A 56,244-nucleotide genomic window follows, 5' to 3' on the forward strand; every position below is an offset into this window, starting at 1 on the left:
TTGGTGACTAACTTTTTATCAGTTACACCGCGAGAGTAAATCGCTTGAATAATAACAATACCAAATACCAAGGCACCTAAGGTATCCATGGTGAGATAGCCATTTACGAAACCTTCGGAAACAGGAGACGCAACGTAATGATTAATTGGTGCAGGAACGTAACCCGCAGGAATCATGACCGCTGCAATGCCTAAAATTGCTAAAGCGATAATTTTTAGCGGGGCAAGTACATGTCCTACTGTATCCAAAAGCTTGTTTGGATAGAGTGAAACTACAGTTACAAATGAAAAATAGATTGCACTATAGATTAAAAGACTGCTACTTGAGGTTCCAAAATAAGAGGAAAACCCAATTTCATAAGAAACAGTAGCTGTACGTGGGGTAGCAAATAGAGGTCCAACTGATAAATAACAAACAACAGTTAAAATCAGGCTTGCTACTCGACCTAAGGGAGAACTAATAATTTCAATGGATCCCTGCATGCGAGAGAGTGCCATAATGGTAATTACAGGTAAGCCGACAGCCGTAATCAAAAAGCCTAGAGCAGCTAACCAGACATGTTCACCAGCTTGTTGAGCGACGATGGGAGGAAAGATAATATTGCCAGCACCAATAAAAAGGGCAAAGGTCATAAAACCTAAGGCAATAATATCTCCAGTGCGAAGATGTTGCATAAATTAAAAGTGAATAAAAAAGAAGGAATTTTAGAGCAAAAGCAATCATGTTCAAGCGCTAATTTATGTGAAAAAGCTTTTTTTCGGGTGGTTAAAACGATATATGGTGTTATACGCGATTGTTTGGTTAAAGTATGTGCTTGAAAAGGCATTAAAAGGGCAAAAGAACTTCTTTTTAAGTTCTGACTTTTTATAAAAAATATGTAAGAATAAAAAGATAATTTTTTACTGTGAATGCTGGATATTTGAGCATTTTAGGCTTTTGGTCTGACTTATATTCATCCTAAAATATTTTGAATTACCTTAGGTTTTGTAGGGACGGGCATGTTTCTTGTCTGCGAGGATAGAATTGAATGAGAGCTTCTACTGTTACCATTAAAACTGAACAAGATCTGGAAAAATTAAGAATTTCTGGACGCTTGGCTGCGCAAGTTTTAGAAATGATAGAGGCCTATATTAAACCAGGCGTATCTACTGAATATTTAGATAACCTCTGTAATGATTATATTGTAAATAATTTAAAAGTTATCCCTGCTAATGTGGGATATCACGGTTTTACAAAAACGATATGCACTTCAGTCAATGAAGTTGTTTGCCATGGAATACCATCGCCGAATAAAATTTTAAAAGATGGCGATATTATTAATATTGATGTCGCAATTATTAAAGATGGTTATTTTGGTGATACGAGCCGCATGTATTTTGTGGGTAATGTAAACCCACAAGCAAAAAAACTTGTTGATACAACTTATGAAGCGATGGTTGCTGGTATTCATACAGTTAAGCCAGGAGCTACATTAGGTGATATTGGTTATGCTATTCAATCGGTTGCTCACCGAGAAGGCTATAGTATTGTTCGAGAATATTGTGGGCATGGGATTGGTAAGGTCTATCATGAACAACCCAATGTTTTGCACTATGGGCAGCGTGGGCAAGGTTTGGTCTTAAAGAAAGGGATGGTTTTTACCATTGAGCCTATGGTGAATGCAGGTAGGCCGCAAGTGAAAGAGTTAAATGATGGGTGGACAGTCATTACTCAAGATCTTTCGTTATCTGCTCAATGGGAACATATGGTTGCAGTAACAGATACTGGCTTTGAACTATTAACACCATGGCCCGAAGGTGTGGGAAATTATCCTGCAATTTAAAAAATATAAAAAAAGTTCGATAATTTATCGAACTTTTTTATTTTAAGTAATTTTAACGTTCAGAAAGATGTTCTACTAAATAATCAATAAACACTCTGACAGCAGGCAGCAACCCTCGGCGTGATGGATAAACTGCATGAAATATGCCATGTGGTGCTTTCCATTCTGGTAAGATTGGTAGGAGTTGTCCAGACTTTACGAAATCTTCTGCTGCGCTCTCTGGTAATAAAGCGATGCCACAGTTTTGACTAGCCAATTGCGCTAACATGTGAATATTTGTACCCATTACAGTAGGACTGACTTTGACTTTCTTTTGCTGATTGTCAGGGCCATGCAAAATGAATTGTTGATCAAGATGCTCTTCAGATAAACTTAAAATGCGATGTTCACTAAGTTGTTCTGGATTTTTTATATCTCCAAACTCATTTAGATATGCCTGACTTGCGAATAGGCTTTGTTGTATAAGGGCAAACTGTCTAAGAACTAAACTTGGATCGTCATCCAGTTTTGAGCGAATACGTAAAGCAATATCTATCCCTTCATTAATGACATCTACTCGACGGTTACTGACCATAAGTTGCAAACGAATTTCTGGATATTTTTTTAAGAAAGCAGGCAGGATTTTAGGAAGTTGATTTTGAGCAATATCAACAGGAACGCTAACCTTCACTACACCTCTAGGTTGAATACTTAAGTGATCAACCAAATCATGGGCAGCTTGCGCCGCATTCATCATGACTTGAGCATGTCTATAAATATCCATTCCAATATCTGTAACGGCAAAATGTCGAGAGCTACGTTGGATTAAGCGAACACCTAAGTTTTCTTCTAAGCTGTACACACGACGACTTAATTTTGATTTTGGTATATCCGTTACACGCTCAGCAGCACTAAAGCCACCATGCTCAACAACGAGAGCAAAACAATAAAAATCATCAAGATCAGTGAGCATTAAAATATCCTATTTCTGCAACAACCATGATTTTACATCATTATTTTTGCAACGATAATTCTTATACTAAATTTTTTGTAAGCAGGAGATAAATTCATTATCTAATTGCTGGAGATAGATTTGAAATTATATTGTAATTACGTTGTAATTCTTGTGTGTGTGTTTTAATTGCGTTTATAGGTTGTCTATAGAACTATTAATCAATTTCTTCTACACTATAATTTTTCTCTACTTTTCAAATCTAATGCCTTATCAATTGTTAGAACTTAACGATGCCTCTACGAATATTGAGTGTCCATTTTGCAACCAAGCGATAATTGACTGGGCACAAGAACAATACGTTCAGCCATGTGAACATACTTTATTTATTGCTATGGATTTGGGATTCGAATTTGTTGCAGATCGATTTGAAGAGTGCATGAATCAGAGTGTGGATGAGTTACACGAAGATCCAAATATGAATATTTTTGAAGCTCTAACTACGACACCTTATGAGAATCTGATTGTTTTAAAATCTGATTTAGGTGTGGAGGGTTTATTTCGCTATGTTGGAGTGAGCGATTTTTAAAGTTGAGAGCATAAAAAAGCCAATCTATTGATTGGCTTTTTTATTATTTACGCTTCTGGCGCTGCGCTATATTGTTCAACTAATGGTTTTAATTCACCATTTTGGAACATTTCAAGCATGATATCGCTACCGCCAATAAGTTCGCCATTTACCCAAAGTTGCGGGAATGTAGGCCAATTCGCAATTGCTGGTAAGATTGCACGAATATCAGGATTTTCCAAAATATTTACATATGCAAATGGACGACCAATTTGACTGAGCGCCTCTACAGCACGTGCAGAGAAACCACATTGTGGAAACTGTGGAGTGCCTTTCATGTAAAGTAAAACGGGATGCTTCGCAATTTGATCGCGGATTAACGCTTCAGTATCACGTGCTTGTTCAGTCATAAATAGATCCTCAACTAATCTAGCAGCATTATAGGGGGTGTTTACATCGCTTTGCAAACCACCTGATTACTTAAAGTTGCATTGAATCTTCAATATTTTATTGTATAAACCGAAGTGATAGCGAAAAGCGGACGAAATTTTAGATAAATGATTGATGAGACTTTTCATCAGAGCCAGTTTTTGCTTATATAAACCCTTCTTAAAACCTCATACAGACAGAGTTCGTTATGACTGATATTACCCTAGCTCCAATACAACCTGATCAACCATCACACTTAATGGCTACTTATGGTCGCCAAGCGATCAGTTTTGTACGAGGCCGAGGGGCATATCTATATACTGAAGATGGTACAGAATATCTAGATGCCTTAACTGGTATTGCTGTATGTGGTTTAGGTCATGCACATCCAGTCATTGCAGAAGCAATTGCTGAACAAGCTGCAACACTTGTGCACACAAGTAATTTATTTGAAATCCCTTGGCAAACTGCCGCTGCTCAGAAGCTTGCTGAGGTTTCTGGCATGGAAGAGATCTTCTTTTCAAACAGTGGTGCTGAGTCTAATGAAGGTGCGATTAAGATTGCTCGTAAATTTGGTACTCAACAAGGCGTACGTTTGCCAAAGATTATTGTGGCAGAACAATCATTTCATGGTCGTACTTTGGCAACACTTTCAGCAACTGGTAATAAAAAAGTACAAGATGGATTTGCTCCCTTGGTGAATGATTTTATTCGTGTGCCATTTGGTGATGTGGAAGCAATTCAGGAAGCCGCTTTGCAGCATCCAGATATTGTTGCAATTTTGATTGAGCCAATTCAAGGTGAGGGTGGTATTAATACTGCTCCTCAAGGCTTTAGCTATCTTGAGGAAGTCCGCAATATTTGTAATCAGCATAACTGGCTTATGATGCTAGATGAAATTCAAACAGGTAATGGGCGTACTGGTAAATATTTTGCATATCAGCACACCAACATTGTGCCTGATGTCCTAACGACTGCGAAAGGACTCGGAAATGGCTTCCCAGTGGGTGCTGTAATGACACAAGGTAAAGCTGTTGGTTTATTGGGACCTGGTAGTCATGGTTCCACCTATGGCGGTACTGTACTAGGTTCTCGTGTGGTTTATACAGTCATTGATACAATTCAAAAAGAGAATGCTGTAGAAAATGCGGCGGTAGTAGGACGCTATATCGTTGATCAACTTCGTTCAAAGTTAGCTGACAAGAATGTTCAAGTGCGTGGTTTTGGTATGATGATTGGTATTCAATTGCCTAAAGACTGTGCTGAACTCGTTGCTATTGCTCGTGATCAACATAAGCTTATTATCAACGTTACAGCAGGTTCGGTAGTTCGTCTATTACCGCCTATTAATATGACTCAAGCGCAGGCCGATGACTTGTTAGAGCGTTTAGTTACTTTGATTAATAGCTATCTTTAAGTTTTAGTATAAAAAATGGGCACTTAATGTGCCCATTTTTTATTTCAAAGCATTACCCAGAGATATACTGCTTTAACTGTTCAATTAAGTTTTTCTGATCTTCCATTGCTGCTTTTACCAAGTCACCAATAGAGATAAAACCAACTAATTTTTCATTGTCCAATACTGGTAAATGACGTAAGTGACGATCTGTCATTAACTGTAAACACTCTTCAACTGTGTTGTTTAAACTTACAGTAAGTACTTTAGATGTCATAATTTCAGCGACTGTAGTGCTATATGAAGAACGTTCCATAAGCGTCACTTTGCGCGTGTAGTCACGTTCAGATAAAATTCCGACAACTTTTTCACCATCGGCTACGACTAACGCACCAATTCCTTTGTCAGCCATGATTTTAATAGCTTCAAGGACAGTGGCTTCTGAAGAAATTGTAAAAATATCTTGCTCTGATTTGTTTTTGATTACTTGTGCAACGATTGTCATTTCTTCTATCCCATGTTTTATCATTTTGTTTTAAATTAGCTTGATTTTATAAAAATGCAAAGACTTGATAGTCATTCAAATACAAGTTTTACACTCAAGCGTTCAAAAAGCATTCTATATAGTGGTTAAGAACCTAAAGAAAACTTTAGGCTTCTTGCCAGTGCGGATGTTTAAAAAAGAAATGATGCATTTGCTGAGTAGATAATTTCAACTTCCTGTGAGAAGAATTAAACAAAGCTGGTGTAACGTTGAGTCGGGTTAATGTTGGCAATAAAGATTCATGAAAATCTTTGGGGGTAATTCTTCTTGGTTTGTAATGTGGCCAATGTTCTTTGGCGTAGCGGTGAGCTTGCAATCCATTGAGCCAGAATGGAAAAATAAAATCTTCCTGATCCGATTTTATTGCCCAACCTTGATGAAATAATCCCCAAAGAACTCCGCAGTACATCATGGTTCTTAAAATATAAATTTTAATCATCAAGTCTTTTGAAACCGGTTGTAGATTGCTTAAACTATTCATTGTCAATTTAATGGTTCTTAACTTGTCTTGCTTATTATAGAAAAAATAGATGACATTTCAGTTTAAACAGGTATCAAATCGTAAACAAATATTCACAGCTAAAGAAAAGGCCACCTGAGCCATGACTAAAGTGGCGAAGTAAGGCTTTAGATAAATTGACAATTTTAGGTTCTTATAGATATAAAAAAACGCCACCTGAGCAAAACAAAGCGATTAAGCTTTGGTGAAGCGCAAGAAGAGATAAGGGATGAATTGGTTTATATCGAATTTTTACAGACATAAAAAAACGCCACCTAAGTGACGTTTCTTTATGCTTGCATTGTGGCTAACTTTTGCCAATATTGTGCTTTAAGTGAGTCACGTTCAACACGGAAACCTTGATAATACAATTCTGCTAAGAATAGAGCAGCTTTACCGTGCCCAGCGCGAGCAACTTCTTCTAACTGTGTAACTGCATCTTGAAAGTTCATTTGAGAATGAATTGTGTTTACTGCAGTTGCATATACATGTTCTAAATCATGATGAGAGATACGTTGAATCATAGAAAACTCCTTATTGTAATTATGATTACTTTTTTCTAAAGGCCACTGCCTTTAAATTAATTTAACTTAGAATTATTAAACTAATATTACAAATTGATGGATTTGTCAACTATTAGTGCATATCGCTTAGTTCACTATTAGGATACATGATTAAACATTATTCACAAATAATTTTGATTAAAATCAATATGAGAATAAAAGACAAGGAGAATAAAATATGACAAATACAATCGATGGCTTTGTTTTTGATACTCCGCCTAAAGAGGAACAAATCATAGAACTGGCCCATTATCACCGTAAATTATTAGATGAAGCTATTTTCCATGAGGAAATCCATTTAGGGGATTATTGTCTTGCACAGCGCAAAAGGGTATTTGATTTTGCAGGACATTTAGAACCCACCCAAAAAAACTGGTTTTATCAAGTCTATGATGGGGAGCTTCGAAAAATTGCCGATGAAGATGAGTTGCATCCAGCAGATGCAGAAGAAGGGTTAAGTATTTTTGCCATGTTTTTAGTCTTGGTTATTATTGCGGCAATTTTATACTTTTCTGTCATTCGTTCACTAATAAGTTAAGCATACTATCCAGTAAGGTACGATTATTAACCTTACTGGATGTTTGATCTTGTGCTTATGTGCATTGAACCCTACACTACACTAATTCGAGGTAGGTCATGCTCATATTCAAACAAAATTTTCTTAAATTAAAGTCTGAGTTAAAAGTTGATCAATGTTTTAACCTATTTGTGGTTATTGTCATTGGCTGTATTTTTGTGCTGTCATATTTAGCATTACTTCGGCCTATTAGTCCGGATCAATATCAACGAATTATCCAACTGTCTCATCAGGCGACTTATCCAAGAACACAAGACATGGCTGAGTTGCTTATAGCTCAGTCGGAAATTCATCGGGCAGAGTATTTAAAGTTAATGCATGCTTACCAATTTGAAGGTGCTCATGTTAAGCAATATCCAGCTCTCGCTCAGGAAGATACTCAGTAAATGAGTGAATAAAAGCAAATCTTGTTTTTTCAAAGGTTTTTGAGTGCTATTGCGACAGGCAAAATTTTGAATTTATGCTAAACTTTCTCTTTTTAAACGCGCTGCTTTTCAAGGAATCCGCATGGAGCAACAATCGAATATGCAAAATAAATTCTTGATAGATGCTGAGATCGGTGATGACGATGTCACATTACCTAATTTACCTGCTATCGATGTTCCCATCGTTGAATCTCCTGTTAAATCACAAGAAAACATTGAAGTAGCCAAAGTTGAATCGGCTTCAACAGAAACAGCGGTTGAACAACCAAAATCTGGTTTTTTTGGCCGGATGAAAGAAGGTTTAACCAAAACTCGTCGTAATTTCGCTGATGGAATGGTTAATATCCTGATTGGTGGAAAGGAAATTGACGATGAATTACTCGAAGAAGTCGAAGAGCAATTATTGGTTGCAGACATTGGTGTTGAGGCAACTAAAACGATCATTACCAATTTAACAGAGCGTACTGCTCGTGGTGATTTGATCTATTCCCACTCTCTTTATAAAGCTTTACAAGAAGAGTTGGTTGCTTTGTTGGCTCCACGTGTTAAGCCTTTGCATATTGATCCGAACAAATCACCCTATGTGATTTTAATGGTTGGGGTAAATGGTGTTGGTAAAACCACAACTATTGGTAAATTAGCGAAACGTTTGCAAGGTGAAGGTAAAAAAGTGATGTTGGCTGCTGGTGATACATTCCGTGCTGCAGCGACAGAGCAATTACAAATCTGGGGTGAACGTAACGATATCGCAGTTGTAGCCCAAGGTCATGGAGCTGATAGTGCCTCTGTTATTTTTGATGCCTTTGAGAGTGCTCGTGCTAAGGGAATTGATGTATTAATCGCAGATACAGCAGGTCGTTTACATAATAAAAGCAACCTGATGGAAGAACTTAAAAAAGTTAAGCGCGTTATGCAAAAAATTGATGCTACTGCACCTCATGAAATTATGTTGGTCGTAGATGCGGGTACAGGGCAAAACGCGATTAACCAGGTGCAAGAGTTTGACCAGACTGTGGGTTTAACTGGTATTACAATTACCAAGTTAGATGGAACCGCGAAAGGGGGCGTGCTCTTTAATATTGCAAGCCGTACCCATGTGCCAATTCGTTTCATTGGCGTCGGTGAAAAAATTGATGATTTAAGACCATTCTCGGCTAAATCATTTGTCGCTGCGCTGTTTGAAACTGATAAATAATTAGTTGTCAGCAATAAAAAGCTTCACTAAATGGTGAAGCTTTTTTATATGTATATCTTTTTTTTATTGTTGCGAAAATAAAACGAACTGTCATATTTTTAATGCTGATTATAAAAAATGGGTTCAATACACTGTATTCATTCCCAAACAACGGCCCATGGTCAATCAAATAGGTAGGAAATAACAAAATGTCTACTTTCTTAGATAAAATTAAAAACCGTCGTACTATTTATGCAATCGGTAAAAATGTTGCATTAGATCGCACTAAAATTGAAGAGACAATCCGTGAAGCGGTTAAACATAGCCCTTCAGCGTTTAACTCGCAATCTTCACGTGTAGTGACACTATATGGTGAATCTCATGCTAAATTTTGGAATTTAGTTCGTGAAGCATTACGTAAAATTGTTCCTGCAGAAGCTTTTGCTGGTACAAACACAAAAATTGATAGCTTTGTAGCGGGTGCTGGTACGGTTTTATTTTATGAAGACCAAGCTGTTGTTAAAAGCTTACAAGAGCAATTCGAATTATATGCAGATAACTTCCCTGTATGGTCTGAACATTCAAGCGCGATTGCTCAATTTGCAACTTGGACTGCGCTTTCAGAGCTTGGTTTAGGAGCATCTTTGCAGCACTATAACCCGATTGTTGATGCTGAAGCAGCTGAAGCATTTGATGTGCCTACAACTTGGAAATTACGTGCTCAATTAGTATTTGGTTCAGTTGAAGCACCAGCAGGCGAAAAAGCATTTATTAATGATGCTGATCGTTTCAAAACTTTCAACTAATTGAAAGTTAAAAAGAGCACCTAAGATAGGTGCTCTTTTTTATGTCTTTAGAATTAATAAAAGGACTAAATAAAACGGAAACTGATGAAATTCAAATATATATTTTAAAAATAATAAATCTGAAAATTAGCCAATAACTGCACTGTCATAAAATAGTCACAATCATATTGCATATTGCTCATGATTTAATAGCTTATCAAATACAGAGAAAGAAACAGATGACTTTAAGATTAGGTGTTGCTGCAATTGGTTTATTACTCAGTGGTTCAGTATTTTCAGCAGTTACAATTACAGCGCCAGAGGAAATTGTAATCCTTGCGGTAAATGGTCAAGAAGTCAATTCTGGGTTATTTCGTTCATCTAAAAATAACTATAAAGTCGATGCGGGTGAGACTAGCTTAAGCGTGCGTTACCAAGAATATTTTGAACATTTAAATGGCGAGCATGACATTGTTAAATCTGGTGTAGTTACAATCCAAACACCTGCATTGCAAGATGGGAAAACTTACAAGCTTTCAATGGTAGATGTGCCTAAAGATTATGAAAATGCGAAGAAATATGCAGAGCAGCCAACGGTTGCTTTGTATAGTGCAAATAATGAATTAATTGTGAAACAAACGGGTGCAAACAATGAAGCAAAACCATGGTTTGCAACTGGCTTACTGGGTAAAGTAAGTGACTTTACGACTAAATCATCTAAACCACAGCCTGAAGCAGTGTATGCATCGGCTAAACCTACTTCCGCTCAAGTTGTTGTGCCAACTCCAACGTCTATGCCAGTAACAGGGGTAGCACAAACGAATGATCAACGGTTAGTTGAAACTTGGCAGAAAGCCTCAAAAACTGAGCGTCAAAAATTTATGGCTTGGCTAGCTGAACAATCAAATTAATTTACTATTAATATCTATTAAATTGATTGAAATGAAAAAAGACCTCACATGAGGTCTTTTTTGTTTAGGTTAGAAACCAGATGTAATAGCCTAAAAGCATGAGAGGCCATGCTATCCATGGACTAAATAACCATTTCCATAACCAGAAGTTTGGTACAAAACCCACTCCATAAATGAAACCACCAGAAATACCGATCATCACCAGCATAAGCTGGCTATGATTGTAGTGTCCGTTTGCATCTAACATGAGTGAAGGGTAAACCAGCAAAATTGCAGCAAGAGGCAATGCCAACAGAAATGAAAGGGCCATTGCGAATGCTTGAACTTTTCGATGATTTGATGCTGTCATTGCTTTTGCCATGATTTATTCCTCATCAAGATTTTGATGGTGCTCGATATAAAGTGCACTGAGTACACCTGCAAAACATGCCATCAAAATGCCAAGGATCCATGCGAAATACCACATTTGCTTCTCCTTAATACAAGCTATGCGAGTTTGACTCGATGTGTTTGTTGGTAATGACTCCCCACATTTTGTAATAAGACCAACTGGTATAGATCAAAATGAGTGGTACAAAAATGCCGGCAGCTACAGTCATAACGCCTAAAGTAAGGTGGCTTGAGACAGCATCCCACATCGTCAAGCTAGAATTAGGATTAATGCTAGATGGCAGTAAGAACGGAAATAGTGCAAAACCCGCGGTTAAAATTGCTCCTACAATCATTAAACTTGTACCAGTGAAACTTAAGCCTGCTTTTGCTTTTGAAGCTGCAATAATTGCAATGATTGCGCCTAAGATTGCAAGAACTGGAGCAACTTTAGTAATTGGATAGGTACTGTAGTTGTTCATCCAACCAGGGTTGCTATTGGTAACTACCTCTTTTGCTAAAGGGTTGAGTGCAGCATTTGGATCAATTGCTACTGCATAGCTATAACCGGGTATTTGACCAAAATACAACCAAGCTCCGATAACAAGAAAGCAAGCTAAAAATAGCATTGCCATAATCTGGGTTGCTTTTGCAGAGCGTTGCTTTAAAGCATCGTCTGTACGCAACATGAGCCATGCACCGCCATGGGCACAGAGCATTGAAAGACTGACAATACCGCAAACTAATGCAAACGGATTTAAAAGAGCAAAAAAGCTGCCAGTATATTCAGAGCGTAAAGTGTCATCTAAACCAAAAGGTAAGCCTAGAAACAAATTACCAAAGGCTACACCGAACACAAGTGCTGGAACAGCGCCTCCAATGCATAGGCCCCAGTCCCAAGAATTACGCCATTTGGTGTTTTCAAGTTTGGAACGATAATCAAAGCCGACTGGTCGCAAGAAAAGGGCGAATAAAACCAGTAGTAATGCCCAATACATACCAGAGAAAGCTACAGCATATACCATTGGCCATGCAGCAAATAATGCACCACCTGCTGTAATAAACCAAACCTGATTGCCATCCCAGTGAGGCGCGATCGTATTAATGGCCGCACGTCGTTCGTTATCGGTTTTCCCAACGAAAGGCATGAGAGCCATGGAACCCATATCGAAACCGTCAGTGAGAGCAAAGCCGATCAGAAGTACACCAACTAACACCCACCAAATGATTTTTAATAGTTCATATTCAATCATGATAAGGCCTCCCCATTAACAGCTGCTTTTGGTTCTTGCTTTTCAAAATGATATTTACCAGTGTGCAGAGAGCTTGGCCCTAGACGAGCAAACTTGATCATTAAGTACATTTCTATAATTAAAAGTGCGGTATAGAACGCTGCTAGTGCAAGAATCGAACCCCATACATCCCCACTACTTAAACTAGACGTAGATAGATGTGTTGGTAAAATTTCACCAATAGACCAAGGTTGACGGCCACCCTCAGCTACATACCAACCAGTTTGTGCAGCGATCCAAGGAAGTGGCAGAGCAAACAATGCATATTTAAGTAGCCAAGGTTTATTTTCAGCATTTCTTTTTGCTACAGCCCAAGTTGCTAAAATGAAAAGTAATAGCATCAAGAAACCAGACGCAACCATTGCTCGGAAAGAGAAAAATAGTGCTGTAACATTTGGAACAGTATCTTTTACAGCAGCTTTAATATTTTGCTCATTTGCATCAACTACATTTGGTGCATATTTCTTAAGAAGTAGGCCATAACCTAAATCTTTTTGATTTTTTTCAAACGAAGCTAATAACTCTGGTGAGCGATCGCCTGCACGTAATTTTTCAAGTTCAGCATAGGCAAGCATACCGTTGCGAATACGAACTTCGTGCTGCTGCATGAGATCTTTAAGCCCAGTAACTTCTTTGGTTGTTGAACGGGTTGCAATTAAACCTAATGCATATGGAATTTTAACTGCATAATCTGTCCGCATTTCTTCATGGTTCGGTATACCAAATAAAGTAAATGGAGCTGGAGCAGGGTGAGTATCCCATTCAGCTTCAATTGCAGCCAGTTTAGTTTTTTGAACATCCCCTAATTCATAGCCAGATTCATCACCGAGTAAAATCACTGAAAGTGTAGATGCAAGACCGAAAATCGCAGCAATTGCAAATGAACGACGAGCAAAAGGAAGATCACGTTTTTTAAGCAAGTAGTAGCTTGAGATAGCTAGTACGAAAATCGCACCAGTTACATAGCCTGCTGATACAGTGTGTACAAATTTAACTTGAGCTACGGGGTTAAAGATAAGTGCGCCGAAATCGACTAGTTCCATACGCATCGTTTCAAAGTTGAATGCAGCACCTACAGGGTTTTGCATCCAGCCATTCGCCACTAAAATCCATAGCGCTGACATATTAGAACCTAGCGCAACTAACCAAGTTACACCTAGATGCTGGACCTTACTTAAACGGTCCCATCCAAAGAAGAACAAACCAATAAATGTCGACTCAAGGAAGAATGCCATCAGGCCTTCAATTGCTAATGGCGCACCAAAAATATCACCTACATAATGTGAGTAATAAGCCCAGTTTGTTCCAAACTGGAATTCCATGGTTAAGCCAGTCGTTACCCCTAACGCAAAGTTAATACCAAATAATTTTCCCCAAAATTTAGTCATATCTTTGTAAATTTCTTTACCGGAAATGACATAGGTGGTTTCCATGATGGCAAGGATAAATGCCAAACCTAAAGTTAAAGGGACGAAAAGAAAGTGATACATTGCGGTCATTGCAAATTGAAACCGCGAAAGATCAACCACGCTTTCAGAAATCATCAACGTGTCTCCTTAATGTTGGAAATATTATCGCCAGCAATATGCTCGGCGACCTGATTGTCAAAATTTTTGGGGATGGTGGGAGCATCAAACCAAATATGTTTAATCGTTAAAAGAAGCACTATTTTTATTATTAGAATAATAGTGATTTCTTTAATTAAACGACTATTAAGATTTTGAAAATTAAGGCTCATAAATTAAACCTCATTTGATAATAATTTTATTATTAATCAAAATATAATAAAAATAAACATTAAATATATTTAAAATAAATATTTAAATAATTAACTAATATAAAACAAATACTTATTATTTAAAAATAAATACCATACTAAAATAGTTTGAATTGATTATTAATTCATACTAAAACACTTGTAAATAAAAATATAAAGTTTATTAAAATGGTTTGTTTTAATTTAATACCAACTAAAAAGGTTGGTATATAATATTTATTAACTTTATTTTCAACTAAAGTTCCCGGAATAATAAATAATTAATTAAGACGGAAAATAATAAAATGCAGGCGTAATGAAGCCTGCAAAAAGCAATAATGGATGAGAAGAATTATTAAGAATTAATCAGGTGCGAAAAGATCGTTTGAGATAGAGATTTTTTTGGCAACATAATGGCTTTTATGCACTCTGACAAGAATGACTTGGGAATATAATTCGAGTTCACCATATTCTGGTTCTACTTGAACATAGTGAAGTTGACCAAATTCATCACGTACGCGTGCTTGAGCAGAAAAACCTGGTCTGGCATTACCACTGGAAATAGTCGCTAATCGCCCTAAAAGGTTATAGTTGGTATGTGTAAGCTTCGGCTTAATCACTTGGTCAAGGCAGTGAATCATGAACACAGTAAAAAAGATTGCGATCACAAGTGCGGGGACGATTAAATAAAATGGTGAAATAAAATAATGCTGTATTGCAAAGAAAGAGAGTTGTAAAAAGTAACCTGCATAACTGAAGTTGATGAGTAAAAAAACGAAAATTAGAGCTTTAGAAAATTTAACATTAAGTAGTGGTGAGTTAGAAAGCCAATCCGGTGCAATTTTTTTAAGTAACTGACTTGGACGGAGTCCAATATACATACCAATGGTTTCTACCACGCTGAGCAATATCAAAGCCACTACACTTAAGTGAAATGGCATAAGATAATAATTGAAAAAGAAATCAGCCATGGCAGAAACTCTAATGTTAATAGTCTCAGTCTACGATATAGATACCGCCATCTGAATGTACTTTAAGCTCAACTTTATTTAAAAAATCACCTAAACATGGTCCTGAAATACATTCGCCTGTTTCCACAGTAAATAAAGCACCATGAGTAGAGCACTGGATGTATTCTTGGTCTTGATCGAGAAATTGATTTTCTAAATATTCAAGCTCAGTTTGTAGGTGAGGGCATAAATTCTGATAAGCATAGAATGCGCCGTCACGTTGCGTAACGAAAATAGTAGTTCCTTGTAAAGTGTCAAAAGCTCTAGCTTCACGCTCAGGAACTTCTTCCGTCATACAGATCCTTTCCATTTCAAGCACATTCCTTCTGAAAATTTTCAAGAAGTTTAGCATAATCATTTACAGCTAAACGTGGTCCGAATTGAGAGACTACTTCACTCGAAATTAAGATGGCTAACTGAGCCGCTGTATTCAAATCTTGGTGATGGTTTAGGGCATAAAGGAACGCGCCTGCAAATGCATCGCCTGCACCATTTGTATCCACTGCTTCTACGTGGCGTCCCGCAACATGGAAATGTTGAGTTGGGTTAGAAACTAAAGCACCTTTGGCACTTTGTGTAATGACTACGGTATGATTTTTAAAACGTAATTGAGCAAGAGCATCTTCTACAGACGTTGTATTGGTATACATTAAGGCTTCTTGCTCATTACAAAATAGTAAGTCTACGCCATCATCCATAAGTTCTTCCAAGCCTTCACGAGCGTATTGCACCATGGCAGGATCTGAAAGAGAGAGGGCAATTTTTACGCCATTTGCTTTTGCAATTTCTCTTGCTTGTTTTACAGCTTTACGAGCCGTTTCACTTGTAGAAAGATAACCTTCAATATAAAGCCACTTTGCTGTTTTTAATGGTTCAAAGTCGATTTGATCTTGAGAAAGTTCAGCAGTAATACCTAAATAGGTGTGCATAGTGCGTTCAGAGTCAGGGCTAATTAACACCATACATGTGCCAGTTACGCCTTCACTGATCGATTTTGGTGTGGTCTGGATGCCAGCTTCATTTAGACCTTGTAGGTAGATCGCACCTAAATCGTCATGACCAACACGGCAACCATAAAAAGCGCTTCCACCTAATGCACTAAAAGCTACAGTCGTATTTGCTGCAGAACCGCCACTTGCTTGACCTTTGTAGTCTTGATGCTGTTTTAACTCTGCATATAGAGCAGACTGAGTGTCACCATCGGACAACTGCATTGTGCCTTTTTGCAGGCCTTGTTGATTAAGAAAATCATCAGACACTTTAAATTCTTGGTCGATTAATGCATTACCAATTGCAAAAAGATCTACAGTTGCCATATGTGTTGTCACAAATAAAAAAATCAGGTAGCTAAGTTTACACCATTGCTTGGATTTGCTGTAGTTTGTTGAATAAAATTCAGTTAATTCAAATATAAGTGGAGAAATATTGTTGTTTGAATATTCTTTAGATCAATTCTTGATACAAAAACTTGATAGATTGCCTACGCAAATTGTTGAATTAAGCTTAATTTCTCAAAGTGAGGGTTTTAAATTTATCAATAGATTGGTAAGTGAATATCAATCTGGCCAGAACTGTTTTGACGAGGTGGGAGAGGCTTTGTATGGTATGCAATATGCTAATCAGTTAATTGCCATTGGTGGAATTAATACTACTTTAAATAAAGACGTGGGTAGGTTGAGACGATTTTATGTACATCCTGAATATAGACGGCAGGGTGTAGGTGAATTATTACTTAGATCTGTAGAAGAGCACGCTAAACAATATTTTAATCAAATAGTTTTATATACAGACACTCATAGAGCAGCTGTTTTTTATAAGAAAATGGGGTATTCCGAGACAAATATGCCGAATAGTAATTTTTCTAAAAGAATAAGATGATTTTTTAACTCAGGTCTGATTTAACAAGGCCATTGAATTCATATTTTTAATAAATATTATCAATTAATAATGATTCTTGCTAATATTTACAAATACAGTGTATTTCATTGAAACTTCGCATGAAATTTTTCTTAGCGAACTTACATGAAGCGTTCTATTTTATTTATTTCATCAGTTGGGGTGATGACAAGCCATGTATATGCCGTAGAGGCAGAGCAACAGGCTGTAACCAACCTTCCAACAATTTCAGTAAAAGCTGAAAAGGAACAAAGCTTAAAACAAGAAGTGGGACAAGCATCGAGCGCAACTAAAGGACTTATGCAATTAAAAGATGTTCCTCAAATCGTAAATGTGGTGCCTAAACAAGTTTTAAGAGAGCAAACTGTCACCTCAATGCAAGGTGCCTTGCAAAACGTTGCTGGTTTGAGCTTTAGTGTGGGTGATGGGCAGCGTGATCAGGTCATGATTCGTGGTTTTTCTGCAATTACAGATAACTATGTAGATGGTATTCGTGATGATGCCTTGTATTTTCGAGATATGTCGAATGTTGAGCGTATTGAAGTATTAAAAGGGCCAGCTTCTGTATTATATGGACGTGGTTCTGCTGGTGGGTTAGTCAATAAAATTAATAAAAAACCAATGGACGAATCTTTGCGTGAAGTCAGTCTTATTGGTGGCACAACAGGTCAACGCCGTGCAGAAGTCGATGTGAATGAAAAAGTAGCAGAGAATGTTAAGTTTCGTTTAACTGGCGCAGTTGAAAATTCAGATGGCTATCGTGATCAGGCCTTTTTAAAACGCCAAGCGGTTGCTCCGTCTTTGCAATGGGATATTTCAGATAAGACGAAGCTTTTAATTCAGGCTGATTATTTGCATGATAATCGTTTAGCAGATCAGGGTTTTCCGACAGATCCAATTACAGGTAAACCTGTTAAAACAAATCCTAAAACTTTTTATGGTGCATTAAACGGTAAAGAGGTTGGTGATGTTGATACTGAAATTTCAAGCCAAACCATGAGTTTAGATCATGAGTTTAATGATAATCTAAAATATCATGGTGCAGTTCGTCACTATAACTATTCATTAGACCGTCAATACAGTGTCGATTCACATCAAAACTTACCAGCTGATAAGATTCAATTGACTCAAAACAAACGCTTACGTAATGAAGATGGCGTGTATGTTCAGCAAGAATTAAGTAACTTATTTAGTACAGGGTTTTTAAAGCACAATACCTTGATTGGTGCCGAGTATAGTAAGCAGCACAAAGATGAAATACTTTGGCAAGGGGCTAAAACAACAACCGATTTGTATAATCCTGAATTAGAATATTGGGCACCGATTAATACAGGTTCAACAGCTGCACGTAATAATAATAGTAATACCTTTGAAAACTACGGTATCTATTTACAAGACTTAATGACAGTTACAGATCAGCTGAAAGTTTTAGTTGGCTTGCGTTACGATAATTTGTCACAAGATCGAGATGATAAAACGAGTGCGAATTTGGATCTAAGCCGCACTGATAACACTTATTCTCCGCGAATTGGTGTGGTTTATCAGCCAGTAAGCAATATTTCCCTCTATACGTCTTATAATCGATCTTTCCAGCCTTTGGCTGATTCATTTGTTTTTTATAAAAACAGCGATGATTTAAGACCTACAAAAACTGAAAATATTGAGGTCGGTGCAAAGTGGGATGTAAATGATCAATTGAATGTAACTTTGGCTTTATTTGAGATGAGCCAAACGAATATTCAAAACCAAGATCCAGCAAACCCAAATCAAGCATTGTTAGCAGGTGAGCAAAAAACCAAGGGTGTTGAGCTTTCATTAACAGGTCAATTGACTGATCAATTGTCAGTATTGGCAGGTTATTCTTATATGGATGGTAAGATTGAAGAGTCTACTATTGGATTTACAGGCAATCATTCTGCGCTTACCCCAAATAACACTGCAAACTTGTGGTTGAAATATCAAATTAATGATCACTGGTATGCGGCTGTTGGTGGACGTGGTGAATCATCACGTTTTAGTGCGCCAGATAACAAAAACGTGTTACCAGGTTATGCTGTTGTAAATGCAGCAGTAGGCTATCAAAGTGAACGTTATGATGTGAACCTGAACCTAAATAACTTGTTTGATCGCGATTACTTCGTTTCAGGACATAGTGGAGCCAATGATTCAAACATGATGGGCGATCCATTAAATGCTCAAATTGCGCTTCGTTATCGTTTTTAAGTAAAAGTTTTTCTAAAAGCTCATCGACTTGATGGGCTTTTTTATTTATTGGGTAATATATAAATAGAATTAAAAGCTTTTGTTCTGGTAGGATAAAACGTTCATGGCTATGTGCTTGATATCAAAGCCCTGCCAATGAAAACTAATACTCAACAAAAACATAGTATTTTACTTGGCTTTTGTTCGCCAATCTCAAGCTGACTCAGGCTATAATGAGACTTATTCACTTATCCGATATGTTAGGAGATCACATGACTGTAGATGTCACTGAAACCATTTCTCAAACTGTTCACCCTGCGTTTCAGTTGCTACGTCAGCACCATGTAGAAGCATTAGATATTTTAGTGTCTGAATATAAGCATAAAGTTACAGGTGCTGTGCATTATCACTTGGCAACTGACTATGATGAAAATGTATTTCTTGTTGCTTTTAGAACACAACCTATGGACTCTAAAGGCACGGCACATATTTTAGAACATACCGCTTTGTGTGGATCTGAAAAGTTTCCGGTACGTGATCCGTTCTTTTTAATGATTCGCCGTTCTTTAAATACGTTCATGAACGCATTTACAGCAGCAGATTGGACTGCGTATCCATTTGCTACTCAAAACAAAAAAGATTTCCAAAACTTACTTTCTGTTTATCTTGATGCGGCGTTTGCCGCTAATTTGAATCCACTTGATTTTGCTCAAGAAGGTATTCGTATTGAACTTGAAAATGGACAACCTGTTTATAAAGGTGTGGTCTTTAATGAAATGAAGGGTGCCATGAGTGCGCCGTCTGACCAACTTTATCACCAGTTGGCTCATCATTTATTTCCTGAAACGACCTACCATTACAATTCAGGTGGCGATCCGAAAGATATTCCTGATTTAACGTATGAGCAGTTAGTCGAGTTTTATAAAACTCATTACCATCCAAGTAATGCAGTGTTTATGACTTTCGGGAATCAAACAGCTTATGAGTTACAAGAGCAATTTGAAAAACTAGCTCTAAATAAGTTTTCTGCGGGTACAACTTTATATTCTAAGCCTGAAAAACGTTTAGCTGCGCCAATTGAAGTAACAGAAAATTATGGCGTTGATAGTGATGATTTAAAAGATAAAACTTATCATGTCTTATCTTGGTTATTACCTGAAGCAAACGATGTTAAATTGCGTTTGGGAATGCGTTTAGTTGAAGGAATTTTATTAGAAAATTCAGCTTCACCACTGCGCCATTACCTAGAAACGTGTGGATATGCTCAATCAACCGGTCCATTAATGGGTGTAGACGACAGTAATTTTGAAATGACTTTCTATTGTGGTGTTCAAGGTTCAAATCCTGAACATGCTGAAAGCTTTAGAGATGGTGTTTTAAATATTTTAAGTGATGTCGCTGCTAAACCAATTGATAGCGATTTAGTCGATGCAATTTTACATCAAATTGAATTACATCAACGTGAAATTAATGGTGATGGTACACCATATGGTTTAAGTCTAATTTTAAATGGCTTAAGCGGTGCGATTCACCACAATGATCCAATTCAAATTTGGGACGTTGACAGCGCAATTGCACAAGTTAAAGAAGAATTGAAAGACCCAATGTGGTTATCAAATCTGATTCAAACACATTTGCTAGATAACCCTCATCGCGTACAGATGACTCTAGTTCCAGACCCAACAAAATCTGTAAAAGAGCAAGAGGCAGAAAAAGCACGTTTAGCTGCTATTGGTGAAAAACTAACAGATGCTGATAAGGCTGAAATTATTGCTAATACCAAGGCTTTAGAGGGACGTCAGGATACTCCAGATAACCTTGAATTATTACCAAAAGTAGGCTTGGAAGATGTACCTGCTGACTTGCATATTGTGCAGGGTCAATTGCGCGAGATTCTTTGCAATCGCATGGATACGCCGTTGAATTTGTATCATGCTGGTACGAATGGCATTTACTATCAACAAGTACTTATTCAAATTCCTGAAGATATTGTAATGTCACCTTATTTCAATTTGCTTTCTATCTTGATGGGCGAAGTGGGCGCAGGTGAGTATGACTATCTTGAGCTGCAAAACTTACAAACAGCTGTAAGTGGTGGTTTGGGAATGGGCGCTTCTTTACGTAGTAAAGTCGACGATAAAGATAAAATTAGTGCTTGGTTAACGTTAACGACTAAATCGTTGACTCAAAAAAATGATGCAATTCATTTATTAAAGTTAGCATTTGAACAGCTTCGTTTTGATGAGAAAGAACGCATTATTGAGTTATTGCAACAACGTAAAACACGTTGGCAGTCTCGTTTGTCTGGCGCAGGTCATAGTTATGCAATGCAAATTGCATCACGTAATATGAGTGCCTTGGCTCAACGTGATTATCAAAACACTGGTTTAGGTGCATTAAACTGGTTGGGTGAGCTTGTTGCTAAAATTACCCAAGATGATGCAGCTTATGATGAGCTAATCTCAGAATTAAAACGTATTCATCGTAAATTATTGCAAGCGCCTAAACAGTTCTTGCTTGTATGTGAAGAACATCAGTCTGAGCGTTTGGTTGAAGAAATCCAAAATGTTTGGGATAAACTAAACGTTGATGCAACTACAACAGAGTTAACCCACGTAGAACAAGCAAATGATAATAATCATGAAGCATGGTTAATTCAGGCAAATGTTCAGTTCTGTGCTTCTGCTTATCAGGCTGTCGATGTATCGCATCCAGATGCGGCTCCCTTAATGGTATTGGCAGCTTATTTACGTAATGGGTTTTTACACAGTGCCATTCGTGAAAAAGGCGGTGCATATGGTGGCGGAGCAAGTTATGATGGGAATGCATGTTCATTCCGTTTTTATAGTTACCGTGACCCACGTTTAGCAGAAACATTTAAAGACTTTGAAGCAAGTGTGCAATGGTTATTAAATGCGGAACAACAGCCTCATCAGCTTGAAGAAGCGATTCTTGGACTTGTTGCAAGTATGGATAAACCAGGTTCACCAGCGGGTGAGGCGATTACTGCATGTTATGCATTGTTGCATGCAAGAACACCAACTTTCCGCCGTACCTTACGTGAACGCTTGCTGCATGTAATATTAGAGGATTTACAACGTGTTGCTCGTCAATATTTAGTTGAGCAAACTCCTGTAAAAGCTGTAGTTGCGCCATTTGCAAAACGCGATGAATTGCAGCAATTAGGTTTTACCATTCAACAAGTTAATTAAAATAAAAATTGGAGATGAACATGGCGTTCAGACAATTTGAACGCACATCTTTACAGCTAAGCATGGGAATCGTGCTTAGCTGTTTGTGTGCGTCTGTGACATATGCTGACACCTTGGCACCTGTAACCCCTGCGACAGTAGATGCATGTGTTGCTCTTGCTTCGAATGCCGATCGTCTGGCTTGTTATGACTCTGTATTTAAACCAGCAGCTTTACCAGTTATTCAAGCTGCGGCTGTACCAGAGCCTGTTAAAAAAATTGATGCACCTGCTGTTCTACCTGAAACCTTTAAAGAGAAGGTGGTAGATACAGTGAGTAATATCAAAATAATTGGTAAAGCACCAAAACTTGAACCTACTACTTCTTTACTAGATCAACGTTGGGAGTTGTCTGAAAAAAGTAAACTAGGGGTTTGGAATATCCGTGCTTATCAACCAGTCTATTTGCTACCTGTATTCTGGACCAGTGACAAAAATGAATTGCCACATAGCCCGAACCCAAACAATACGGTGACAGAAGATCAAAATCTGAAATCGACAGAAAGTAAATTTCAGATTTCTTTAAAGACCAAAGCTTGGGAAAATATTTTTGGCAACAATGGTGATTTGTGGTTAGGTTATACACAATCTTCACGTTGGCAGACATTTAATGCTGAAGAATCTCGTCCTTTCCGTGAAACGAATTATGAGCCTGAAGCAAGTTTGATGTTTAGAACCAACTATGAATTGCTTGGTTTAGATGGTCGTTTACTTGGGGTTACTTTAAACCACCAATCAAATGGTCGTTCAGATCCATTATCTCGTAGCTGGAACCGCGTAATCTTTAATGTGGGATTAGAGCGTGGTAACTTTGCTTTAATGCTTCGTCCGTGGGTTCGCATTGAAGAAGACAGCAAGGATGATAATAACCCTGATATGGAAAATTACATCGGTCGTGGTGATTTAACAGCATTTTATAAGTGGAAGGAAAATGACTTCTCTTTAATGTTGCGTCACTCTTTGAAAGGTGGTGATGATTCTCATGGTGCTGTTCAATTTGATTGGGCTTTTCCAATCAGTGGCAAACTGCGTGGACACTTCCAGTTGTTTAATGGTTACGGTGAAAGCTTAATTGACTATAACCACCGAGCAACCTACGCGGGCTTGGGTGTTTCACTCATGAATTGGTACTAAGTCCTTACTTGTAAAAATGCCGCTTTTATAGCGGCATTTTTATTAACCAATTTGAATGTTGGCTTGAGGGTGTTTGAGTCGACTTTTTTTCGGAGTGGCAATTAAATATGCCAGTGTTAATGGGCCGAGTCGCCCAGCAAACATCAATAAACTTAAAATGAACAAACTACCATTATGTAGTTCTGGCGTGATTCCGCGAGAAAGCCCCACAGTACACGCTGCGGAAACAACCTCAAACAACAAGTTCATAAAGTCTGCTTTAGGCTCTAAAAGCAAAATAATAAAGAACCCCATGAAAATGAGTATGCTCGTAATAGCAGTGACTGCTAATGCCTTATAGGTCGTTTCATGTGAGACTGAATGATTAAAAATTCTAATTTCATCTGTGCGCCGTAAAAATGAAATAACACTGAGCACTAAAATTACAAAGGTTCCAACTTTAATTCCACCCGCTGTACTGAGTGAACCGCCACCAATAAACATAAGTAACATCATGAGTAAGGAGCTGCTGTTGGTCATTGCTCCTGTATCAATGGTATTAAATCCTGACGAGCGTGGAACAGTGGCTTGAAACCAAGCATTTAATGCTTGATCACCAATACTGAGCATTCCTAGGGTATGAGGGTTTTGAGCTTCTAAAGCCCAAATTAAAATAAAGGCGATAAGGTTAATCACTGTAATAGTGGTAAGAATTAGCTTGCTATTGGGAGTGAGCTTTTTCCATTTTTTATTTTGCTTAATGTCCATGAGAACCAAAAAGCCCAGCCCGCCTAAGGTATAAAGTATGCTAACAGTTATACAAATCATATAATTGCTTTGAAAACTTATTAAGCTATTGGAAAATAATGAAAAACCAGCATTGTTAAATGAGGAGATACTGTAAAAAATCGCATAGTACAATCCACGTGCAAAGCCGAAAGTCGGTGTAAAAGCAATAGTGAGAATAATTGTACCAATAAGCTCAAAAATAAGGGTATAAGTGACAACTCCCTTAGCAACAAAAGTAACCTTTGACAGGCTCGTTTGTCCGAGACTATCTTGCGCCATCATTTGTTGTTTAAGGCCAACTTTAGGTGACAAACTTAGTGCCGCCAATATGGCAAAAGTCATGAAACCTAAACCACCAGATTGAATGAGCAACAAAATGATAGTTTGCCCGAACAGGGTAAAAGATTCATGAATATTTAAAACAGATAGGCCGGTAATTGTTACTGCCGAGGTTGCGGTAAATAGCGCATCCATCCAGCTCACATGACCTGTATTGGCAAATGGCAGTTTTAGTAATAACGTGCCAAAAATAATAAAGCCCAGAAACCCCAGTGCCAAGAGTGAAGGAGGGCTTAAATTTAATGTTTTATGGGGCTTGGGATATATAGACATATTCTAGATTTCGTTTCTTATATGAAGCAATTAGAAAGTTTCTTTAACTGCGGTAAATGACCTTCTAAAATAAGAATATCATGAGTTTGCAAGGTGAAATTTTCTTCGGTCTCAAACAAAATTTGCTGCTGTCTTTTTACGAGCAATGTTTTGACCTGTGGTGCTTGCTGCATAATCCCATATAAGTTAATACCATTAAGTTTTTCTGGAATTTCAATTTTAATAATGTAGTGATCATCGTCTAAGGACATATAACGACTCACCATTGGATAGTTTAGGGCTTGAGCAACGCGTACCCCCATATCTTCTTCAGGATGAATAATTTTATTGATATTGAGATGCGACAAAATGGTGTGATGTGCTTTGGTTTTTGCTTTTACCCAAACTTTCTCCATACCTAAATTTTTTAAATTCAGTACACATAAGATACTTGCTTCAATATCTTCACCAATTGCTACAACAACTGCATCACAATTTTGAATATTAAGTTCATCAAGTACATGTTCGTCGGTTGCATCGGCAATGACGGCATGAGTTAAAACGTTGGCAAGATTTTCAACATTCTTTTTTACCGTATCAATGCCAATAACATCATGATTTAATTTTGTGAGCTCTTGAGCAACAGTTGCTCCGAAACTCCCTAAGCCAATGACTGCAAACTGTGCCATGTTGGTCCTTGTTTCCTGATTAGACGTTTATTTTTAAGGATATTTTCTTTGAGATAAAGAGAGGCAATGTAAATATGATGGGAAGATTAAAATAATTATAAGAATAAGCCGACAAATTTGTCGGCTTATTTATCAAAATCGAAGATTATTTCAAGAAACGTTTGTAGCCAACATTATTCGTAATTTCTGCATACGGATAGCTAATCTGCTCAAGAGTTTCAATTAAACCATCAGGATTTTGTTTCGCATCGGTCGCTTGTAAACCGACTAATACACGTCCTTCTGCTGCACCATGATTACGGTAATGGAATAGCGTAATATTATGGGTTGGGCCTAAGCGAGTTAAGAAGGTTAAGAGGGCGCCTGGACGTTCAGGAAACTCAACGCGGAATAATCTTTCATCATCCAGATTTGCATGACCGCCAATCAAATAACGAATGTGTAATTTGGCAACTTCATCATCAGATAGATCATCTACCACATAATTTTGTTGCTTCAATTGTTCTAAAATTTCATGGCGCTCAGCGTCGCCGCCTTTTAAGCTAATGCCAACAAAGACTTGCGCTTCTTCTGTGTTGTTTGCTCGGTAGTTGAACTCGGTAATATTACGGCCTTGTAAAGCGCGACAGAATCCTAAGAATGCACCTTTTTCTTCTGGTAGTGTCACCGCATAAATGGCTTCACGCTGTTCGCCTAACTCGGTACGTTCAGCAATATAACGTAGACGGTCAAAGTTCATGTTGGCGCCACATACAATCGACACAATATTTTTATTGCTGATTTTATGTTCGGTAATATATTTTTTGATACCAGCAAGGGCCATCGCACCTGAAGGTTCAACAATGCTGCGATTTTCGTCAAAGGTATCTTTAATTGCCGCACAGATTTCATCTGTATTTACAGTCACAATCGCTGGGTCAACAATTGGACCAGAATTATCAGACTTGCGTAGACGAATAATATCAAATGGCAAAGCACCGATTTGTGCAACAGCTGTACCATCTGCAAACAAGCCTACATGCGGCAAGATTACACGTTCATTTGCTTCTAAGGCTGCTTTTAAGCACGCAGATTCTTCATATTCAACGCCAATAATTTTCACGTGAGGTGCAACTTCACCAAGGTAAGCTGCTACGCCTGAAATAAGGCCACCACCACCTACAGCAACAAACACATATTCTACATCACGCCATTGACGTAATATTTCATTTGCAATAGTACCTTGACCAGCAATGACAAGTTCATCGTCATAAGGTGGAATAAATACAAGGCCTTCAACTTCGGCACGTTGTTGCGCATATTTATTTGCTATATCAAAACTATCGCCATGTAACACAACTTGACCACCCAAGCGTTTAACTGCTTGAACTTTAATGTCCGGAGTTGTGCTTGGCATAACAATAATCGCTGGAATTCCTAAACGTTGACCTGATAATGCTACGCCTTGAGCATGGTTACCAGCAGATGCACAAATTACCCCACGTTCGAGTTGTTCTTTAGGTAATTGGCTAATACGGTTATAGGCACCGCGTAATTTAAAAGAAAAAACAGGCTGTAAATCTTCACGTTTAAAACGAATAATATTATTTAATTTTTGACTAATTCGTGGAGCTGCTTCGAGAGGTGTTTCAATTGCAACATCATAAACCGTTGCTTGTAAAATTTGTCGTACCACACGAGACAGCATGTTCATCTTCCCTATAACAGTTTAAAATAGGAAGTTATTGTAGCAAACCCCCTGTGCATTTGCGCCGATTATTGGTGCATAAATGTCAAAAAATAGTTGAGTGATGTCATGAGTCTATACGCAACCCAAGATGAAAAGAAACAAGCTGCTGCGAAAGCTGCTTTAAAACACTTACCCAAAGGTGGCATTTTGGGGGTGGGGACTGGAAGTACAGTAAACTTTCTAATTGATTTATTGCCTGAATTACAGTTAGAAGCTGCTGTGGCAAGTTCTCAGGCAACTGCTGATCGTCTTAAAAAATTAGGTATCGAAGTTGTAGATATGAACCATGTAGGTGGTTTAGATGCCTATGTTGATGGTGCAGATGAGATTGACCGTCATATGCATATGATTAAAGGCGGTGGTGCTGCATTAACACGTGAAAAAATTGTAGCTTCAATTGCTAAGAAATTTGTTTGTATTGTTGATGATTCAAAGTGGGTTGATCAACTTGGCCGTGATTTTCCACTCCCAGTAGAAGTTATTCCAATGGCCCGTTCGGCAGTTGCTCGTAAACTAGTGGCTTTAGGTGGTGATCCGGTTTATCGCGAAGGCGTTGTAACAGATAACGGTAATGTGATTTTGGATGTATTTAATCTTAATATTTTAAATGCGATTGATGTAGAAAAAACCATTAATAACATTCCAGGTGTTGTGACTAATGGTATTTTCGCTTTAAACCCAGCAACGATTGCAATTGTTGCAACAAATAATGGTATTGAAGAGCGTACAGCACAGTAATGTCTGCAAAAATGCCAGAGATTAAAATCGTTCGACACGTAAGGGCAAGAAAATTGCGCTTACGTGTCGAGCCAGCTTCAATACGCCTGACAGTTCCTTTGTTTTGCAGTAAGAATCAAATTCAGCTTTTTTTAGCACAATCTGAGCAATGGTTGATCGAAACGTGGAATAAGCAACAACATGTTCAATCTAGTTCGCTTGAGATTCCTTCAGAAATTTATTTTTTTAATAAAGACCAACCGTTTCAGGTCGTTGTTCAAAAGCAACATCGTGTTTTCCAATTTGATTGGGAAAATAACTGTCTATTTATTAAAGATACGCAGCCATATTTGGCATTACAAAGTGCAGTAATTTCTTATGCAAAAAAAGAATTACCCAAGCTTTTAAACGATTTAAGTGGGCAAACTCGTCTAAATTACAGCGGATGTTCAATCCGCCGTCCCAAAACTCGTTGGGGAAGTTGTAGTAGTCAGCATAATATTATGCTACATGCTGGTTTGGTGCTCATGCCACATGAGATTGCTCGCTATGTCGCTATTCATGAGTTAGCACATACTAAACATTTTGATCATAGCCCTGCATTTTGGGCAGAAGTTGAAAAATACGATCCATATTTTCAAAGACATCGCAGACAACTTAAATCAAATCCGTTGCCTGCATGGTGGTATGTCTCAAATTAACTAAAACTACATTCTAATTGTGGTGTTTGTAAGTTATCTGGTGCTTTTCGGCTATCTAGACCTGCTTTGGCACTCACAATTTTATTTGCTTTAATCGATAATTGTATAAAGTTGTATTGCTGCGTTGAGTTATTTGGTTCGGCTGAACTTGAGTTGAGTAAATAACTTAAGCTTGCAGCATCTGTTTGCAATAAATTATCTGTACTATCAGCGCTTAAAGCAGAGCGATAAGTCTGTGATCCTTTAATAAGTTCGATTTGACCATTCGCACGGAAATTAAGTTGGCAACCTGTTGCAGTGTCTTCATAGTGACCTACTAAATAGTCTGTAGCAGGTAGTTTTGGGTCGGAAAGATTAATGCTGGTCAAACCTTGTTTGCAAGGATATGCAGAACCGTTGCAGGTGGCTGTAATGCCACTAAAACCTACAGCACGACGATAATCACCAGCACCATCTATGCGGAAAAAGTCAGTCGTATTTCCGACAGGTACAACCCCTGAATATAGTTTCTTTTGCAGAAGGTCATAGCCTGTTTGATCTAGACTGGATTGGCTTTGGGTATCTGCCAATTTTAAAGTCGCGGTTTTTAAATTGGTTGCAAAAGAATCACGTGTTGTTTTTTGATTAGCTGCAATATCTAACAGTGTATTTTTAACTGGATCAATATTATCTGGGGCACCTGTGAAAATAGGGGTAAAGGTCGTTTGATCTCCATGAAGTTTTTTCCCATCTAAAAAGCCATCTTTTAAATCTGTTGCCAAACTTTTAATGAGCTCTTGATATGTGTTTGTTTCACTATGAAAAGTTGACCAATGTTGTAAGTAGCCAAAGCTAAGATAACTATCTACATATGTGCTAGGTTTTTTAGTTGAGTACTGCAATAAAGTTAAAACCGTAAGAGGATTGGCTGGACTTAAACTAGGAATGTCGGCATCTTTGAATGCATTAAGAAGAGATCTATAAACGTCTTGAGAAGCTAAATCTACATGCAATTGCTCAATGCGTGTTGGGTCAATCGTCTCTTGAGGAAGTTGTCCTGAGCGTATAACAGCGCGTTGGTAAATTGCTTCACTGCTTGGACTTATGGATAGGGTTCTGCCACTTACACTGTTCGGTGTAATAAACGCATGATAAATACCTGACAAGTTTTGGTATGTTGAAGTAATTGGATCAAATACTTGAGATGAATTTTGAGTCGTAATTTCTACACGATATAAACGATTCAATTTAGCGGTAGGAATTTTGACATTAAAGCTGTTTAAACTTGCAATTGAAGTATCTAATAAAACAGAGTTAGTGGTGTTGTCATATACTTTTAGTTGGATATTACGCATTTCTACAGGAGATTTAAGAGTAACATCAGTCGTTGCCTCTGGAGTAGGATCAACGGGTGTTGGAGTGCTTGGTGAGTTGCCACTACTACTGCCTCCACCTCCGCAACCTACAAGTAGTGCACTTAAAATTAATGTGCTCAAGCCAAGGTAAGTGTGTAATTTTGTTTCTTTTGATTGATGAAGCATCCTAGCTCTCCAATTAAATCTGGTATTTATTTGCTGATATTTGTTTAGTTATGACAGTTCAATAAGTTCTATCTAATTGTCGCTAAAATTAAAAAAATTAAAATTACCAAGCATGAAATGGTTTTGTAAGCTTGGACATCCTGTCATACTACTGCGCAAGTATAGATTCAAAAATTGAGGTAATGCACGTGATTTCTGTCGGAATTGTTGGTGGAACGGGTTATACAGGCGTTGAACTATTACGTATTTTATTACGACATCCTAAAGCGCAGGTTCGAGTTCTTACTTCACGTACAGAAGCGGGCAAACCAGTTGCAGATATGTTCCCTAATTTACGTGGACATACTGATCTTCAATTTTCTGATTTAAATATTGATGATTTAAAAAAATGTGATGTTGTATTTTTTGCTACACCGCATGGTGTTGCGATGCAACATGCAAAAGAATTGATTGCGGCTGGTACTAAAGTTATTGATTTAGCAGCTGATTTCCGTTTGCAAAATCTTGAGCAGTTTGAAAAATGGTATGGCATGGAACATGCTTGCCCAGACGTTTTAGAAAACTCAGTATATGGTTTAGCTGAATTAAACCGCGAAAAAATTAAACATGCACAAGTGATTGGTAACCCAGGTTGCTATCCAACAACTGTTCAATTGGGTTTGGCTCCACTTTTGAAATCAGCACAAGCATTGATTGAAACAAAAAATATTATTATTGATGCGAAGTCAGGCGTTTCAGGAGCAGGCCGTAAAGCAAGCTTAGGCATGATCTATAGTGAAAATGCTGATAACTTCAAGGCTTATGGGGTTGCAGGGCACCGTCACCATCCAGAAATTGTTGAAGCATTAGAAAATATTTCTGGGCAAAAAGGTGGTTTTGATGGGCTCTTGTTTGTTCCTCATTTAGTTCCAATGATTCGCGGTATGCTCAGCACAATTTATGTCGATTTGACAGAAACTGGAAAACAAACTGATATTCAGGCATTGTATGAGCACTTTTATGCAAATGAAAAATTTGTTGATGTGATGCCTGCTAACAGTTCGCCTGAAACACGTAGTGTGCGCGGTGCGAATGAGCTTCGTATTGCTTTATATAAGCCGCAGCCGAATAAACTTATTATTCTTGCGGTACAAGATAACCTTGTGAAGGGTGCATCTGGTCAAGCTGTACAAAATATGAACCTTATGTTCGGCTTTGATGAAGATGAAGGCTTACAAGGGATTGGTTTATTACCATAAAAAACTCTTTTTTGCTTCACACACATTTAAATTTCGATTTAAATGTGTGTCTTGACTCTGATCTTAAACACTGAGATGACGATGCAAAACTCTGGACAGACGACTTCAGCAGAAAGTTCGTTGCAAAAGAAAAAATTTTTAAATACCAATAAACCTTTGTTTATTGGTGCGGCTATTTTAATGAGTGGTTGTCTTGCGCTCGGCTACACAATTGGTCACCGTCAAGGTCTAACTGTTGTAGGTTACGATGCAGATGCAGAGCAATTGGTTGAAGTGGTGCAAAAGCAAAAAACAGCTTTAGATGCGGTTAATAAAAGCCTGAATGCTGCGGTACAAGAGCGTGATGTTGCTGTAACAAATGCAAATGATCTGTTTGAAGCCCTTAATCAGGCCAATGCTGATAAAACGCAGCAAGAAGGTATGAGTAATATCTACCGTGATATCTTGAGGCAGCGCGGTGGTCTAAGCTTGACCATTCAAAATTTGGCGATCAAACCTCTGCCTGAAAATGCTTATGAATATCAGTTAGATTTAGTGCAGGTGAGCCCAAGCAAGCGCCGTGCTTCAGGATCGATTGAGATAAGACTCATTAAAGATACAGAAGTTTTGGTTGTGCCACTTGAAGCTAAAAACTTTAACTTTACTGACTTTGAGCGTTTAACAGGTCGTTGGACTATGCCTAAAGGTTTTACGCCTCAATTTATTGAGGTACGTTTAACAGGCGGTTCTGATACACCAGTTATTAAACGTTTTAGTTGGCAGCGCGGTAAACCTGTCGAAACATCTTCTGCTTTCGTGGCAGAAATTCCTCAAGCTGAAGCAAATTCACAATAGTAACATCCTATGCGAACAAATAAGCGTCAAACAAACTTAAAAGATATCAAGGCTTCTTTTCAGCAGTCTGGTTATGTCGATTGGCACTTCCATCCACGCTTAAGTGATTCGCAAAACGAAGATCATGACGGAGAGGTTGTTGTACAAACAGCACCTCCTGAACTCAAGCGTCCGCCGTTATATGCAGTCGTCTTAATGAATGACGATTACACGCCAATGGACTTTGTAATTGAAATTTTACAACAATACTTTGCAATGAATCTTGACCAAGCAACTCAAGTAATGCTAACAGTACACTATGAAGGTAAAGGTATTGCTGGGGTATATCCAAGAGACATCGCGGAAACCAAAGCAAACCTTGTTAATAATTACGCTCGATCGCAAGGTCATCCATTACTTTGCCAGATTGAGCCTAAAGCATAAGGGGGTTACATGCTCAGTCGTCAATTAGAAGTATCATTACGTTTGGCTGTTAGCATGGCTCGTCAAAAGAGACATGAGTTTCTTACAGTTGAACACTTATTATTAGCACTACTCGACAACGATTCGGCCGTGAATGCATTAAAAGCATGTGGGGCTGATATAGTTTCTTTACGTAAAGAATTAGAAGAATATGTAGAACAACATACTCCTAAGCTTGGCGAAAATAGCGAGCAGGCGCCTCATCCAACAGAAAGTTTCGACCGCATTTTGCAACGTGCTATTTTCCATGTGCAATCAAGTGGCGGCGATCGTACTGTTGAAGGTGCGGATGTTTTGGTCGCAATGTATTCAGAGCGTGATTCTTTTGCTGTGTATTTGCTTAAACGTCATCAAATCAATCGATTGACATTGACTCAATACTTGTCTCATGGGACACGTAAAGATGAAGTGCAAGTTGAAGAAGAAGTTGAAGATATTGAGGGTGAAACGAGTACGGGCAATGCAGGGCCATTAGAGCTTTATACGCTGAACTTAAATGTTGAAGCGCAAAAAGGCAAAACTGATCCACTTATTGGTCGTGAAAAAGAAATTGAGCGTACAGCACAAATTCTGTGCCGCCGTCGCAAAAATAATCCATTACTCGTAGGTGATCCGGGCGTTGGTAAAACCTCGATTGCTGAAGGTTTAGCATGGTTAATTGTGAATGGTAAGGCGCCTAAACCTTTGAGCCAGGCTGAAGTTTATAGTTTAGATATTGGTGCATTAGTTGCTGGGACCAAATATCGAGGTGACTTTGAAAAACGTTTAAAACAATTGCTTAATGCTTTGAAGAAAAATCCAAATGCGATTTTATTCATTGATGAAATTCACATGATCATTGGCGCAGGCTCAAGTATGGGCAGCACAATGGATGCTTCGAATCTCATCAAGCCAGCTTTGGCAAATGGTACTTTGCGTTGTATCGGTTCAACGACGTTCCAAGAATATCGTCAGGTTTTTGAAAAAGACCATGCGTTATCACGTCGTTTCCAGAAAATTGATGTCAATGAGCCAAGTATTTCTGAAACAATTGATATTTTGCGTGGCTTAAAATCTAAATTTGAAGATTTTCACCACGTACAATATGACGATAAAGCATTGGTATCAGCTGTAGAGCTTTCTGCTAAATTCATTAATGATCGTTTCTTGCCAGATAAGGCAATTGATGTGATTGACGAAGCTGGTGCTCAGCGTCGTTTGAAGGCTGAAAGTGATGATAGTTTGATTACGGTAGAGAATATTGAAGATATCGTTTCTAAGATCGCTCGTATTCCACCAAAAACTGTTTCTAAAGATGATAAGTCAGTGCTTGAAAATCTTGAGCGTGATTTAAAACGTGTTGTGTTTGGTCAGGATGAAGCGATTACAGCGTTAGGCTCAGCGATCAAGTTATCTCGTGCAGGATTGAAATCACCAGATAAGCCAGTAGGTAGTTTTGTTTTTGCTGGCCCAACAGGTGTGGGTAAAACTGAAGTCACTAAACAGCTGGCGAAGTTGTTAGGTGTGGAGCTGGTGCGTTTCGATATGTCTGAATATATGGAACGTCATGCGGTTTCACGTTTGATTGGTGCACCTCCGGGTTATGTGGGTTATGACCAAGGTGGGCTGTTAACTGATGCGATCCATAAGAACCCGCACTGTGTTTTATTGCTAGATGAAATTGAGAAAGCACATCCAGATGTGTTTAATCTATTGCTACAAATCATGGATCATGGTGCTTTAACGGATAACAACGGACGTAAGTCAGACTTTAGAAACGTTATTATTGTCCTGACTACGAATGTGGGAGCAGAGAGTATTTCTCGCGCGAGTATTGGTTTTACTGAACAAGATCATAGTTCTGATAACCAAGAAGCAATGAAACGTGCTTTCTCACCAGAGTTCCGTAACCGTCTAGATAGTGTTATTCAATTCAAGTCATTACCAACAACTGTTATTGAGTCTGTGGTTGATAAATTCTTGACAGAGTTACAAGCTCAACTAGATGACAAACAAGTTGTACTTGATGTCGATCAAAGTGCTCGTGATTGGTTGGCAACAAATGGTTATGACCGCTTGATGGGTGCACGTCCAATGCAACGCCTCATTCAAGAACACTTGAAGAAACCATTAGCTGAAATGATTTTGTTTGGTGAACTGGCAGATCATGGTGGTAATGTAGCTGTATCAGTGAAAAATGAAGATGGCAAAGCTGTTGGCTTAAAACTTGAAGTGTTTGAAGATCATCATACGGCAGAACCAGCATAACTCATGTTAATTGATAGTCTTGCTATAACCCGAATACTGAGTGTATTCGGGTTATTTATTATTACAGCAATTGCTGAAATTCTGGGTTGTTATTTCCCTTATCTGATTTTAAGAGAAGGTAAGTCGGCTTGGCTGTGGTTACCTACAGTTTTAAGTTTGGCTGTCTTTGTATGGCTACTAACCCTACATCCAGCGGCTTCAGGGCGCATTTATGCTGCATATGGCGGTATTTATATTTTTACTGCGTTAATGTGGCTGCGCTTTGTTGATCAGGTCGGATTAACAAGATGGGATATACTGGGTGGTCTAATAGTGCTTTGTGGAGCTGGCTTAATTATTTTGCAACCTCAAGGGTTAATTCGTTAAGACAATGAGTGAATCAAATCTTAAGCGTGAAAATAAGAAGTTTTTTTCAAAAAAAAGACTTGTCAAAGCCCTCAACAATGCGTATTTTAGATTTAAGGAACATTTTTTTATATTTGAGATAAAGATGTTAAATCTATCTGTGAACACTAACGCATATTATTATTTTTGGCAATTTAGATAGTTGCCTGAGCGTATTCGGGCATGAGAAAGTTGCCCATCACAGTTAATACCTGATCGGCAACCCCGATCAGGTTTTTTTATGCTTTATCTTTTTTGAATCGAGGAACTTAAAATGAACAACATGACTTATTCATACTTTAGCAACTTTTATTGGTTTTACTTTTGCTTACCTTTACCAACGAATAGATCCAAAACGCTCAAATAAATGATCGGACTGAATAGATTGCAGTCCCAAGGAAAAACCAATGAATGCCCTAAATACTTTATTGACACAAAGCAATACAAAAGAAACTCCAGTTAGTTTACCTGTCCAGTTAAAAGCAAAATATCCGCTTGCACACTCTTTCGTGCGTCAAATTGCCGAACACCGTCAAACTATTCAAAATATTCTTATTGGCAATGATCATCGGTTAGTGGTAATTACAGGGCCTTGTTCCATTCATGATCCGGTTGCAGTACTTGAATACGCTGAAAGATTGCAAAAATTACAAGAAAAAGTAAAAGATCAAATTTTTATCGTGATGCGTGCATACATTGAAAAACCACGTACAACTGTGGGGTGGAAGGGTTTCATGTATGATCCAAATTTAGATGGTTCATCAAATTTACAACTTGGCTTAGAAAAGTCTCGCGAACTTTACTTACAAATTATTGAAAAGGGTTTGCCAATTGCGAGTGAAATTTTAAGTCCAATGGCAACTGGCTATTTTGATGATTTATTGGCTTGGGGTGCAATTGGCGCTCGTACAAGTGAGTCTCAAATTCATCGTGAAATCTCAAGCCACATGCCATACAGTATTGGTTTTAAGAATGGTACGGATGGTTCAATTCAGATTGCCTTAGATGCGATTCAGTCAGCACAAAATGAACATCAATTTCTAGGAATGAATCAACAAGGCTTACCTTCAGTGATTCAGAGTGCTGGTAATCCATTACCACACTTGATTTTGCGCGGAGCGAATCATGGGCCAAACTATGATTTAGCTTCAATTCAGGCTATACGAGAAAAACACAAACAAAATCTTCCTGCATTGGTAATTGACTGTAGTCATGGCAATAGCAGTAAAGATCCGTTACGTCAGCCAGAAGTTTTACAGCAAATCGTTGCTGAACGTTTAAAAACACAAGTAAAGGGTGTCATGATTGAAAGTCATTTGGTTGATGGTAGCCAAAAGATTTCTTGTGATATGACTTATGGGCAGTCAGTAACTGATGGTTGCTTAGGATGGGAAAAAACAGAGCGACTTTTGTTAAGTGTTTCAGAGCAATTAAAAGCAAAGGAGTTAGCTCATTCAGCTTAATGATTTACACATTTAAAAAGGGATCTGCGAACAGATCCCTTTATTTTTTAAGAAGCATGTTTTAATTCTGATAAGAATGTTGTGATTTCATGGCCAAATTTTTTCGGCTCGGTCAATAAAGGTGTATGGCCTGAGCGCTCAAAATATATTGCTTTTGCATGCTCGACACTCTGTGCAATAAGTGTCTGCCCAGTTTCTGGATAAAGCGTCGAATTACGACCAATAAAGAAAGTGGTTGGGCACTCTAATTGCTGGATAGCTTCACGATAATCTTCATTGTGATTAAGATAATTTTCGACATACCAAAATAAATAATCTAAACGCTGAATAGGTAATAAATATTTTTGTAGAAACGGTTGTTTTAGCGCTGTTTTAAAAACTAAAGGGCTAAATGGATTGCTACTTTGCAAATCAATAAAATCTACCCAAAGGCGAACCAATTCCTGTCGATCTGGAAGTGATAATTCATAAAGATATTTGGCATTTTTGTGCTTTGATAATAATTGATAGATATCATTTAGTAATTGTTTGAACTGAGTATGATGAGAACCAAATAAACCATATTCCCATGTTGAATCTACAGATATTTTGGGTGTTTGGTCGATATGTAAATATGCTTTTAGTTGCTGTGCGAGATGAGCATGTTTCATACCATGCATGGCCGTGGTGGCGCCCATTGAATAACCCATTAAGATAAAGTTATCGAGTTTTAATTGTTCTATTAAATGAGCAACGTCTTGCCAATGGCTTGATATCGCATCCTGCTCGGGTATTGCACAATTTTTTGAACCGCCAAACCCACGCCAATCTGGAATAATAAACTCATAATCTTTACGGTTTGCGTAGATAAAAGGTAGCCATTGCCAACTTTGCATACCAAGACCAGATAAAACCAAAACTGGTTCACCACGACCAACACGACGCACAAATAAATTTTCCCGATCGGGCATGGTGTAATATGGCATGGCTATTCTCCGGATACGCTATGTTGGGCAAAGCGTTTTAATTGAGGGATGACTTGTTCCAACCATTTGATCCATTCACTTTCCATTGTAATTCCAAGTTCTAAGATCATTTTATGGATGTATAACACACGGTCATTTAGATCATTGCTATCTTTAAAATCTTTGTCATAAATATTTTGATAAAGTTTCAGCTTTTCCTGATGTAGACCAAGGTGTCGTAACAGCTCAGGTAATATCTGATTATTGCTCAATTGTGCTTCAGCACGCAATCTAACCATCAAGTCATCACGAAGCTGTGCAGGTTCACTTTGTTGCGTCATCCATGAAGCTAGCTCAATACGCCCCAGTTGTTCAACTTGATAGGTCTTTTTTCGACTATTTTCCATTTCATTTTCTAACGTTGAAACCCAACCTTTTTTGAGCATGTTGTTGAGTTCACGATAAATTTGCTGGTGTGTGGCATTCCAGAAAAAGCCCATTGAACGGTCAAAGCGGCGGGCAAGTTCGAACCCTGTGCTTGGTCGTTCAAGCAGGCTGGTCAATAAAACATGAGGAAGTGACATGGCAATCCGTTTGTAAGCAAAAGTAAAGTGTGACTGATGAGATTATGCAACATGTTGCATAAAAGTCAAAATTTGATTATAAATTAATGCAACAAGTTGCATTAGCAAGCTAATTGCTAGCCAAAGGAGAATATATGTCAGCTTATCCACATTTATTAAAGCCACTTGATTTGGGCTTTACTACTTTAAAAAACCGTGTGCTTATGGGGTCTATGCATATTGGGTTAGAAGAAGCACCGCAGGGATATGAGCGTATGGCAGCATTTTATGCTGAGCGCGCAAAAGGTGATGTTGGATTGATCGTAACTGGCGGTGTTTCTCCAAATGATGATGGTGTTGTATTTAGCCACGGTACTAAACTAGATACAGTTGAAGAAGCTGAAAAACATAAAGTGATTACCCAAGCTGTGCATGAAGCTGGCGGAAAAATTGCTATGCAGATTTTACATACTGGGCGCTATTCTTATCAGGCAAATAACGTTGCGCCTTCAGCAATTCAAGCGCCAATTAACCCGATTAAGCCTAAAGCTTTAAGTTCTGCCGAAGTACAACAGACCATTGATGACTTTGCAAACTGCGCCAAACTTGCTCAGTATGCAGGTTATGATGGCGTAGAAATTATGGGCTCTGAAGGCTACTTAATTAATGAGTTCATTGCTGCACGTACTAACCATCGTGATGATGAATGGGGTGGTAGTTACGAAAACCGTATTCGTTTCCCCATTGAAATTGTAAAACGTACGCGTGCTTTGGTTGGTGAAAATTTTATTATTATTTATCGTCTATCGATGCTTGATTTAGTTGAAGGTGGTTCAAGTTTTGATGAAGTAATTCAGCTTGCAAAAGAAATTGAAAAAGCAGGAGCAACTATTATTAATACAGGCATTGGTTGGCATGAAGCACGTATTCCAACCATTGCGACTAAAGTACCTCGTGCTGCTTTCACTTGGGTCACTGAAAAACTCAAAGGTGAAGTATCTATTCCTTTGATTACTTCCAACCGAATTAATACCCCAGAAATGGCTGAGCATGTGTTGGCTTCGGGTCATGCCGATATGGTGTCCATGGCGCGTCCAATGCTAGCTGATGCTGAGTTTGTTTTAAAAGCAAGCCAAGGTCGTAGCGATGAAATTAATACATGTATTGGGTGTAACCAAGCGTGTTTAGATCATATTTTTTCAATGAAAATCGCAACGTGTTTAGTGAACCCTCGCGCATGTTATGAAACTGAACTTATCTTTAAAGAAGCACAAATTCAAAAGAATATTGCTGTTATTGGTGCGGGTCCGGCAGGTTTAAGTTTTGCAGTATATGCAGCTGATCGCGGGCATAAAGTCAAAGTTTTTGAGGCAAGTCATCAAATTGGTGGTCAGTTTAATATTGCAAAGACTGTTCCTGGAAAAGAAGAGTTCTATGAAACCTTACGTTATTTTGGTCGTCAAATTGAATTGCGACCAAATATTGAGCTTGTATTAAATCATAAAGCAACTTATGAAGAGTTGAGCCAAGCAAATTTTGATGAAATTGTGGTTGCAACAGGTGTAACTCCTCGTCAATTACAATTTGAAGGTATTGATCATCCTAAAGTACTGAGCTACTTACAAGTTCTAAGAGAACGTGTGCCTGTGGGGCAGCGTGTAGCGATTATTGGGGCGGGCGGTATTGGTTTTGATACGGCGGAATATCTTACTCATGAAGGTGAAAGTGGCAGCTTAAACCCAGAAAAGTTCTATGCTGAATGGGGAATTGATACTCAATATGAGCATGTTGGTGGAATAAAGCAGCCAAAAGTTGAAGATTCAGAACGAGAAATTTATTTACTGCAACGTAAAGCCGCTGCTGTAGGGGCTGGTTTAGGTAAAACTACTGGCTGGATTCACCGTACAGGTCTGAAAAATCGTCAAGTCAAAATGCTTGCCGGGGTTCAATACGACAAAGTTGATGATCAAGGTCTTCATATAACAGTAGATGGAAAACCGAGTGTACTTGAAGTTGATCATGTTGTGATTTGTGCGGGCCAAGAATCTTTCACTGCAATGTATGAGCAATTAAAAGAAGACGGAAAAAATGTTCATTTAATTGGTGGGGCTAAAGAAGCCGGAGAGCTAGATGCAAAACGCGCTATACGACAAGGTGCTGAATTAGCAGCGACACTATAAATCTATATGGGCATTTCTTTGAAAAGGAAATGCTCATAATTTCATTAAGTAAATTAAAGGAAAAATAACAATGGCACTTGAAACAACAAAACAGTTTTTAGAAAAATGGCATCACATGATTCAGGCAGGTAACTTGTCCGATCTAAATGATTTGCTGGCAGATGAAGTCGTTTTCCGTTCCCCAGTTGCCCATAAACCTTATGAAGGAAGGCAAGTCGTTTTTTTCATTCTGAGCAATGTTATTCAGGTATTCCAAGACTTTACTTATCATCGTGAGTTTTATACGGAAGATGGCGAAAATGTGGTACTCGAGTTCAGTGCAAATGTAAGCGGCAAGTCATTAAAAGGTATTGATATGATACGTTTTAATGAGCAAGGCAAAATTATTGATTTTGAGGTAATGATTCGTCCAATGAGTGGTTTAGCGGCACTAGCTGAACAAATGGGTGAAAGAATCACCAAGTTTCAACCGCAATAATTTTAGCAAATAGCCTAAGTAATATTATTGAGGTCATTAGAATGTGGTTAAAACTTTCAACATTAGTCTTATTGCCTGTATTATTTATACAAGGGGCAAAGGTTCGTAAGAATACACCACGTCTATTAGAGGCTATTGGCGAGCGTGAAGGTCTGTGCGGACACGGAAGACCTTTGTCATTGCTTATTTTAGGTGATTCTGCCGCGGCAGGTGTTGGAGTTGAAACACAAAAAGATGCTTTATCTGGCGCAATTATTTCTGAGTTGCAAGATGAATATTCTTTATGCTGGAAACTTCATGCAAAAACAGGCGATACAACCAAGCAGGTTTTTCAAGCTCTACAGCATTTAGAGCAGCAAAATTATGATGTTGTAGTCACATCTATTGGTGTTAATGATGTGACAAAACTAACCTCAGCAAATCTATGGTTAAAACAACAAAAGCAATTATTTCAGCAAATACAGACGCGTTTTCAACCTAAACTCATTATCGTATCTGGTGTGCCGCCAATGCAACATTTTCCAGCTTTGCCGAATCCATTGGCTTGGTTATTTGGAAAATATGCGGAGCAAATGAATCAGGCATTATATAAATGGTTAGAATCACAAAACCAATTTAGATTCATTCAATATGATATTGAAAGTTTTCAAGCGATGAATTTGCCTATGGCAAGTGATGGTTTTCATCCAAGCAAAGAAATTTATGCAATTTGGGGGCAGCAGGTTGCAGCATTAGTGCGGCAATCATTTAACTCATAATCAGAGGTCGTGATTGGATATGGGCATATCTACTTTAAATAAAATTAAAGCTTTCGGTTCAGAATTGTTTGATTCGGTGCTGGGTGCTGAACAACCAAAAGTCTATTATGACCCACAAGGGAAAATTAAAGATGTTTTGGATAAATTGCCCCAACTTAAGCAAAAATATCGTCCTACGCCATGGTTAAGTAACAATCATGTTCATCTTTTATATTTCGATATTATTAGAAAAAAAACAATCAAGCTTGAATATGACCGTATTGATCAGCTCACCATGAAAGATGGCGGTGTAACTGCGATCGCATGGTATGGCTATAATCTTCCAAAATCTACTCCTACAGTTGTCATTATGCATACCATTACAGGAACACCTGAAAGTATGCGTGAACTGGTGAAAGATTTACATCACTATACGGGGTGGAGAATAGCGCTTTGCTTACGCCGTGGGCATGCTGGCTTACCAATGCCTGTACCACAGATTTCTCTTTTTGGATCAACAAGTGATCTTAAAGAGCAGCTTACGCATATTCAAAATTTGTTTCCTGAATCAGATTTGTATGCAGTGGGTTCTTCTGCTGGCACAGGATTGCTGGTTCGTTATTTGGGAGAGCAAGGCACTGACACGCCATTTAAAGCTGCTTTTGCAATGTGTCCCGGCTATAACACTGAGATTGGCTTTAAAAATGTTCATCCCTTTTATAGCAAAATGATGACTAAAAAGTTATTCAAATATTTTATTCATCCTTATCAAAGTACTTGGAACCAGATTTCTTCTTTAGAAAGAGTTCTAGCGACGACTAGTCTGGAAGAGTTTGAAAAAGAATACTTTGAAATGGCTGGCTTTCAGGATTATCAAAGTTATTGTCAGGCAATTAATCCAATTTATGTATTTGAGAATGTCAAAATTCCATTAATGATTCTTAATGCTGAAGATGATCCGGTATGTTCTATTAAAAATTTAGAGCCTTATAAAGAAACTATTCAGCAAATGAGTAATATTGCAGTTGTAACCACTAAAAAGGGAAGTCATTGTGGTTTTTACGAGGGTTGGAAAAGTACCTCTTGGGCTGCCAAATTAATGGCGAATTATTTTATGGTTAATCATAAACAATGACGGTGTTGCTGTAATAAATTAAATAAAGCCCATCTATTGAATGGGCTTTATGATTTTATCAGGTCAAGATAAAAGCAATTTTGGATCTTTCAGTCCAATTTTGATTTTGGTACTAGCAACGAGGTCTTTTTCATCTGTTTGGTTAGGGTGGAAATCAAAGCGATAATAGTCAAAAAATTTAGGGATTAATGTTCTATATTGTTTGTTAGCAAAACTAAAGAAATTACGCCAAGAGTTGAAATTTAGAAGTTGGTGATCTCGTTTCATAAGAACGAATTGATAAATTGTTGTGAAGCCTGTAATTAAAAATAAACTTAAAGTAAAGACTGTAATGCGAGGGAGATAGGCGCTCAGTCCACTTCCATATAAGTGTTGATAAAGATCAAAAGCGACAGCTTTATGTTCTGTCTCTTCAATGCTGTGCCATAACCATAAATTACGGATTGTTGAGTCTGTCATCAGTTCATTAACAGACTGCATCATGTTAACCACAAGTACCGCGGTATAGTGTTCTAAGCCAACTGTTACGAGCAAATTCCATTTTTTACTAAAAACTTTTTCAATACTTTTTAAAACGATACCAGTTGCTTTTTCCAAAGATTCGGGGTCAAGGCCATGCTGTTGGGCGCTGAGATGAAAAGCATGATGCTCTTTTGAATGCATTGCTTCTTGACCAATAAATGCGCTGATTTCGCGATCTAGAATTTCATTCGACTTTGCTTTGGCACGTAACGCTCGAACTGAACGAACAAAATATGATTCACCCTCAGGGAACAATGTAGATAAGCCTGTAAAATAATGGGTAAGAGAGGGTTCATTATTACACCAGTAACGAGGTGTATTTTCAAAATTATAGTCCATACGACGGACTGGAAATGAGACGGGTACGCGATTTGATACAGTAGTCATTTTAAGCTCCAATCTTCTTTTAATTAAGGTTCCAAAAAGGAACTTGTTAAAAAGCTACATCTCAGCGTGAGTAACGTCAATGCTTTTTCAGGGGGAATAAGTAGATTGTCCTAAATTGATATCTAGGAAAACTTTAAAGACAAATTAGAAAGAGAAAGGTAGAACTGATTATTGAATTGATAATTTTAATAATATTTAAAAAGCCCAAATCAACTGTTCAATTTGGGCATATTCATACGGGAACTTAGTTTTTAAGCGCTGGTGTAGCAGCAGCAATCGCAGCGGCAACAGCATCATCTTCAGTTTGAGATGGTTCAGCTGGTTTAGCCGGTTTTGATTGAACTTTCTCAGGCTTAGGCTCTGGTTTTGGCTCAGGCTTAGGTTCCGGTTTTGGTTTCGGTTCTGCTTTAGGTTGCTCAGAAGCTGTTGTTTGTGAACTTTGATCAGATTGGGCAGGACGAGTTTCACGGCGAATTTCAGTTGTGGTATTCGCTGTTTCTTCGTGATGAACTTCAACTTGCGTTGGTTCCTGTGTTTGGGCTTCTTCAGTTTTAACGCTTTCTAAAGACTCAAATTTTGCAGGTTCAGCAGGCTTAGGTTCTGAAACAGCAGTTTCAACCTTTTCTTGCTCTTCTTCTGGTGTTTCTTTTTTGACACATGCGGTTAACAATAGTCCAGCTGCAATTGCAGCACAGATTAAAAGTTTTTTATTTGCCATTGTCCTAAACAACATTTAATTGAGGAGCTGGCATTATAACAGCAAAAGAGAATGAAAAAATCATGTGAGATGGACCTAATTTTTTATTAAAAATGCTGATAGAATAACCAGTTGTTTAATGATCTTTGAATTGATGCGGTTTGACTTTGCTTTATAGGGGCAGAGTAAAGTAAAATTGCCCAACATTGTAGGCCGATTTCGGCTTGATTGTACGAGAAACTTAATGACCCATTTTATTTTTGTTACTGGTGGTGTGGTTTCATCGCTAGGTAAAGGTATTTCTGCTGCTTCAGTTGCTGCACTTTTGGAAGCCCGTGGCTTAAAAGTCACAATGGTTAAAATGGATCCTTACATTAATGTCGATCCGGGGACAATGAGCCCTTTCCAACATGGTGAAGTTTTTGTCACAGAGGATGGTGCCGAAACTGATCTAGACTTGGGTTATTACGAACGTTTCTTACGTCGTGCGAAAATGACCAAACTGAATAACTTTACCAGTGGCCGTGTATATCAAGATGTTCTAAATAAAGAACGTCGTGGTGACTACTTAGGTGGTACGGTTCAAGTTATTCCACATATTACTGACAATATTAAAGAACGTGTACTTCGCGCAGGTGAAGGTTACGACGTTGCAATCGTTGAGATTGGTGGTACGGTTGGTGATATCGAATCACTTCCATTTATGGAATCAGTCCGTCAGTTAATGGTTGAGCTTGGTCATAAACGTACCATGCTGATGCATTTAACTTTGTTGCCATATATCAAATCTGCGGCTGAGTTAAAAACCAAGCCAACTCAACATTCAGTGAAAGAATTACTTTCAATTGGTATTCAGCCAGATATCTTAATCTGCCGTACTGAATATGATGTAGATGTTGATACTAAACGCAAAATTGCATTGTTCACTAACGTGGAAGCGCGTGCCGTTGTGGTATGTAAAGATGCGAAAACAATTTATCAAATTCCACGTACATTCTATGAACAAAACGTTGATGACCTCATTTGTGAACGTTTTGGGTTTAATGATCTTCCAGAAGCAAATCTAGAAGATTGGGATAATGTAGTCGAAGCATTACTTAACCCAGAATACACTTTACGTGTAGCTATGGTTGGTAAATATGTTGAATTACCAGATGCCTATAAATCTGTGAATGAAGCATTGTTACATGCAGGCATCAAAAACCGTGTGAAAGTACAGATTGACTATGTCAATGCTGAAGAACTTGAAAGCCAAGACGTTTCTATTTTGCAAACAGCTGACGCAATTTTAGTACCAGGTGGTTTTGGTGAGCGTGGTACTGAAGGCAAAATGAAAGCTATTCAATATGCACGTGAAAACAAAATTCCATTCTTGGGTATTTGTTTAGGAATGCAATTGGCTGTAATTGAATATGCACGTCATGTTGCAGCTATGCCAGAAGCATCTTCTACAGAGTTTAACCGTTCTACAAAGTATCCATTGATTGGTTTAATTACCGAATGGTTAGATGAGCGCGGCGAGTTACAACAACGCAGCGTAGAGTCTGACTTAGGTGGAACTATGCGTTTAGGTGCACAAAAATCTGAATTGGTTGAAGGCACAAAAACACGTGAAGTCTACGGTAAAGCAGAAATCACTGAGCGTCATCGTCACCGTTATGAAATGAATAACCGTTTCATTGAGTCGATTGAACAAGCTGGAATGAAGATTTCTGGTTACTCTTCGGCTCAACATTTGGTTGAAACTGTAGAAATTCCTGAACATCCTTGGTTTATTGCTGTACAATTCCACCCGGAATTTACAAGTTCACCACGTGATGGTCATCCATTATTTGCTAGTTTTATTGACGCTGCGAAAACTCAGCATCAAAAAAGTAAATAATGCGATTTTAAATAAACTGGGAAAGTTTAAATGTCACAATTAAAACCACAAGAAGTTGTACGTTTAGGCGATATACAAATGGCAAATCATTTGCCATTTGTATTATTTGGCGGAATGAACGTACTTGAATCAAAAGATTTAGCTTTCGAAATTGCAGAAACTTATGTAGATATTTGCAAACGCTTAGACATTCCTTATGTATTTAAAGCGAGTTTCGATAAAGCAAATCGTTCTAGTCTGCATTCGTTCCGTGGTCCTGGACTTGAAAAAGGTATTGAATGGTTAGGCGATATTAAAAAACATTTTAATGTTCCTATCATTACCGATGTTCATGAGCCACACCAAGCTGAAGCAGTTGCAGAAGTAGCCGATATTATTCAGTTACCGGCTTTCTTAAGTCGCCAAACTGATCTTGTTGAAGCGATGGCAAAAACACAAGCTATTATTAACATTAAGAAAGCTCAGTTTTTGGCACCTCATGAAATGCGTCATATCCTGAATAAATGTTTAGAAGCAGGAAACGATAAACTTATTCTTTGTGAACGTGGTTCAGCATTTGGCTATAACAACCTTGTTGTAGACATGCTTGGCTTTGACATCATGAAAGAAATGAATGTTCCTGTTTTCTTCGATGTAACACATGCGTTGCAAACTCCTGGTGGTCGTGCTGACTCGGCAGGTGGTCGTCGTGCTCAAATTACAACTTTAGCACGCGCTGGAATGGCAACAGGTTTGGCTGGATTGTTCTTGGAAGGTCATCCAGACCCAGAACATGCAAAATGCGATGGACCTTGTGCATTACGCATGTCGCAGCTTGAGCCATTCTTGGCGCAAATAAAAGAATTGGATACTTTGGTTAAAGGATTCAAAAAGTTAGACACCCATTGAGTTTTTACTCACTTACGCTGCTTTAATCGCAGCCCATATTCATTTAACAGAGGAATTGTTCATGAGCCAAATCGTTGACATCCGTGCACGTGAAATTTTGGACTCTCGTGGTAACCCAACCATCGAAGCAGACGTAATTTTAGAATCTGGGGTTGTTGGTCGTGCATGTGCACCATCTGGTGCTTCAACTGGTTCTCGTGAAGCTCTAGAACTACGTGACGGTGATAAATCGCGTTACTTAGGTAAAGGTGTTAAAACTGCGGTTAACAACGTAAACACGATTATTCGTGATGCTTTAGTGGGCAAATCAGTATTTGAACAAAAAGACATCGATACTACGATGATCGAACTTGATGGTACTGAAAACAAAGAAAAATTGGGTGCAAATGCAACTTTGGCTGTGTCATTGGCTGCTGCACGCGCTGCTGCTGATGAAAAGAAAATTCCTCTTTTTCAATACATCGCTGACTTACGTGGTCAAACAATTTTGACTATGCCTGTACCAATGATGAACATCATCAATGGTGGTTCGCATGCAGACAACAACGTTGATATTCAAGAGTTTATGATTGAGCCAGTAGGCTTCACTTCATTTGCTGAAGCATTACGTGCTGGTGCTGAAATCTTCCATTCTCTAAAATCAGTTTTAAACAAAAAAGGTTTAAACACTGCTGTGGGTGATGAAGGTGGTTTTGCACCAAACTTGCGTTCAAACGAAGAAGCAATCACTGTTATTCTTGAAGCTATTGGTCAAACTGGTTACAAAGCTGGTTCTGACATTATGTTGGCGCTTGACTGTGCATCTTCAGAGTTCTACAAAAATGGTCAATATGTTCTTGCGGGTGAAGGCAATAAAGCATTTACAAGCAATCAGTTCTCTGACTATTTAGCAGGCCTTGTAAACCAATATCCAATTATCTCAATTGAAGATGGTTTAGATGAATCAGATTGGGAAGGTTGGTCTTACTTGACATCTATCCTTGGTGACAAAATCCAATTGGTTGGTGATGACTTGTTCGTTACAAACCCTAAGATTTTACAACGTGGTATTAATGAGAAAGTAGGTAACTCTATCTTAATCAAATACAACCAAATTGGTACGTTGACTGAAACTCTAGATGCAATTTACCTTGCTAAAGAAAATGGTTATACAACTGTAATTTCTCACCGTTCTGGTGAAACTGAAGATTCAACTATTGCTGACTTAGCAGTAGGTACAGCGGCTGGTCAAATTAAGACTGGTTCACTTTGCCGTTCTGACCGTGTTTCTAAGTACAACCAATTACTTCGTATTGAAGAATTGACTAAAGCTGCTTACCGCGGTAAAGCTGAGTTTAAAGGTTTAAACTAATCTTTAAATAAAAAGTTAAAATTAGTTTTTTAACATTTTAGGGTGCTATTTCTCTATTTTTAATAGGAAATAGCACCTTTTTTAATGCTTAAAAGATGAGTTACTTTTTCATTTTCTAGTGATTCTTTTATTACACCTCAAAAAATGCAAAAAACAAGTAACTACAGCATTTTCAAAAACTTCATGTCAGACATTTATAATACTCAATTTTTTTACTATCCTAGTCGACGGGTTTTTAAAGACTCAGCCCAACTATGATGTTTGCAACGAGAACATTCTTGATCAATTTTATTGAGAATTTTAGTTTCACCACATTTCATACATGAATAAAAAGTATTAATTTTAAGTACGTCAGCTTTGCAATAAGCATCAGGGAATAGTGGTAATCCCCATTTTACTTCTTCATCTTCATAGTACAGTAGGCTAAGGATGCCGTCGGACTCCAGTAAAGCTGTTCTCACTTGACCTAAATGTTCAACATTTTGTTGGCGCATCTCTGAGAAAAACTCATCATGTGAATATGATTGTTTCTGGAAATCTTTGTAGACTAAAAGTCCATCTTTGACTACGCAAAGCGCTTTTCCTTCTAATAGATTTTCAATTTTCTTATGCTTCACCATGGCCCAAGTTACAAGGCGGTAGAGAAAAAGAATAACGATAAATGCGACTAAAGCATGTACTATAGGTAAGTCTTTGGTAAACATGGGATCACCCGCCGCCGAACCTAAACATAAAATAATTGCGAGTTCAAAAAGAGAGAGTTGGCGAATACCTCGTTTACCTGATAGTCTTAAAAAACTAATAATAATGATAAACATGACGAAACATCGAACCAAAATTTCCAAAATAAAGGTCCATGTAGTGTCACCTATGAAAATATTAAAAAAATCCATTTTTTCTCCTTTTTAATAGGTGGAGGAAGTCTTTCTAAAATTCTTAGCAAATTAAAAATAGAAAAAATATACTTTTTAAGTAGTTATTGGTTAAAAATTCGAACTCTCTGTGATTTTGTATAAATTTCATTTTCAAACTATGCATTAGAATAAATATATAGCGTGGGTTTTAATTGTAGATAAATAGCAAGACAGAATGATTGTTGAAGTTGTCAAATAGGATAAAAATGCTATTTATTGGAATTTTAGTTTTAAATTTATTTTTCTATATTGGCTAGGAATTACGGACTTCATTTTTACAATATTTAATATTAATAGACATATAATTTGTTTTAATGTTATTTTAATTTTATGAGGAATTTTATATCATGAGAAAACAATATCATTTTAGAAAAATTGAAAATGATACCTATATTTGGGATGTGGATAATTTAGTAGCATTAACTAAAAATTTTAAAGTAAAAGAAATTTTACTATCAGAAATAAAAGAATTAGATGAACCGTATTGGTATCCGGATTCTCATCCTACTACTCAAGATATTATTAATCATATGCTATTAATCCAAGAAGCAGATTTGGCCTATCCAATAATAATGTGTTCACAGGGTAGAATAATGGATGGTATGCATAGGGTGGGGAAAGCAAAAATTTTAGGTAAGGTTAAAATATGTGCTGTACAATTTGATAAAGATCCCCAGCCAGATTATATCAATGTTGATGAAAATGATCTTATCTATGATGATTAATTATTTAGTCTCCATAAATTTTATATTTAGAAATATAAAATTTATTAGAAAGTTTTTCTTTGTTTAGAGTTAATTGTGAAAAATTTATTTAGCTACGAATGATACAGAAGATTTTGCTTATTTTATTTTTAATCTCAATTATTTAGGTTCTATTACGAGCAAGCCAAAATTTTGAGGAGGATGGTGGCTTATAACATCGATTAATATGCTTTACTGACAATTCGGGCTATACGGAATGGCATCTAAGCGTTTTTGAAAAGCACTGGCATTCAGTATATTTTCATACATTTGTTGATATGTTTTTTTGTGATCTTCAATGTTGTGATAATCAATAATTTCTTGAAGTTTATCTCTATATTCGATATGGCCGGCATGGAACATTGCTGCATAATGTCCCCACAATACATATTGATATCGTACAGCTGCCTTGGGAATTAAATTTATTTCGTCTAAATAGCTATGGGCCGTTTTTTCATAACATTCTTTTATTTCATGAGCATCTTTTTTCATTTTTCTTAAGAAAATGCATTGCATCTCTTGTAGTTGTGAACTATCTGTTTTATTTAGAATTTTTTCGGTAACTCTATATGCTCCTTTAAGGCAACCTAAGTGAATAAGTACCTTGCGTTTGGTTTTTAAAATATCTAAATTATTATCGCTAGAGGGAATTTTTTTTAATAAGTTTTTAAATTTTAAATGGGCAGTATCTGGATCTTGTCCAGCTTTTAGTGTGTATACAATATCATTATATTCAAATATATAGGGGGTAGCTGATGTATATTGTGTCTGATTACTCTCCATATTAAGTATTTTTGAAGGGCTATCATCAGTAGGGTTATTACAAGCGCTTAAACCTAAGCTTGCTAAAGAAAATGCTAAAATTTTATGCACTACAGTTTATACCTTTATTCTCTTTTATGAGATTTATGAAGAATAATAAAATATAAAAGAAAATACTGTGTAGTTTTTTATTTCTCTTGTTCTTGAGCAGTTCCATAGTCAATTTGAATTTGAAAATTGGTTTATATATTTTTGAATCAATAATATAAAGCCCATGGCTGCAGCACCATGACTCAACAAGATGAGTATTCAATCCGTTAGACATCCAAATTTTGATGTGGGGATAGCGATTCTGTGATTTATGCAATATTGATTAGTAAATCATATTAAACAAATAAGAATAATTATTAACTTAAAGTTGATAACAATTATCATTCGTGTTAATTTTTGTACCGAACTTTTACTACTGTGTAACAGGGAACAACGTAGTGGAAGGCTAAAAATATGGTACAGCACATTGGTTATTATGGAATTTTCTTATGTACAATCCGCCCTTTAGAAAAGCATTTAGAGTTCACCCTTTAGCACTTTCTATGGCTTTAACGGTCCCTTCATTTGTTTATGCAGAACAAACCGAAACAGCCACTTTAGCAACGATAAAAGTACAAGCAGAACAAGAAAATCCGGCTGTTACTGAAGGTTCGGGAAGCTATACAGCAAAAAGTTCAAATACTTCTACAAAACTAAATTTATCTCTTCGTGAAACTCCTCAATCGGTCAAAGTTTTAACCCGTGAGTATTTAGATGATCGAAAAATCGATTCCTTTCAAGATTTAATGAACAATATTACGGGTGTTTCGACCTCACGTACTGATGAGCGCCAAAAAGTTTATGCACGTGGTTTTGAGGTGGATTATTACTTAATAGATGGAATGCCGAGTACGATTAATTTAGGTACAGGGGACCTTGATTTAGATATTTATGATCGTGTCGAAGTAGTTAAGGGTGCCAATGGCCTAACCACAGGTGCTGGAAACCCAGCGATGGCACTGAACATGATTCGGAAACATGCAAACTCAAAAGAACTCACTGGGAATGTCAGCACATCATTAGGTTCATGGAACTCTTGGAGTAGCTCAGCGGATGTTTCCACACCGCTTAATGCAGATGGATCATTGCGTGGCCGTATGTTTGTAAAGCATTCTGATGAAAAATCATTTATGGATTTTTATGAGAAAGAACGGAATGTATTTTATGGGGCGGTTGATTATGACTTGAGTGATAAAACAAGCATGTCGCTTGGTGCAACTTATCAAGAATTACATCGTGATGGTATTCGTTGGGGCGGCACACCTGCTTTTTATACTGATGGGACTCGTACCAATTTTTCTAGGAACTTAACTGTAAGTGCACCTTGGACTTATTGGGATGTGAATACAGCTGCAGTATTTGCAAACTTAAAGCAGAATTTATTTAATGAGGTTAATTTAAATGTTGCTTATACCTTTCGCAAAGAAGACACAGCTTCTATGTTGTTATATACAGCTGGAAAAGTAGACAAGGCAACAAATACAAGTCCATTAAAAAATGAAGAGGACAAGGATAATGTCTCAGTATATGGTGCAAAAGCTGCAAATGAAGAAAATAATATTGATGTTTTTATCAATGCTCCATTTACGCTTTTTAATCGTCCACAAGAAATCATTATTGGTGGATCTTGGAATAAGAATGAGAAAACAAAGGATATTTTTGGTGGATCTAACACAAACCAAGACATTGAAAAGTATTTAGGTGGACCACTTAATTATAATGATATGGCTCAAGAGTTGCTTCAACCAGTAGTATTAAATGGTAAAAATGCACTAAATGAAACTACACAAACTGCTGCTTATGTTGCTGGAAAATTTCAAATTTTTGATCCTTTAAAAGTTATTGCTGGGGCACGTTTATCTAACTGGGAATATAAATCTGAAAATGCTAAAGGTAACCGTGAATTTAACAATGAATTAGCACCATATGTTGGCGCTATTTATGATTTTGCCCAAGATCATTCTGTATACGCGAGTTATACAGAAATTTTTAAACCTCAAGAACGTAAAGATATAAATGATCAATATATAGATCCGATTGCAGGTAAGAGTTATGAGACTGGCTTAAAGAGCGAATGGTTTGGAGGGCGTTTAAATACAGCTTTGTCAGTATTCCGAATAGAACAATCTAATTTTGCTGAATGGATACCGGGAGTATTTATTGTCCGTAATGGTACACAAACTACAGAGCAGGCCTACCGCGCTGTAGATGGGGTTAAAAGTAAAGGTTTTGAGTTTGAAGTTGATGGTGAGATTAATGACAATTGGAGTATTAACTTTGGTATTGCTAATTTTGAAGCAAAAGATGCACAAGGCACAAAGGTTAATACGACAAACTCTCGAACAACCTCGAATCTATTTGTTAAGTACAAACTTGATCAATGGAGTGCAGGGCTTGGTTTAAATTATAAGAGTAAATACTATACAGGTAGTGGAAGCTCTCGTATTGAACAAGATGCGTATGTTTTAGCAAGTGCGATGCTTGGCTATCAAGTAGATAAAAATATCAAACTTCAATTTAATATCGATAATATTTTTGATGAGAAATATTATGAAGGTATTGGTGCTAACTCAATGAATTGGGGAACACCACGAAATGCAATGTTGAGTGTTCGTTATAATTTCTGATTTAAATTCGCATAAGTAATCGATTTAGAAAAGCCCTCGAAAGAGGGCTTTTCTATATTTACTCAGCATAATTTCATCATAGTTAGACTGGTGTTTAGGTGCATAGATTGATTTATAAGCAATTGTACTTATAAATATTATTTCCCTTTCAAATTCCATTCATTTTTGACAAAATGAAACATGTCACAATGGTCAATTAAAGTAATATGCCCATTAATAATTTTGCTTAAATTTTTGCAGGAATTCCGCATGTTACTTGTTAATTACTATACAATACAAACTCTTAACGAAAGTTTTTAATTAAAAATCTTAATGATATGTTAGAAGTATTTCGATCCACTTCAAGCAAACTGATATTGCTACTTGTTATTGTTTTAGTAGCTATACTGCAATATCAATTTTGGTTAGGTGAGGGTGGTTATATCCCTCATCAAGCTCTCATGCAACAAATTCAGCAACAAGCTGAGGTAAATGAAGAGCTTAAAGAACGAAACCGTATTTTGGCAGCAGAGGTTTTTGACCTGAAAAATGGTACAGAAGCAATAGAAGAACATGCTCGCCTTGATCTTGGTTTGGTTAAACCTCACGAGACATTTGTTCAAATGAGTACAATTAGTACCCATTACAAGCCTATTTATATTGACCCGAACGCTAAAGTTGATTTGGAAACGAATGAGACACCTGCATCCCCAGATATCCCAGACTAAATTATGGGCAATTATACCTGCTGCAGGATCAGGAAGTCGATTTTCTAAAACTGAATTGAAGCAGTATCAATATATTCAGGATAGGACTGTTTTAGAACACACTATTCGGCGTATAAGTCAACTTCCGTTAAATGGTTATGTTTTGGCTATTGGTACACAAGATACCTTTGCTCAGACTCTTGCATTTCAAAATATAGATAAGGCGCATTTTTGCACTGGTGGAGCTGAGCGAGTTCATTCAGTATTAAATGCGTTAAATCATCTTTTAAATTTTGCTGATGAAAATGATTGGGTCCTTGTGCATGATGCAGCTCGACCTTGTGTAACAATTGATTGTTTAAATGCACTTGTGGCAAAGGCAATTGAATCAAATGATAGTGCTATTTTAGCAATTCCTGTTCGTGATACTTTAAAGCAAGTTAAGACAGGCGATCATATTGATAAAACAGTAAGCCGAGACTCATTATGGCAAGCTCAAACGCCTCAAATTACTAAAATTGGTAAACTCAAAAAAGCAATTGAGCATGCTTTAGAAAATAACGTCACTATTACCGATGAGGCAAGTGCACTTGAATATCTAGGTGAAACTGTACGGGTCGTGATGGGGCGTTCGGATAATATAAAAATTACTTATCCCGATGATTTAGAAATTGCGCGTTTGATTCTCCAATCTCAATCTTAATTCTATTATTTTTTAAATTGCTTGGATGATTAAATCGTCTAAGCAATTTTTTCTACATATCTATTTATAACAACTCATATTCTTTTACATTTATAAGTTTTACGATTTATCAGGATTATACAACTATCTTAGATAATGTTCGATCATCGAACAAAATTCACTTATACCGAACAAAACCATAGTGGGATAACTAGATCAAATTATAAAAATTATCAAGAATGTTTAAAAGGGAAATCTAAGGGAAACACTCGGGATTGAGTGAAATATTTATCTATTCTTCTCGCCTCAGTGTGCCTAACTCTCTTACCTATCTCTTCTTCAATGAGCACAATGGAGTTGTCTAATGATTGACAAAAGTAAGTCCTCACTTAGCGAGGTTCTATCGCAGATTAAAGATGGTGCCACCATCCTGATTGGTGGTTTTGGTACCGCAGGACAACCCGCTGAACTCATTGACGGACTGATTGAACTCGGTGTTAAAGGCCTGACTATTGTTAGCAACAATGCTGGTAATGGCGATTACGGTCTGGCTAAACTGCTTAAGGCTGGTTCAGTTAAAAAAGTCATCTGTTCTTTCCCGCGTCAGTCAGACTCTTATGTGTTTGATGAGCTATACCGTGCTGGGAAAGTAGAGCTTGAAGTAGTTCCGCAAGGTAATCTGGCTTGCCGTATTCAGGCAGCTGGTATGGGGCTTGGGGCTGTGTTTACCCCAACAGGTTTTGGAACACTTTTAGCTGAAGGCAAAGAAACCCGCCAGATCGATGGTAAAGACTACGTACTTGAATATCCAATTAAAGCTGACTTTGCCTTGATTAAAGCCTACAAGGGCGACCGCTGGGGCAATCTGGTTTACCGTAAATCTGCACGTAACTTTGGTCCGATCATGGCCATGGCTGCTGATGTCACCATTGCTCAGGTCTCTGAGGTAGTTGAGTTAGGTGGATTAGATCCAGAGCACATCATCACTCCAGGTATCTTTGTACAGCATGTTGTACAAGTAGCGCCCGCACAATAAGCAATAAGGAGAAATAACATGAGCTACCAGAAACTCAGCCGTGACCAGATTGCAAAACGTGTGG

General features: G+C 37.6%; 56 protein-coding genes (1 of these 56 only partly in view). 32 read left to right on the top strand and 24 right to left on the bottom strand.

Features of this window, described 5'->3' with window-relative positions:
* Window positions 1-674 carry the 5' portion of a branched-chain amino acid transport system II carrier protein gene (gene brnQ, locus RMB13_RS06580; RefSeq protein ID WP_311084742.1) on the bottom strand. Its footprint begins 628 nt before the window's first position, so 674 of the gene's 1,302 nt are visible here — the first part of the coding sequence; its start codon is at window positions 672-674; the stop codon falls past the left edge of the window.
* Window positions 675-1,027: 353 nt separating this feature from the next.
* On the opposite strand from brnQ, the gene map reads away from it, so the two are divergent.
* Window positions 1,028-1,822, top strand: coding sequence for a type I methionyl aminopeptidase (gene map, locus RMB13_RS06585; RefSeq protein ID WP_017392243.1), 795 nt, complete (start codon window positions 1,028-1,030; stop codon window positions 1,820-1,822).
* A gap of 52 nt (window positions 1,823-1,874) precedes the next feature.
* On the opposite strand, the gene RMB13_RS06590 is transcribed toward map, so the two are convergent.
* Window positions 1,875-2,774, bottom strand: a complete 900-nt coding sequence (locus RMB13_RS06590; protein WP_198079280.1) for a LysR family transcriptional regulator — start codon at window positions 2,772-2,774, stop codon at window positions 1,875-1,877.
* Between the two features lie 244 nt (window positions 2,775-3,018).
* Here RMB13_RS06590 and RMB13_RS06595 point away from each other — a divergent pair, with 244 nt between their 5' ends.
* Window positions 3,019-3,342, top strand: a complete 324-nt coding sequence (locus RMB13_RS06595) for a hypothetical protein (protein ID WP_311084743.1) — start codon at window positions 3,019-3,021, stop codon at window positions 3,340-3,342.
* A 47-nt stretch (window positions 3,343-3,389) separates the two neighbouring features.
* Here the strand turns inward: RMB13_RS06595 and grxD are convergent, their stop codons facing one another.
* Window positions 3,390-3,731: a Grx4 family monothiol glutaredoxin gene (grxD, locus tag RMB13_RS06600; protein WP_004643080.1), complete on the bottom strand. Its 342-nt coding sequence runs from the start codon at window positions 3,729-3,731 to the stop codon at window positions 3,390-3,392.
* Between the two features lie 227 nt (window positions 3,732-3,958).
* Between grxD and RMB13_RS06605 the strand changes: the two genes are divergently transcribed.
* The gene (locus tag RMB13_RS06605; protein WP_005040061.1) at window positions 3,959-5,167 is read left to right on the top strand and encodes an aspartate aminotransferase family protein; all 1,209 of its coding nucleotides are present in this window, start codon (window positions 3,959-3,961) and stop codon (window positions 5,165-5,167) included.
* A gap of 52 nt (window positions 5,168-5,219) precedes the next feature.
* Here the strand turns inward: RMB13_RS06605 and RMB13_RS06610 are convergent, their stop codons facing one another.
* The 3 genes from RMB13_RS06610 to RMB13_RS06620 form a co-directional block, all read right to left on the bottom strand.
* Window positions 5,220-5,651: a CBS domain-containing protein gene (locus RMB13_RS06610; protein ID WP_311084744.1), complete on the bottom strand. Its 432-nt coding sequence runs from the start codon at window positions 5,649-5,651 to the stop codon at window positions 5,220-5,222.
* A gap of 145 nt (window positions 5,652-5,796) precedes the next feature.
* The gene (locus tag RMB13_RS06615) at window positions 5,797-6,171 is read right to left on the bottom strand and encodes a DUF2750 domain-containing protein (protein ID WP_003652112.1); all 375 of its coding nucleotides are present in this window, start codon (window positions 6,169-6,171) and stop codon (window positions 5,797-5,799) included.
* Between the two features lie 308 nt (window positions 6,172-6,479).
* On the bottom strand, window positions 6,480-6,713 hold the full coding sequence (locus tag RMB13_RS06620; RefSeq protein ID WP_003652111.1) for a hypothetical protein: 234 nt from the start codon (window positions 6,711-6,713) through the stop codon (window positions 6,480-6,482).
* 217 nt (window positions 6,714-6,930) lie between these two features.
* Between RMB13_RS06620 and RMB13_RS06625 the strand changes: the two genes are divergently transcribed.
* From RMB13_RS06625 to RMB13_RS06645, 5 genes are all read left to right on the top strand, one after another.
* Complete coding sequence (locus tag RMB13_RS06625) at window positions 6,931-7,290, top strand: hypothetical protein (protein WP_003652110.1); 360 nt, start codon at window positions 6,931-6,933, stop codon at window positions 7,288-7,290.
* A 98-nt stretch (window positions 7,291-7,388) separates the two neighbouring features.
* Complete coding sequence (locus tag RMB13_RS06630) at window positions 7,389-7,715, top strand: hypothetical protein (protein ID WP_003652108.1); 327 nt, start codon at window positions 7,389-7,391, stop codon at window positions 7,713-7,715.
* Window positions 7,716-7,836: 121 nt separating this feature from the next.
* Window positions 7,837-8,949 carry a signal recognition particle-docking protein FtsY gene (ftsY, locus tag RMB13_RS06635; protein WP_005040068.1) on the top strand — a complete coding sequence of 371 codons (1,113 nt, stop codon included), beginning with the start codon at window positions 7,837-7,839 and terminating at the stop codon, window positions 8,947-8,949.
* A gap of 188 nt (window positions 8,950-9,137) precedes the next feature.
* Window positions 9,138-9,734, top strand: a complete 597-nt coding sequence (locus RMB13_RS06640; RefSeq protein WP_080027257.1) for a nitroreductase family protein — start codon at window positions 9,138-9,140, stop codon at window positions 9,732-9,734.
* Between the two features lie 218 nt (window positions 9,735-9,952).
* Window positions 9,953-10,624: a DUF2057 domain-containing protein gene (locus RMB13_RS06645; RefSeq protein WP_311084745.1), complete on the top strand. Its 672-nt coding sequence runs from the start codon at window positions 9,953-9,955 to the stop codon at window positions 10,622-10,624.
* Window positions 10,625-10,688: 64 nt separating this feature from the next.
* Here the strand turns inward: RMB13_RS06645 and RMB13_RS06650 are convergent, their stop codons facing one another.
* From RMB13_RS06650 to RMB13_RS06685, 8 genes are all read right to left on the bottom strand, one after another.
* Window positions 10,689-10,988 (bottom strand): cyd operon YbgE family protein, encoded by a 300-nt coding sequence (locus RMB13_RS06650; protein WP_128814366.1) that lies wholly within the window; start codon window positions 10,986-10,988, stop codon window positions 10,689-10,691.
* Window positions 10,989-11,090, bottom strand: coding sequence for a cytochrome bd-I oxidase subunit CydX (cydX, locus tag RMB13_RS06655; RefSeq protein ID WP_000270276.1), 102 nt, complete (start codon window positions 11,088-11,090; stop codon window positions 10,989-10,991).
* A gap of 10 nt (window positions 11,091-11,100) precedes the next feature.
* Complete coding sequence (cydB, locus tag RMB13_RS06660; protein ID WP_005040079.1) at window positions 11,101-12,246, bottom strand: cytochrome d ubiquinol oxidase subunit II; 1,146 nt, start codon at window positions 12,244-12,246, stop codon at window positions 11,101-11,103.
* Window positions 12,243-13,829, bottom strand: coding sequence for a cytochrome ubiquinol oxidase subunit I (locus tag RMB13_RS06665; RefSeq protein WP_004643065.1), 1,587 nt, complete (start codon window positions 13,827-13,829; stop codon window positions 12,243-12,245). Before RMB13_RS06665 ends, cydB begins: the two co-directional genes overlap by 4 nt.
* Window positions 13,829-14,023, bottom strand: a complete 195-nt coding sequence (gene cydP / locus RMB13_RS06670) for a cytochrome oxidase putative small subunit CydP (protein ID WP_003652097.1) — start codon at window positions 14,021-14,023, stop codon at window positions 13,829-13,831. The genes RMB13_RS06665 and cydP overlap by 1 nt, the downstream gene beginning before the upstream one ends.
* Before the next feature lie 380 nt (window positions 14,024-14,403).
* On the bottom strand, window positions 14,404-15,012 hold the full coding sequence (locus RMB13_RS06675) for an OB-fold-containig protein (RefSeq protein ID WP_005040085.1): 609 nt from the start codon (window positions 15,010-15,012) through the stop codon (window positions 14,404-14,406).
* A gap of 25 nt (window positions 15,013-15,037) precedes the next feature.
* Window positions 15,038-15,346, bottom strand: a complete 309-nt coding sequence (locus RMB13_RS06680) for a Rieske (2Fe-2S) protein (RefSeq protein ID WP_003652095.1) — start codon at window positions 15,344-15,346, stop codon at window positions 15,038-15,040.
* Between the two features lie 16 nt (window positions 15,347-15,362).
* Window positions 15,363-16,367, bottom strand: a complete 1,005-nt coding sequence (locus RMB13_RS06685; RefSeq protein WP_311084746.1) for an adenosine kinase — start codon at window positions 16,365-16,367, stop codon at window positions 15,363-15,365.
* 112 nt (window positions 16,368-16,479) lie between these two features.
* On the opposite strand from RMB13_RS06685, the gene RMB13_RS06690 reads away from it, so the two are divergent.
* From RMB13_RS06690 to RMB13_RS06705, 4 genes are all read left to right on the top strand, one after another.
* Complete coding sequence (locus RMB13_RS06690; RefSeq protein WP_311084747.1) at window positions 16,480-16,929, top strand: GNAT family N-acetyltransferase; 450 nt, start codon at window positions 16,480-16,482, stop codon at window positions 16,927-16,929.
* 144 nt (window positions 16,930-17,073) lie between these two features.
* Entirely contained in the window at window positions 17,074-19,170 is a 2,097-nt protein-coding gene (locus RMB13_RS06695; protein ID WP_311084748.1) for a TonB-dependent siderophore receptor, read from the top strand.
* Between the two features lie 251 nt (window positions 19,171-19,421).
* The gene (locus RMB13_RS06700) at window positions 19,422-22,361 is read left to right on the top strand and encodes an insulinase family protein (RefSeq protein ID WP_311084749.1); all 2,940 of its coding nucleotides are present in this window, start codon (window positions 19,422-19,424) and stop codon (window positions 22,359-22,361) included.
* Window positions 22,362-22,381: 20 nt separating this feature from the next.
* Window positions 22,382-23,533: a phospholipase A gene (locus tag RMB13_RS06705; RefSeq protein WP_311084750.1), complete on the top strand. Its 1,152-nt coding sequence runs from the start codon at window positions 22,382-22,384 to the stop codon at window positions 23,531-23,533.
* Between the two features lie 42 nt (window positions 23,534-23,575).
* Here RMB13_RS06705 and RMB13_RS06710 read toward each other — a convergent pair whose 3' ends face one another.
* From RMB13_RS06710 to ilvA, 3 genes are all read right to left on the bottom strand, one after another.
* On the bottom strand, window positions 23,576-24,913 hold the full coding sequence (locus RMB13_RS06710) for a TrkH family potassium uptake protein (protein WP_311084751.1): 1,338 nt from the start codon (window positions 24,911-24,913) through the stop codon (window positions 23,576-23,578).
* A 17-nt stretch (window positions 24,914-24,930) separates the two neighbouring features.
* Entirely contained in the window at window positions 24,931-25,581 is a 651-nt protein-coding gene (locus RMB13_RS06715) for a TrkA family potassium uptake protein (protein WP_004643058.1), read from the bottom strand.
* A gap of 145 nt (window positions 25,582-25,726) precedes the next feature.
* Window positions 25,727-27,274: a threonine ammonia-lyase, biosynthetic gene (ilvA, locus tag RMB13_RS06720; protein ID WP_171061263.1), complete on the bottom strand. Its 1,548-nt coding sequence runs from the start codon at window positions 27,272-27,274 to the stop codon at window positions 25,727-25,729.
* Between the two features lie 102 nt (window positions 27,275-27,376).
* Here ilvA and rpiA point away from each other — a divergent pair, with 102 nt between their 5' ends.
* The gene (rpiA, locus tag RMB13_RS06725; RefSeq protein WP_003652085.1) at window positions 27,377-28,048 is read left to right on the top strand and encodes a ribose-5-phosphate isomerase RpiA; all 672 of its coding nucleotides are present in this window, start codon (window positions 27,377-27,379) and stop codon (window positions 28,046-28,048) included.
* Window positions 28,048-28,728, top strand: coding sequence for a SprT family zinc-dependent metalloprotease (locus RMB13_RS06730; protein WP_192834574.1), 681 nt, complete (start codon window positions 28,048-28,050; stop codon window positions 28,726-28,728). Before rpiA ends, RMB13_RS06730 begins: the two co-directional genes overlap by 1 nt.
* Here the strand turns inward: RMB13_RS06730 and RMB13_RS06735 are convergent.
* Window positions 28,725-30,248 (bottom strand): hypothetical protein, encoded by a 1,524-nt coding sequence (locus RMB13_RS06735; RefSeq protein ID WP_311084752.1) that lies wholly within the window; start codon window positions 30,246-30,248, stop codon window positions 28,725-28,727. The genes RMB13_RS06730 and RMB13_RS06735 overlap by 4 nt on opposite strands.
* Window positions 30,249-30,430: 182 nt before the next feature.
* Here RMB13_RS06735 and argC point away from each other — a divergent pair, with 182 nt between their 5' ends.
* From argC to RMB13_RS06765, 6 genes are all read left to right on the top strand, one after another.
* Window positions 30,431-31,486: an N-acetyl-gamma-glutamyl-phosphate reductase gene (gene argC, locus RMB13_RS06740; RefSeq protein ID WP_311084753.1), complete on the top strand. Its 1,056-nt coding sequence runs from the start codon at window positions 30,431-30,433 to the stop codon at window positions 31,484-31,486.
* A 75-nt stretch (window positions 31,487-31,561) separates the two neighbouring features.
* Window positions 31,562-32,320, top strand: a complete 759-nt coding sequence (locus RMB13_RS06745) for a DUF6776 family protein (protein WP_080027243.1) — start codon at window positions 31,562-31,564, stop codon at window positions 32,318-32,320.
* 9 nt (window positions 32,321-32,329) lie between these two features.
* Window positions 32,330-32,743, top strand: coding sequence for an ATP-dependent Clp protease adapter ClpS (gene clpS, locus RMB13_RS06750; protein ID WP_002121129.1), 414 nt, complete (start codon window positions 32,330-32,332; stop codon window positions 32,741-32,743).
* Between the two features lie 9 nt (window positions 32,744-32,752).
* Window positions 32,753-35,029, top strand: coding sequence for an ATP-dependent Clp protease ATP-binding subunit ClpA (gene clpA, locus RMB13_RS06755; protein ID WP_003652076.1), 2,277 nt, complete (start codon window positions 32,753-32,755; stop codon window positions 35,027-35,029).
* A gap of 3 nt (window positions 35,030-35,032) precedes the next feature.
* Window positions 35,033-35,395, top strand: coding sequence for a YnfA family protein (locus RMB13_RS06760; protein ID WP_003652074.1), 363 nt, complete (start codon window positions 35,033-35,035; stop codon window positions 35,393-35,395).
* Window positions 35,396-35,820: 425 nt separating this feature from the next.
* Window positions 35,821-36,876 carry a 3-deoxy-7-phosphoheptulonate synthase gene (locus RMB13_RS06765; protein WP_311084754.1) on the top strand — a complete coding sequence of 352 codons (1,056 nt, stop codon included), beginning with the start codon at window positions 35,821-35,823 and terminating at the stop codon, window positions 36,874-36,876.
* A gap of 47 nt (window positions 36,877-36,923) precedes the next feature.
* On the opposite strand, the gene RMB13_RS06770 is transcribed toward RMB13_RS06765, so the two are convergent.
* Window positions 36,924-37,841, bottom strand: coding sequence for an alpha/beta hydrolase (locus tag RMB13_RS06770; protein ID WP_311084755.1), 918 nt, complete (start codon window positions 37,839-37,841; stop codon window positions 36,924-36,926).
* A gap of 2 nt (window positions 37,842-37,843) precedes the next feature.
* Window positions 37,844-38,404, bottom strand: a complete 561-nt coding sequence (locus RMB13_RS06775; protein WP_003652069.1) for a PadR family transcriptional regulator — start codon at window positions 38,402-38,404, stop codon at window positions 37,844-37,846.
* A 134-nt stretch (window positions 38,405-38,538) separates the two neighbouring features.
* Between RMB13_RS06775 and RMB13_RS06780 the strand changes: the two genes are divergently transcribed.
* From RMB13_RS06780 to RMB13_RS06795, 4 genes are all read left to right on the top strand, one after another.
* The gene (locus tag RMB13_RS06780) at window positions 38,539-40,563 is read left to right on the top strand and encodes an NADPH-dependent 2,4-dienoyl-CoA reductase (protein WP_311084756.1); all 2,025 of its coding nucleotides are present in this window, start codon (window positions 38,539-38,541) and stop codon (window positions 40,561-40,563) included.
* A 70-nt stretch (window positions 40,564-40,633) separates the two neighbouring features.
* On the top strand, window positions 40,634-41,041 hold the full coding sequence (locus RMB13_RS06785; RefSeq protein ID WP_311084757.1) for a nuclear transport factor 2 family protein: 408 nt from the start codon (window positions 40,634-40,636) through the stop codon (window positions 41,039-41,041).
* A gap of 41 nt (window positions 41,042-41,082) precedes the next feature.
* Window positions 41,083-41,799 (top strand): SGNH/GDSL hydrolase family protein, encoded by a 717-nt coding sequence (locus RMB13_RS06790; protein WP_003652064.1) that lies wholly within the window; start codon window positions 41,083-41,085, stop codon window positions 41,797-41,799.
* Between the two features lie 19 nt (window positions 41,800-41,818).
* On the top strand, window positions 41,819-42,913 hold the full coding sequence (locus tag RMB13_RS06795) for an alpha/beta fold hydrolase (protein WP_311084758.1): 1,095 nt from the start codon (window positions 41,819-41,821) through the stop codon (window positions 42,911-42,913).
* 63 nt (window positions 42,914-42,976) lie between these two features.
* Here the strand turns inward: RMB13_RS06795 and RMB13_RS06800 are convergent, their stop codons facing one another.
* Both RMB13_RS06800 and RMB13_RS06805 read right to left on the bottom strand, forming a co-directional pair.
* On the bottom strand, window positions 42,977-43,822 hold the full coding sequence (locus RMB13_RS06800; protein WP_311084759.1) for a metal-dependent hydrolase: 846 nt from the start codon (window positions 43,820-43,822) through the stop codon (window positions 42,977-42,979).
* A gap of 244 nt (window positions 43,823-44,066) precedes the next feature.
* Window positions 44,067-44,540 carry a hypothetical protein gene (locus RMB13_RS06805; RefSeq protein WP_005040124.1) on the bottom strand — a complete coding sequence of 158 codons (474 nt, stop codon included), beginning with the start codon at window positions 44,538-44,540 and terminating at the stop codon, window positions 44,067-44,069.
* Between the two features lie 223 nt (window positions 44,541-44,763).
* Here RMB13_RS06805 and RMB13_RS06810 point away from each other — a divergent pair, with 223 nt between their 5' ends.
* The 3 genes from RMB13_RS06810 to eno all read left to right on the top strand — a co-directional run bounded on the left by RMB13_RS06810 (window position 44,764) and on the right by eno (window position 48,640).
* On the top strand, window positions 44,764-46,401 hold the full coding sequence (locus RMB13_RS06810) for a CTP synthase (RefSeq protein WP_004643040.1): 1,638 nt from the start codon (window positions 44,764-44,766) through the stop codon (window positions 46,399-46,401).
* Window positions 46,402-46,431: 30 nt separating this feature from the next.
* A complete protein-coding gene (gene kdsA / locus RMB13_RS06815) occupies window positions 46,432-47,289 on the top strand; it encodes a 3-deoxy-8-phosphooctulonate synthase (RefSeq protein WP_003652054.1) in 858 nt (285 codons plus the stop codon).
* A 61-nt stretch (window positions 47,290-47,350) separates the two neighbouring features.
* Window positions 47,351-48,640, top strand: a complete 1,290-nt coding sequence (eno, locus tag RMB13_RS06820) for a phosphopyruvate hydratase (RefSeq protein WP_311084760.1) — start codon at window positions 47,351-47,353, stop codon at window positions 48,638-48,640.
* Between the two features lie 215 nt (window positions 48,641-48,855).
* Here eno and RMB13_RS06825 read toward each other — a convergent pair whose 3' ends face one another.
* The gene (locus RMB13_RS06825) at window positions 48,856-49,533 is read right to left on the bottom strand and encodes a YetF domain-containing protein (RefSeq protein ID WP_311084761.1); all 678 of its coding nucleotides are present in this window, start codon (window positions 49,531-49,533) and stop codon (window positions 48,856-48,858) included.
* Window positions 49,534-49,901: 368 nt separating this feature from the next.
* Here RMB13_RS06825 and RMB13_RS06830 point away from each other — a divergent pair, with 368 nt between their 5' ends.
* Window positions 49,902-50,279, top strand: a complete 378-nt coding sequence (locus RMB13_RS06830; protein WP_311084762.1) for a hypothetical protein — start codon at window positions 49,902-49,904, stop codon at window positions 50,277-50,279.
* Between the two features lie 210 nt (window positions 50,280-50,489).
* Here RMB13_RS06830 and RMB13_RS06835 read toward each other — a convergent pair whose 3' ends face one another.
* Window positions 50,490-51,170 (bottom strand): hypothetical protein, encoded by a 681-nt coding sequence (locus tag RMB13_RS06835; protein ID WP_311084763.1) that lies wholly within the window; start codon window positions 51,168-51,170, stop codon window positions 50,490-50,492.
* A 428-nt stretch (window positions 51,171-51,598) separates the two neighbouring features.
* Between RMB13_RS06835 and RMB13_RS06840 the strand changes: the two genes are divergently transcribed.
* The 4 genes from RMB13_RS06840 (at window position 51,599) to RMB13_RS06855 (ending at window position 56,180) form a co-directional block, all read left to right on the top strand.
* Window positions 51,599-53,776, top strand: a complete 2,178-nt coding sequence (locus tag RMB13_RS06840; RefSeq protein ID WP_409070787.1) for a TonB-dependent siderophore receptor — start codon at window positions 51,599-51,601, stop codon at window positions 53,774-53,776.
* A gap of 317 nt (window positions 53,777-54,093) precedes the next feature.
* A complete protein-coding gene (gene ftsB / locus RMB13_RS06845) occupies window positions 54,094-54,483 on the top strand; it encodes a cell division protein FtsB (protein WP_004643028.1) in 390 nt (129 codons plus the stop codon).
* Window positions 54,449-55,165: a 2-C-methyl-D-erythritol 4-phosphate cytidylyltransferase gene (gene ispD, locus RMB13_RS06850; protein WP_311084764.1), complete on the top strand. Its 717-nt coding sequence runs from the start codon at window positions 54,449-54,451 to the stop codon at window positions 55,163-55,165. Before ftsB ends, ispD begins: the two co-directional genes overlap by 35 nt.
* Window positions 55,166-55,508: 343 nt before the next feature.
* A complete protein-coding gene (locus tag RMB13_RS06855) occupies window positions 55,509-56,180 on the top strand; it encodes a 3-oxoacid CoA-transferase subunit A (RefSeq protein WP_240281786.1) in 672 nt (223 codons plus the stop codon).
* Window positions 56,181-56,244: the final 64 nt, after the last annotated feature.

The organism is Acinetobacter sp. V102_4 (assembly GCF_031799005.1).
Classification (GTDB): domain Bacteria; phylum Pseudomonadota; class Gammaproteobacteria; order Pseudomonadales; family Moraxellaceae; genus Acinetobacter; species Acinetobacter calcoaceticus.

Excerpts from the sequence above, each read along its gene's own strand:
- RMB13_RS06680 (WP_003652095.1), bottom strand. The coding sequence starts at position 15,346 with ATGACGGAAGAAGTTCCTGAGCGTGAAGCTAGAGCTTTTGACACTTTA.
- map (WP_017392243.1), top strand. The coding sequence starts at position 1,028 with ATGAGAGCTTCTACTGTTACCATTAAAACTGAACAAGATCTGGAAAAA.
- RMB13_RS06590 (WP_198079280.1), bottom strand. The coding sequence starts at position 2,774 with ATGCTCACTGATCTTGATGATTTTTATTGTTTTGCTCTCGTTGTTGAG.
- RMB13_RS06780 (WP_311084756.1), top strand. The coding sequence starts at position 38,539 with ATGTCAGCTTATCCACATTTATTAAAGCCACTTGATTTGGGCTTTACT.
- RMB13_RS06745 (WP_080027243.1), top strand. The coding sequence starts at position 31,562 with ATGACGATGCAAAACTCTGGACAGACGACTTCAGCAGAAAGTTCGTTG.
- RMB13_RS06785 (WP_311084757.1), top strand. The coding sequence starts at position 40,634 with ATGGCACTTGAAACAACAAAACAGTTTTTAGAAAAATGGCATCACATG.
- RMB13_RS06765 (WP_311084754.1), top strand. The coding sequence starts at position 35,821 with ATGAATGCCCTAAATACTTTATTGACACAAAGCAATACAAAAGAAACT.
- eno (WP_311084760.1), top strand. The coding sequence starts at position 47,351 with ATGAGCCAAATCGTTGACATCCGTGCACGTGAAATTTTGGACTCTCGT.
- RMB13_RS06795 (WP_311084758.1), top strand. The coding sequence starts at position 41,819 with ATGGGCATATCTACTTTAAATAAAATTAAAGCTTTCGGTTCAGAATTG.
- RMB13_RS06855 (WP_240281786.1), top strand. The coding sequence starts at position 55,509 with ATGATTGACAAAAGTAAGTCCTCACTTAGCGAGGTTCTATCGCAGATT.
- kdsA (WP_003652054.1), top strand. The coding sequence starts at position 46,432 with ATGTCACAATTAAAACCACAAGAAGTTGTACGTTTAGGCGATATACAA.
- RMB13_RS06640 (WP_080027257.1), top strand. The coding sequence starts at position 9,138 with ATGTCTACTTTCTTAGATAAAATTAAAAACCGTCGTACTATTTATGCA.
- RMB13_RS06645 (WP_311084745.1), top strand. The coding sequence starts at position 9,953 with ATGACTTTAAGATTAGGTGTTGCTGCAATTGGTTTATTACTCAGTGGT.
- ftsY (WP_005040068.1), top strand. The coding sequence starts at position 7,837 with ATGGAGCAACAATCGAATATGCAAAATAAATTCTTGATAGATGCTGAG.
- ispD (WP_311084764.1), top strand. The coding sequence starts at position 54,449 with ATGAGACACCTGCATCCCCAGATATCCCAGACTAAATTATGGGCAATT.
- RMB13_RS06595 (WP_311084743.1), top strand. The coding sequence starts at position 3,019 with ATGCCTTATCAATTGTTAGAACTTAACGATGCCTCTACGAATATTGAG.
- RMB13_RS06715 (WP_004643058.1), bottom strand. The coding sequence starts at position 25,581 with ATGGCACAGTTTGCAGTCATTGGCTTAGGGAGTTTCGGAGCAACTGTT.
- cydB (WP_005040079.1), bottom strand. The coding sequence starts at position 12,246 with ATGATTGAATATGAACTATTAAAAATCATTTGGTGGGTGTTAGTTGGT.
- RMB13_RS06825 (WP_311084761.1), bottom strand. The coding sequence starts at position 49,533 with ATGGATTTTTTTAATATTTTCATAGGTGACACTACATGGACCTTTATT.
- RMB13_RS06810 (WP_004643040.1), top strand. The coding sequence starts at position 44,764 with ATGACCCATTTTATTTTTGTTACTGGTGGTGTGGTTTCATCGCTAGGT.
- rpiA (WP_003652085.1), top strand. The coding sequence starts at position 27,377 with ATGAGTCTATACGCAACCCAAGATGAAAAGAAACAAGCTGCTGCGAAA.
- clpA (WP_003652076.1), top strand. The coding sequence starts at position 32,753 with ATGCTCAGTCGTCAATTAGAAGTATCATTACGTTTGGCTGTTAGCATG.
- RMB13_RS06700 (WP_311084749.1), top strand. The coding sequence starts at position 19,422 with ATGACTGTAGATGTCACTGAAACCATTTCTCAAACTGTTCACCCTGCG.
- RMB13_RS06615 (WP_003652112.1), bottom strand. The coding sequence starts at position 6,171 with ATGAATAGTTTAAGCAATCTACAACCGGTTTCAAAAGACTTGATGATT.
- RMB13_RS06705 (WP_311084750.1), top strand. The coding sequence starts at position 22,382 with ATGGCGTTCAGACAATTTGAACGCACATCTTTACAGCTAAGCATGGGA.
- RMB13_RS06605 (WP_005040061.1), top strand. The coding sequence starts at position 3,959 with ATGACTGATATTACCCTAGCTCCAATACAACCTGATCAACCATCACAC.
- ftsB (WP_004643028.1), top strand. The coding sequence starts at position 54,094 with ATGTTAGAAGTATTTCGATCCACTTCAAGCAAACTGATATTGCTACTT.
- RMB13_RS06800 (WP_311084759.1), bottom strand. The coding sequence starts at position 43,822 with ATGACTACTGTATCAAATCGCGTACCCGTCTCATTTCCAGTCCGTCGT.
- RMB13_RS06760 (WP_003652074.1), top strand. The coding sequence starts at position 35,033 with ATGTTAATTGATAGTCTTGCTATAACCCGAATACTGAGTGTATTCGGG.
- RMB13_RS06685 (WP_311084746.1), bottom strand. The coding sequence starts at position 16,367 with ATGGCAACTGTAGATCTTTTTGCAATTGGTAATGCATTAATCGACCAA.
- cydP (WP_003652097.1), bottom strand. The coding sequence starts at position 14,023 with ATGAGCCTTAATTTTCAAAATCTTAATAGTCGTTTAATTAAAGAAATC.
- RMB13_RS06830 (WP_311084762.1), top strand. The coding sequence starts at position 49,902 with ATGAGAAAACAATATCATTTTAGAAAAATTGAAAATGATACCTATATT.
- cydX (WP_000270276.1), bottom strand. The coding sequence starts at position 11,090 with ATGTGGTATTTCGCATGGATCCTTGGCATTTTGATGGCATGTTTTGCA.
- RMB13_RS06805 (WP_005040124.1), bottom strand. The coding sequence starts at position 44,540 with ATGGCAAATAAAAAACTTTTAATCTGTGCTGCAATTGCAGCTGGACTA.
- RMB13_RS06775 (WP_003652069.1), bottom strand. The coding sequence starts at position 38,404 with ATGTCACTTCCTCATGTTTTATTGACCAGCCTGCTTGAACGACCAAGC.
- grxD (WP_004643080.1), bottom strand. The coding sequence starts at position 3,731 with ATGACTGAACAAGCACGTGATACTGAAGCGTTAATCCGCGATCAAATT.
- RMB13_RS06610 (WP_311084744.1), bottom strand. The coding sequence starts at position 5,651 with ATGACAATCGTTGCACAAGTAATCAAAAACAAATCAGAGCAAGATATT.
- clpS (WP_002121129.1), top strand. The coding sequence starts at position 32,330 with ATGCGAACAAATAAGCGTCAAACAAACTTAAAAGATATCAAGGCTTCT.
- RMB13_RS06630 (WP_003652108.1), top strand. The coding sequence starts at position 7,389 with ATGCTCATATTCAAACAAAATTTTCTTAAATTAAAGTCTGAGTTAAAA.
- RMB13_RS06665 (WP_004643065.1), bottom strand. The coding sequence starts at position 13,829 with ATGATTTCTGAAAGCGTGGTTGATCTTTCGCGGTTTCAATTTGCAATG.
- RMB13_RS06695 (WP_311084748.1), top strand. The coding sequence starts at position 17,074 with ATGAAGCGTTCTATTTTATTTATTTCATCAGTTGGGGTGATGACAAGC.
- RMB13_RS06730 (WP_192834574.1), top strand. The coding sequence starts at position 28,048 with ATGTCTGCAAAAATGCCAGAGATTAAAATCGTTCGACACGTAAGGGCA.
- RMB13_RS06710 (WP_311084751.1), bottom strand. The coding sequence starts at position 24,913 with ATGTCTATATATCCCAAGCCCCATAAAACATTAAATTTAAGCCCTCCT.
- RMB13_RS06675 (WP_005040085.1), bottom strand. The coding sequence starts at position 15,012 with ATGGCTGATTTCTTTTTCAATTATTATCTTATGCCATTTCACTTAAGT.
- ilvA (WP_171061263.1), bottom strand. The coding sequence starts at position 27,274 with ATGAACATGCTGTCTCGTGTGGTACGACAAATTTTACAAGCAACGGTT.
- argC (WP_311084753.1), top strand. The coding sequence starts at position 30,431 with ATGCACGTGATTTCTGTCGGAATTGTTGGTGGAACGGGTTATACAGGC.
- RMB13_RS06735 (WP_311084752.1), bottom strand. The coding sequence starts at position 30,248 with ATGCTTCATCAATCAAAAGAAACAAAATTACACACTTACCTTGGCTTG.
- RMB13_RS06625 (WP_003652110.1), top strand. The coding sequence starts at position 6,931 with ATGACAAATACAATCGATGGCTTTGTTTTTGATACTCCGCCTAAAGAG.
- RMB13_RS06770 (WP_311084755.1), bottom strand. The coding sequence starts at position 37,841 with ATGCCATATTACACCATGCCCGATCGGGAAAATTTATTTGTGCGTCGT.
- RMB13_RS06620 (WP_003652111.1), bottom strand. The coding sequence starts at position 6,713 with ATGATTCAACGTATCTCTCATCATGATTTAGAACATGTATATGCAACT.
- RMB13_RS06790 (WP_003652064.1), top strand. The coding sequence starts at position 41,083 with ATGTGGTTAAAACTTTCAACATTAGTCTTATTGCCTGTATTATTTATA.
- RMB13_RS06840 (WP_409070787.1), top strand. The coding sequence starts at position 51,599 with ATGTACAATCCGCCCTTTAGAAAAGCATTTAGAGTTCACCCTTTAGCA.